The sequence below is a fragment of the Streptomyces sp. NRRL S-350 genome (genome assembly GCF_000719705.1).
Classification (GTDB): Bacteria; Actinomycetota; Actinomycetes; order Streptomycetales; family Streptomycetaceae; genus Kitasatospora.
Window position 1 is genome coordinate 1 of record NZ_JOHO01000044.1, and the last position, 56,461, is coordinate 56,461.

Below are 56,461 nucleotides of genomic sequence, written 5' to 3' on the forward strand. Positions count from 1 at the left end.
CATGGTCACCGGCGCCGGCCTCGCCTACGGCTACGACGCCGCCTTCCAGACCGGCCCCGTCATGCCGCTGGACCTCGTCCTCGGCGCCGTCGGCGGCGCGGCGGGGCCGCGCGGGCGTTCCGCCGACAGCGGCCCGTACGCCCCGAAGCACGCCAAGCCGGTGGAGCTGCCGATGCCCGGCCGACTGCCCCCGCGCGAGTACGTCGAGGACCACCCGAGCGTCGCCAAGGTGACCACGGAGTTGGCGCGCGTGCCCCCCAAGGTCTTCAACAAGGTCTGGGCCTACCTGAAGGCGGTCCCGGGCGGCGGGATCAGCATCGGCCCCAGGCCCGTCACGGAGCTTCCGGGGGGTTTCGACCTCGCGGGCGTCAGACCGGTGGGAGGAAGCGTGCCCGCGGACCACGTGCCCGGAATGTACCGGCCGGACCAGCGCAGGCTCCTCGTCAATTCGAGTGCCGACGAACGCAGCAGCGTCGCCGTCCACGAGTTCGGTCACGCGGTCGACGAGGCCTACGGATTCAAGAGCCGTCAGCCGGAGTGGCAGCATGTGCAACAGCAGGTCCTGGACCGGATCGGCGGCAATCCGCAGCTGGACGGGTACATCCGCCAGCCGCACGAGTTCTTCGCCGAGGCGTTCAATTACTGGACCGCCAAGAAGCTGACGAAGTTCACGTTCGGCGACCGCGAGGCCGCGAAGATACTGAAGGAGTACTTTGAGCGAGCATTCTGAGAGCTACGAGGTCACCGGCAACCCGATGCTCGACGCCGACGGCGTCACCATCTGGCAGCGGTACGGCGGGAAGGCCCCGGAGGGGTACTTCTACGACGGGTGGCACAAGATCGAACCGGGGGATCCCCGCTACGACGAACTGCTTCCGCAGGCGCGCCGGAATCCGCGCGATGCGGATGACGGCGACGACCTCGACGACGACCTGGACGACCTCGACGACCTGGACGACGAGGAGGGGGAGAGCACGGTGCACCCCGAGACCATGGCCATGCTGATGGACATGCAGCGGAGGACGCGGGAGCGGGACCAGGGCCGGTAGTGCCGCCACGATCCCGACCGACACCATCCCGACGACCCCCGAGCCGGCCCGGCTCGGGGGTCGGGTCGTCGGCGGGAGCATTGACAGGAGGGGTGACGCGGCTGAATGCTAAGCAAGCGCTTAGTCAATGCCCGTCGACTCCAGGAGCCGCCCGATGGCCGACACCCCCGCCGACCCGCCCGGCCTGGACCTGGGCCGGCTCCGCACCTACCTGGAGCGCGAGCTGCCCGGGACCGTCCGGGGGCCGCTGCGAGCGGACCTCATCGAAGGAGGCCGGTCGAACCTGACGTACCTGCTCTCCGAGGGCTCCTCCCGCTGGGTGCTGCGGCGCCCGCCGCTCGGGCACGTGCTGGCGACCGCCCACGACATGGGCCGCGAGTACCGGGTGATGTCGGCCCTGCGCGGCACCGGCGTGCCCGTTCCCCGGATGCTGGTGATCGACCACGGCGAGGACGTCCTCGGCGCGCCCTGGTACCTCATGGAGTACGTCGCGGGCACCGCGCACCGGGACGCCGACGCCCTCGCCGCCATCGGCGAGGAGCGGGTGAGCGCACTCGGGCGCCGGCTGGTCGACACCCTGGCCGCCCTGCACCGGATCGACCCCGCCGCCGTCGGCCTGGAGGACTTCGGGCGGCCCGAGGGCTACCTGGAGCGCCAGCTGCGCCGCTGGTCCAAGCAGCTCGCCGCCTCCCGCAGCCGGGACCTGCCCGAACTCGACCGGCTGCACGCCGTGCTCGCCGCGCGGCTGCCCGTCTCACCCGCGCCCGCCCTCGTGCACGGCGACTACCGGCTGGACAACGTGCTGGTCGACGAGGAGGACGGCATCGCCGCCGTCCTCGACTGGGAGATGTCCACCCTGGGCGACCCGCTCACCGACATCGGCCTGCTGGTGATGTACACCGAGCTCGCCGGCGTCGGCGGCGGCATCGTCCCGTCCGCCATGACCGCCCCCGGCTTCCCCGGGCCCGACGAGATCGTCTCCCGGTACGCCGGGGCGACCGGCCGGGAGGCCGACGACCTGGACTGGTACGTGGCCTTCGCGTCCTTCAAGCTCGCGGCCGTCGCCGAGGGCATCCACTTCCGCTTCCGGCAGGGCCGCACCCTCGGCGCGGGCTTCGAGCGCGCGGGCGAGATGGCCCCGGTCCTCGCCCGGCACGGCCTGAGCACCCTCAAGGAGAACTGACCGATGGACTTCGCGTACGACGCCCGGACCGACGAACTCCGCGAACGGCTGCTCGCCTTCATGGACGAGCACGTGCACCCCGCCGAGCCCGTCCTGGCCGACCAGCTCGCCGACCCGGCCCGCGCGCACTGGGCGGTCCCGCCGGTCGTCGCGGACCTGCAGGCCGAGGCCCGGAAGCAGGGGCTCTGGAACCTCTTCATGCCGGGTGAGCACGGCGCCGGCCTCACCAACCTGCAGTACGCCCCGCTCGCCGAGATCACCGGCCGCAGCCCGCAGTTGGCCCCGCCCGCGCTCAACTGCGCGGCCCCCGACACCGGCAACATGGAGCTGCTGGCCCAGTTCGGCAGCCCCGAGCAGCGCGAGCGGTGGCTGCGCCCCCTCCTCGACGCCGAGATCCGCTCCGCGTTCGCGATGACCGAGCCCGAGGTGGCCTCCTCGGACGCCACCAACATCGCCACCCGGATCGAGCGGGACGGCGACGAGTACGTGATCAACGGCCGCAAGTGGTACATCACCGGGGCGATGAACCCGGACTGCAAGCTCCTCATCGTGATGGGCAAGACCGATCCCGGCGCCGAACCGCACCGCCAGCAGAGCATGGTGCTCGTCCCGCGCGACACCCCCGGCGTCACCGTCAAGCGCGGCATGACGGTCTTCGGCTACGACGACGCCGACCACGGCGGCCACGCCGAGGTGCTGTTCGAAGACGTCCGCGTGCCGGTCTCCCACCTGATCGGCGAGGAGGGCACGGGCTTCGCCATCGCCCAGGCCCGGCTCGGCCCGGGCCGGATCCACCACTGCATGCGCGCGATCGGCATCGCCGAGCGGGCGCTGGAGCTGATGTGCCGACGGGCGGGCGAGCGGGTCGCCTTCGGCAGGCCGCTCGCCGAGCAGGGGGTGGTCCAGGACTGGATCGCCGAGTCCCGCGTCCGGATCGAGCAGTTGCGGCTGCTGGTGCTGAAGACCGCCTGGCTGATGGACACCGTCGGCAACCGGGGCGCGCACACCGAGATCCAGGCGATCAAGATCGCCACCCCGCGCACCGTCGAATGGATCCTGGACAAGGCCGTCCAGGCGCACGGCGCCGCCGGCGTCAGCCAGGACACGCCGCTGGCCCAGCTCTGGGCCGGCAACCGCACCCTGCGGCTGGCCGACGGCCCCGACGAGGTGCACAAGCGCTCGCTGGCCCGGCGGGAGCTGAAGCGGTACCGCTAGGAGGCGGCCGGACCCGCCCTGGCTCCCGGGGCCCGCGCCGACGGGTCGCCAGGGCGGTCGGACCGGTACCGCCGGATGGCCCCTAGGGGTGTCATACCCGGGTACTCAGGGCCTGGTTGGCTCCCTGGTATGACGGCTTCGGGCCGCCCCCGCCCGTAGTGTCCTGCGTGTTCGATCGACCGGATCGACCTGCGCGAGGAGAGACGACATGGGCAGTGGGGGACGGGCTTTGGCGGCGGTCCTGCTGGCGGCGACGGCGGTGCTGGGCACGGCCGTCGCGCCGGGAGCGGTCGCGGCGGACGGCGGGGGCGCCGGGCAGCGGGCGCGGGCGTGGCTGCCGGAGCCCACCGGGCCGTACCCGATCGGGACGACCGCACTGCACCTGACCGACGACGCCCGCGAGGACCCGTGGCAGCCCGGGCGCCGGCGCGAGCTGATGATCAGCCTCTGGTACCCGACCTCCCGCCCGGCCGGCCCGGGCGACCGTGCACCGTACATGGAGCCCGCCGCCGGGGCGCACTTCGGCAGCGCCGAAGGCCTCGCCAGGATCAACTACGGTACCGAGCCGGGCAGTACCGACTGGTCCGGCATCCGCACCCACGCCCGCCAGGACGCCCCGGCGCTGCCCGGCGGCCGGCGCCCGGTGGTGCTGTACTCGCCGGGCCTCGGCGACCCCCGGACCTGGGGGACGGCGCTCGTCGAGGACCTCGCCTCGCGCGGCTACGTCGTGGTCACCGTCGACCACACCTACGAGGCCTCCGAAGTCACCTTCCCGGACGGGGGATTGGCTCCCTCGGTGTTTCCCGGCATGCTCGGCCAGCCGGACCTGGACATCGGTGCCGTGCTGCGCAAGGCCCTCGGCACCCGCGTCGACGACACCCGCTTCGTGCTGGACCAGCTCGCCGGGCTGGCCGGACGGCCGGGCCTGCCGGCCGGCCTGGCCGGGGTGCTCGACCTCGACCGGATCGGCATGGTCGGCCAGTCGGCGGGCGGCTTCACGGCGCTCCAGACCATGCACGACGATCCGCGGATCGCCGCCGGGATCAACCTGGACGGCCAACTGCACTTCCCCGGCCCGGACGGCCACACCGGCGTGTTCCTGCCCAGTGTCGCCGAGGACGGCCTGGACCGGCCCTTCCTGCTGATGGGCACCGGGAGCGAGGACTCCGGGGCGTACAGCCGGCAGCCCGGCTGGAACGCGCTGTGGCAGCACAGCACCGGCTGGCACGCCGACCTGACCCTCACCGGCTCCCGCCACGGCTCGTACACCGACGCGCAGTCCCTGCTGCCCCAGCTCGCCCGGCAGGGCGTGCTCGACGCGGAGCAACTGCGCGGGGACGTCGGCGACATCCGCCCCGGCCGCGCGGAGCTCGCCACCCGCTCGTACGTCGCCTCGTTCTTCGACCGCTGGCTGCGCGGGCACGACGACCGGCTGCTGGACGGGCCCTCGCCGCGCTTCCCGGAAATGGCCTACGAAGGTTAGTGCGCCGGGCGGCGCCGGGTGGAGTCCCGGCGCCGCCCGTTCTTCGGCCGCAGCCGAGGTCAGCGGGGCCGAAGAGTCGGTGAGCCGCCGTCAGGAACAACGATTCGCACGGCCCGGACGGCGGATTACCGGAACAGAATTCGGGTCCGTATTCAGTGAATGGCTACGCGCGTTGATCCCATGTCATCGACGCGGCTTGACCTGCTTGGACCCGCTCCTTAATCAGTCCTTACCCTTCGCCGTTGACCGCTGTTCATCAGCTCTGCTTTCCTTCATGCCCAGCAGGTGGAAACAGCCGACGAGCAGTCAATTCCGGGTGTGCGGAAGAATTCCGTCCGGAGTCGACCGCCGTCGGAATTCCCCACCGGCCCTTCCCCCACAAAGGGATCGTCCGCGGCCCCCAAGAACCGCAGGGCGATCGGCAGAAGAGAGGGCACCCTCACCCATGGGTCACTCCCGCAGGATCCGACGCGCGAAGTACGCGGCGCTCACCGGAATAGCGTCGCTCGCGCTCGCCGCCGCCGGCCTGGCCGGCGCCGCCGGCCCGGCCTCCGCACAGGACATCTCCAGCTCGCAGGGCAGCTCCGGCAGCGAGTTCAACCCCTGGAGCCCGCAGAACGGGCACCCGTACCGGCACGGCGCCGTACCGGGCATGTCCCAGCACGAGAACTACAAGAAGTGGCTCGCCGCCCACAACCAGGCCGCGGCCACCGGCCAGCAGACGCTGTCCTACGGCGGCGGCGTCGACGGCATCGGCGTGCAGAGCGGCCACTCCAAGGTCTACCTGGTGTTCTACGGCAACCAGTGGGGCTCGCAGACCACCGACGCCAACGGCAACGCGAAGTTCTCGGGCGACTCGGCCGGGGCGGCCGGCGCCACCCAGCAGATGTTCAAGGGCATCGGCACCAACGGCGAGACCTGGTCGGCGGACCTGACCCAGTGGTGCGACGGCCCCGCCGTCGCCACCGGGGCCGTCAGCTGCCCGTCCAACGCCAACTTCGTCCCGTACCAGAGCGGCGGCGTCCTGTCCGGCGTCTGGTACGACAACGCGGCCGCCTCGCCGAGCCAGGCCACGGGCAACCAGCTCGCCCAGGAAGCGGTCAAGGCCGCCGGCCACTTCGGCAACACCACGGCCGCCGCCAACCGGGACGCGTACTACATCATCCTGTCCCCGCACGGCACCAACCCGGACGACTACCAGAACCCCAGCACCGGGTACTGCGCCTGGCACGACTGGAACGGGGACACCACCCTCACCGGCGGTGCGGCGAACTCGCCCTACGGCGACATCGCGTTCTCCAACCAGCCGTACAACATCGACGCGGGCTCCAACTGCGGTGTCGGCTTCGTCAACTCGCCCGGCACGCTCGACGGTTGGACGATGACCCTCGGCCACGAGTGGCACGAGATGATGTCCGACCAGAACCCGGCCGGCGGCTGGACCAACCACGTCTCGGGCAGCAGCTACAACGGCCAGGAGAACTCCGACGAGTGCGCCTGGATCCAGCCCGGCAGCACCGGCGGCGCCGCCAACGTCTCCTTCGGCACCTTCGGCTCCTACGCCGAGCAGGCCAGCTGGTCCAACGACACCAACTCCTGCGCGATCTCGCACGCCATCCTGACCCACGGCAACACGGTCACCGTCACGAACCCGGGCAACCAGAACGGCACCGTCGGCACCGCGGCGAGCCTGCAGATCCACGCCACCGACTCCGCCTCCGGCCAGACGCTCAGCTACTCGGCCACCGGCCTGCCGGCCGGCCTGGCGATCAACGCCTCGACCGGCCTGATCTCCGGCACCCCGACCGCCGCCGGCACCTCCGGCGTCACCGTCACCGTGACCGACACCACCGGCGCCACCGGCAGCACCAGCTTCAGCTGGACCGAGTCCACCAGCGGTGGCGGCGGCAACACCGTCACCAACGGCGGCTTCGAGAACGGCAACCTGACCGGCTGGACCGCCGCCGGTTCCACCTCGGCCACCTCCGCCGCCGCCCACAGCGGCAGCTACGGCGCCATGGTCGGCTCCACCAGCCCGACCGGGGACTCCTCGCTCGCCCAGACCTTCACCGCGCCGACCGGCTCCAGCAAGGTGTCCTTCTGGTACAGCAACACCTGCGACGACACCGTCACCTACGACTGGGCCACCGCCACCCTGAAGGACAACACCACCGGCACGACCACCACGGTCCTCGCCAAGACCTGCACCACCACCGGCACCTGGACCAACAAGACGGCCACCGTCACCCCGGGCCACTCCTACACCCTCACCCTGAGCAACCACGACGACAACTACGCGGGTGACCCGACCTACACCTACTACGACGACGTGACCGTCTCCTGACGATCACCGCGCCGAACGCACCGGGGTGGGCCCAACGGCCCGCCCCGGTGCCGTTTTCCGTCCGCCCGGCCGGGGCGCCCGCGGCCGCCAGCCCGCGGCCGCCGGCCCGCGGTCGCCCTCCGCGGGATCCGAACCGGCCGCCGGTGCGTCGAACCGGAACCGCTCGCACCTCGGCAGAAGGAACCAACGTGAACCCGAGAACACCCGCCGCCCTGACTCTGGCCGCCGCCCTGCTCACCCTCGCCGGGTGCGCCTCCTCCGGCGGGACGAGCCCGTCGGCCGCCGCGACCACCACCCCGGCCGCCACCGCACCGGCGGCGGTCACGGTGGACGAACACGCCGACCACACCACCGTGAAGGCGGCCGTCGGCACGACCGTCACGCTCGCGCTGCACAGCACCTACTGGACGGCCGCGACCAGTTCCGCCCCCGACGTGGTCGCCCCCGGCGGCGCGCCCACGACCGCCGCGTCCCCCTCCTGCCGCCCCGGCGGCGGCTGCGGCACCGTGACCACCGCCTTCACCGCCCGCACCCCCGGCACCGCCCACCTCACCGCCACCCGCACCGCCTGCGGCGAAGCCCTCAACTGCCCGCCCGAGCAGCGCACCTACGACGTCACCGTGGAGGTCAGCGGCTGAGGCGCGGGATGCCTGGCGGAACTCCGCGCCCGGGTCGGCGCCGTCGGTGGCGGGCGCCTGCCCGGCGATCGCCCAGAGCGTCCCCGCCGGGCGGCCGGGCGGCCGGGCCACGGCCGCGGGCGGCCTCGCGGGCGTGACTCACCGCGGGGGCTTGGCGTCGGCCTCCGCCTCGGCCCTGGCGACCCAGTCGGGCAGTGGCTCGAGGCAGGCCGTCCAGTCCTGCGGGACGTCGGCGAGGCCGGTGCGGGCGGCGACGACGCCGCCGGTGATGGCGCAGGTGGTGTCGACGTCGCCCAGGCCCTCGGCGGTGGTCCACAGGGCGTCGGTCAGGCTGTCCAGGTGGTGGGCGGCGGACCACAGGGCGAAGGGGACGGTGTCGCTCGCCCGGATCCGCCGGCCGTTGCCCAGGAGGTCGGCGGCCCGCCAGGCCTCGGTGCGGGGGGACACCTCGACGGCCCGGCCCAGCCCGTCGCGGACCGCGCCGGCCGGGGTGCGGTCGGCGACCTCGGCCAGCAGCTCCGGGCCGGCGGGGGCGCCCCCGGAACGGGCGCGGGCGGCGAGGGCCGCGGCCAGGGCGACGGCGACCGCCCCGGCGATGCCCTCGGGGTGGGCGTGCGTCACCTCGGCGGACAGCGCCGCCTGCTCGGCCGCCTCGTCCAGGTCCGCGTGGAACCAGGCGCCCAGCGGGGCCACCCGCATCGCCGCGCCGTTGCCGAGGCTGCCCTGGCCGTCGAAGAGTCCGCGGGCCGCGGCGCGCCAACTCGCCGGATCCCGGGCGAGTTCAGGCAGCAGCAGGTGCATGCCGTGGCCGTAGCCGCGGCCCGAGTCGGCCCGGTAGGTGGCGCCGAAGGCCTGGGCGAGTCGCTCCTGGTGGACGGAGTCGAAGGCGGTCAGGACGCCGAACACCGACAGTGCCATCGCGGTGTCGTCGGTCCACTGCCAGGGGCCTTCCTCCGGCGCCCGTCGGGCCCGGATCTGCTCGAACGCGTCGCGGGGCGACCGGAAGAGGGGGAACCAGCGCTCCCCGAATCCGTCCCCGAGGGCCAGGCCCTCCAGCGAGTCGCGAGCGGCGGAGAAGGATGTCATCCCCGCATCCTGGCAGGGTGTCGGTCCGGTCGCAGCCGTATTCCGGGCCACGGCAGGACCGGCTCGGACCGGCAGCCGCGTCAGTCGCCCAGGACGGCGATCCGACCGGTGCTCAGCCCGTCGGCGACCCGCTGGACGGCGTCCGCGGCGCCGGCCAGCGGCACCCGGGCGCTCACCAGCGGGCGGACGGTGCCCTGCTCGGCGAGCTTCGCCAGCTCGTCGTGCGCGACCCGGACGGCCCGCGGGTCGTGGGTGTTGTACAGGCCCCAGTGCAGGCCGAGGATCGAGTAGTTCTTCACCAGCGCGTGGTTGAGGGCCGGCGCCGGGATCTGCCCGGCGGCGAAGCCGACCACCACGATCCGGCCCTCGAAGGCGACGCACTTGGTGGAGCCGGTGTACGCGGCGCCGCCGACCGGGTCGAAGACCACGTCCGCGCCGCGCCCCTCGGTGGCCTCCTTGACGGCGGCGACGAAGTCCTGCGCCGTACGGTCCACCACCACCTCGGCGCCGAGCGCCCGGGCGGCCTGCGCCTTCGCCGCGCCGCCGACCACCGCGACCACCCGGGCCCCGGCGGCCCGGCCGAGCTGGACGGCCGCACTGCCGACCCCGCCGGCCGCCGCGTGCACCAGCAGGGTCTCGCCGGCCCGCAGCCGGGCCCGCCGGTGCAGCGCGAACCAGGCGGTCTGGTAGCCGATGTGCAGCGCGGCCGCCTCGGCGTCGTCCAGCGCCTCGGGTGCCGGGAACGCGGCCGCGGCGTCCAGCAGCGCGTACTCGGCGAAGGCGCCGTGCGGCAGCACCGGGGTGCCGATCAGCCGCTCGCCCCGCCGGGGCCCGTCGGCCACCTCGCCGCACAGCTCCACGCCGGGGGTGAACGGCAGCGGCGGGCGCACCTGGTACTGCCCGCGGACCATCAGTGCGTCCGGGAAGTTGACGGCGCCGGCCCGCACCCGGACCAGCAGCTGCCCCGGGCCGGGCACCGGCCGCGCGACGCCTTCGGCGAGCCGCATCACCTCGGCGGGCTCGCCGAGCCCGCCCACCTGCCAGGCCCTCACAGTGCCCCGCTCCTCTCCAGCCCCTGCTGGAGCCGGTTCACCCCGGCGATCCAGCGGTCCGGCTCGGTGGCGCGGACCCGGTAGTACTCGGCGACCTCGGCGTGCGGCAGGATCAGGAAGCGGTCCTCGCGCAGCCCGGCCAGGGCGGCCTCGGCGACGTCGTCCGGCTCCAGGGCGGTCGGCGCGAGCAGCGCCTCCCCGACCGCGCCGGTCGAGGCGAGCATGTCGGTGCGCACGCCCTGCGGGCAGAGCGCGTGGACCCGGACGCCCCGGTGCCGGTACGTCGCGGAAAGCCACTCGGCGAAGGCGAGCGCGCCGTGCTTGCTGACGGCGTACGGGGCCGAGCCGAGCATCGTGAGCAGCCCGGCGGCGGAGACCGTGGACAGGAAGCGGCCCTCGCCGCGCTCCAGCCAGCGGGGGAGCAGCAGTTCGGCGGCGCGCACGTGCGCGAGCACGTTGACCTCCCAGGCGCTCGCCCAGGCGGCGGCCGGCGCGTCGGCCCCGCCGACGGGGGCGACGCCCGCGTTGGCGCACCACACGTCGATCTCGCCGAGCTCCGCGCGGGCCCGGCCGACCAGTGCGGCGAGGCCGGTGGCGGAGGCGGCGTCCCCGGGCAGGGCGGTGCCGCCGCAGTCCTGGGCGACGGCCCGGGCGGCCTCGGCGTCGAGGTCGTTGACGACCACCCGCGCCCCGTTCGCCGCGAAGGCCCGTGCCAGCGCGGCCCCGATGCCCCGGCCGGCGCCGGTGACGACGACGCCCCGGTCGGCGAACTCCGTTGTCACATCCCACCGCCGAGGGTGACGCCGCCGTCGATGACCAGGGTCTGGCCGGTGATCCAGCCGGCGTCGGGGGAGAGGAGGAAGGCGACCGCGCCCGCGATGTCCTCGGGGATGCCGAGTCGGCCGAGGGGGTAGGCGGCGGCGACCTTCTCCTCGCGGCCCTCGTAGAGGGCTTCGGCGAACTTGGTCTTGACGACCGCGGGGGCGACGGCGTTGACCCGGATGCCCTGCGGGCCCAGCTCGGCACCGAGTTCGACGGTGAGCCGGATCAGCGCGGCCTTGCTCACGCCGTACATGCCGATCCCGGCGGAGGCCCGTATCCCGGCGATCGAGGCGACGTTGACGACGGAGCCGCCGTGCTCGCCCATCCACGCGGCGTGGGCTCGGCGGGTCCAGGCCAGCGGGCCGAGCACGTTGACGGCCAGGATCTTGGCGGCGGCGTCCTCGTCGGTGCCCAGGACCGGCCCGTACACCGGGTTGATGCCGGTGTTGTTGACCAGGTGGTCGAGCCGGCCGAAGGCCTCCAGGGTGCGGGCGATCGCCTCGTCCTGGTGGGCCGGGTCGTCGGCCTTGCCCGCGACGGCGATGGCGTTCTCGGGGCCGCCGAGGTCCCGGACGGCCTCGGCGAGCGGTTCGGGGTTGCGGGCGGTGAGGCAGACCTTGGCGCCGCGGTCGACCAGTTCCCGCGCGATGCCGAGGCCGATGCCCCGGCTGGATCCGGTGACGACGGCCACCCGGCCCTTGAAGGAGTGCACCACGGAGCGTCCTGCCTTTCGTGCGAGGGTCGGGCTGTCACCGCTGACTAAGCGCTTGCTCAGCATGCTGTCGGTGCGGGAGCCTGTCAACAGCCCGCCGGGCGGACAACGGGAAAGCCTGTGCGAGTTCTCTGGGAGGATGACGCCATGACCAGCACCCCGATCGCCGACCTCTGGCCGAACCTGCCCGGCGCCGACACCCGCCCCGAGGCGGCGTACCGGCTCCTCCAGGCCGCCGTCGAGTCGTTCGCGGAGCGCGGCTTCCACGCCACCACCACCCGGGACATCGCCACCGCCGCCGGAATGAGCCCGGCCGCGCTGTACATCCACTACCAGTCGAAGGCCGCGCTGCTGGCCGAGATCAGCCAGGCCGGGCACGCCGCCACACTGGCGCTGGTCCGGGAGGCGGTGGCCGGCGGGGGCGCCCCGGCGGAGCGGATGAGACGGCTGGTCGAGCAGTTCACCGCCTGGCACGCCCGGGCCCGCACGGTGGGCCGCGTGGTCAACTACGAGCTGCACGCGCTGCCCGAGGACGCCTACGCGGTGGTCGCGGCGCTGCGGCTGGACATCGAACGCGAGGTCAGCGCGCTGATCGAGGAGGGCGCCACGGCCGGGGAGTTCCAGGTCTCCGAGGTGCGGACGGCGGCCCGCGCGGTCACCTCCCTGGGCATCGACGTCTCCCGCTGGTACACCGACCGCTCGACCGAGACCCCGGAGGAACTAGGGCGCCGGTACGGCGAGTTGGTGCTGCGGATGCTCGGCGCCCGGGTCTGAGCCGGGGCCTCCCTCCCCCCGGCTGGGGCGGGGTGCGACCTGCGCGTCCGGCGGTGCGGTTCGCGGATACGTCCGACGTGTACCCCGTATCCTCAGGAGTTCCCGCCGCCGTAGAAGGCGTCCGGCGCCGGCTGGGGCATGCCGTCGAGCAGGCTGTCGAGGCCGGCCAGCATCTCGCGCTCGTCGTCGAACTCGGCCAGCCGGGGCACCAGGGCGCGCAGCCGCGGGTACTCCGCGGCGGGCAGCCGGTGCAGGCCCAGCCGCAGCACCGGGTCGGGCTCCTCCGGGTTGTCGACCACCTGGCGCTTGTCCACCAGCAGGCAGCCGAGGTTCCAGGCGACGAAGGTGCGGTAGACGGTCAGCGCGGTGGCGTCGTCGAAGCCGGCCCGGCCGAGCACCGCGAGGATGTGCTCGGTGAGTCGGAGCACCGGCACCGGGCGGCGGGCCATCGGGACGCTCAGCGGCCGGGTCGCGACCAACGGCAGGATCTCGGGGTGGGCGTGCGCGGCGACGGCGAAGGCCCGGGCGATCCGGCGAAGTTCCAGGCGCCAGCCGGGCTCGGGGGAGCCGCTCGCGGCGTTCGTCCGCAGCCAGTCGTTGATCTCGGTGAAGTACGCCTCGATCAGGCCGTCGAGCAGGGCCTCCTTGCCCGGGGTGTAGCGGTACAGGGCCATCGACTCGACGCCGAGTTCGGCAGCCAGCCTGCGCATCGTCAGCGCGGCCAGGCCTTCGCGGTCCACCAGCGCCACGGCGGCGCCGAGCACCAGCGGGCGGCTCAGGCGCCCCCGCTTCTCGGGGCCGTCCCGGTCAACCATGTCCGCGCTCCTCCGGTTCGGTGCCGTGGTCGCCGGCCGGGCTCGTGCTCGGGCCCGGTCCGGCCGGGCGGATCCGCAGGTCCCGCTGGGGGTGGGGGCTGCGGCGGATGTCACTCAGCGGATACAGGACCAGGATACAAGGTACGGATCCGGTGTCACCGGACGAGCTGCACAGGACCGGGCTGACCTGCGATCCCACTGGTCAGCCGAGCAGGAGCCGGACGGCGAGCCCGGCGACCAGGGTGGAGGAGCCGAGTGCGGTGAGTAGTCGCCCCTGCGGGCCGGTCAGCGCCCGGCCCAGCAGTGCGCCGCCCGCGGCGAGCAGCAACTGCCAGCTCGCGGAGGCGACGAGGACGGCGACGGCGAAGGCTGCCGCGGCGGGCACGGCCGGGGCGAGGCCGCCGGCCGCCGCGGCCCGGCCGCCGGTGCCGAGGACCAGGGCGGCGAAGTAGAGCACGGTCAGCGGGTTCAGCAGGGTGATCCCGAGCAGGGTGAGGAACGCCCGGGCCGGGCCGGGCGGTGCCTGTTCCGGTGCCGCGGCGGCCCCGGAGCGGCTGCGGAGCGCGGTGTGGGCCGTCCGCGCGGCCAGGGCCAGCAGCACCAGGGCGGACACGACCCGCAACGGTCCGGCGGCCGGTTCGAGCAGCGGCGCGAGGCCGGAGCCGCCGACCGCCGCGAGCAGCGCGTACAGCCCGTCCGCCGTGGCCACGCCGAGCGCGGCGCAGGCGCCGGTGCCCAGCGAGGTCCGGGCGGTGAGCGTGACGAGGTAGGCCCCGACGGCCCCGACCGGGACGGCGACGCCGAACCCGGCCAGCAGCCCCGCGACCAGCGCGGCCCTCACGCGCGGGCGGTGTCGGGCCTCCGGGGGCGGCCGGGCTGCTGTCGGACCGCGACCGGGCGGGCGGCGGGGGTCGCGGGCAGCGGGCGGGCCGGGGAGTGGGTCATGGACCGATCCTGGCGGGCCGGGAGGGGGTGGGCAACCGGTTTACGGGGGGCGCCGGGTAGCGTGGGGCCGTCCCGCGAGCCCTGCCCGAGGAGAGCCGATGACCAGTCAGACCGACCCGGTGCGTGTGATGTTGGCGGAGGCCTGGACCTCCTGGGCGGAGCGCGGCGCGGCCCTGAGCGCCGAGGACTGGGACCGGCCGACCCGGCTGCCCGAGTGGACCGTGCGGGCGCTGTACGCGCACGTTGCGCCGGTGCCGGAGATGTTCACCGGGCTGCGCACGGCCGTCCTCGACGCGCCGGCCGAACTGTCCACCGGCGCCGGGATCCTGCGCGCCTTCAACCGGCCGGGCGGCCTCGCGCACACCGCCGCCGGGCAGATCGCGGACGCCGCGAAGCAGACGGCCGAGGTGACCGATCCGGCCGTGCTGATCGCCCGGTTCGGGGTCGAGGGCCCACAGGCCCTGGCCGCGCTCGACGACCTGCCGCCGGCCACGACGGTGGCACACCCGCTGCTGGGCGCTGTGACGGTCGGCGCGCTCGGCGAGGTGGCGCTGATGGAGGCGACCGTCCACCTGCTCGACCTGGTCGCGGCCGTCGGCGGCCCGCCGCCGCCGACGCGGCACTCGCCGCGACCCGGGCGCTGCTCGCCGAGGTCGCGGACCCGGCGGCCTTCATCGAGGCGGCGACCGGGCGCAGCGCCGAGGCGGTGCTGCCGGTCATCCGCTGACCTGGCGCCGTTCGTCCTGGTCAGTCGTATGATCTACCCCTGACATCGGTACTGGTGGGGGGACGTTCGTGGACTCGGTGTGGAACCTGTGGTGGATCGTGCCCATGGTGCTGTACGGCAGCGGGTGGATCGTCAGGGACGCCCGGCAGGCGCTGAAGGTGCGGCACGAGCGCAAGATGGAGCTGCTCGCCGCCACCGAGCGCCGGCACGCCGCGCTGGAGGCGGCCGGCCGGCCGCCCGAGCCGGTCTGCGGCTGCACCCACCACCTGGCCAAGCGCGACAAGCAGGGCCGCTGCCACGAGGCCGTCGAGGCCCCGACGGCGTGGGACGCCGACCGGCGCCCGCTGCAGTACGAGGCGCGGCCCTGCAACTGCCAGCAGTACATCGGCCCGGAGCCGCTGGGCACGGTCTTCGCCCCGGAGCTGGTCGACCCGCGCTGAGCCTGCGCTGAGCCCGGGCTGAGCCCGGGCCCGGTCCGCGCTGAGCTTGGGCGGGGGACCTGCCGAGCCTGCGCTGAGCCCGTTCCGGATCCGCGCCGGGCCCGGGCCCGGTGGGCGCCGAACCCCGGCGCGGCGCGGGTCGGCCGGCCGACCGGCCGCCGCCGGATGTCATGAGCCTTTCAAAGGTGCGGGTTTGCTGTCACGCTGCTGCTCCCGGCCCGCTCCTCCGAGAGGTTCCGATGAGAAGACTCCTGCATGCCCTGACCGGCGCCGCGCTGTTCGCGACAGCCGGCCTCACGGCGCTCGCCACCCCCAATGTGGCGAGCGCCGCGGACTGCACACCCGCCCAGGTCGTGGCCAACGGCGGTTTCGAGTCCGGCAGTTCGCCGTGGACGGCGCCGAGCGGCGCGATCACCGCCGACGCCGGCCAGAGCGCCCACTCCGGCAGCTCCTTCGCCTGGCTCGACGGCTACGGCTCCACCCACACCGACACGCTCTCGCAGTCCGTCACCCTCCCCGCCGGGTGCGGGACGGCGACGCTCGGCTTCTGGCTGCACGTCGACACCGCCGAGACGACCACCAGCACGGCCTACGACAGAATGAGCGTCAAACTCGGCTCCACCACCCTGGCCACCTACTCCAACCTGGACGCCCAGGCCGGGTACGTGCACAAGACCGTCGACGTCTCCGCCTTCGCCGGCCAGACCGCGACGCTCTCCTTCACCGGCGTGGAGGACTCCAGCCTGCAGACCAGCTTCGTCCTGGACGACGTCACCCTGGACGCCTCCGGCGGCACCACCCCGCCCCAGCCCGGCGACCCGACCCGCACCCCGGCCGCGCCCGCGTACACCGTCGCCCTCACCAGCGACGCCTCCGGCGGCAGTTGGACCGGCCACGAGAGCGTGAACTTCACCAACGCCTCGCCCACCCCGCTGACCGAGGTGTACCTGCGGCTGTGGGACAACGCCCACGGCAGCTGCCCCAGCACCCCGATCACGGTCACCAACGTGACCGGCGGCACGCCCGCCCCGCTCTCGGTGGACTGCACCGCGCTCAAGGTCACCCTGCCGGCACCGCTCGCCCAGGGGCAGAGCGGCACCGTCGGCTTCGACCTCGGCATCACCGTGCCGAGCGGCGCGGACCGCTTCGGCCACGACGGCGCGTACAACTTCCTCGGCAACGCCCTGCCCGTCCTGGCGGTACGGGACGCGGCCGGCTGGCACCTCGCCCCGTACACCAACAACGGTGAGTCCTTCTACTCGGTGGCCGCGGACTTCGCCGTCACCCTGGACCACCCGACCAGCCTGCTGGTGCCCGCGACCGGCACCTCGGTGGACACCCCCGGCGCGGCCGGACGGACCGTCACCAAGGCCACCGCGAGCAAGGTGCGCGACTTCGCCTGGGGCGCCGGGCCGTTCACCCGGATCTCCGGCACCTCGGCGGCCGGCGTGAAGGTCAACGTCTACTCGGTGGCGGGGATCAGCGCGGCGGACTCCAAGTCGATGCTCTCCACCGCGACCTCGGCGGTCGACGCCCACGCCCAGCGCTTCGGCGCCTACCCGTACGGCGAGTTGGACGCGGTGATCGACAACAACTTCTGGTTCGGCGGCATGGAGTACCCCGGCTTCGTCCTCGACCTGGTCAGCACCACGGCGCTCACCCACGAGATCGGCCACCAGTGGTGGTACGGCATCGTGGGCGACGACGAGTACAACGGCCCCTGGCTGGACGAGGCGTTCACCGACTACGCCACCGACCTCGCGCAGGGCAAGACCGGCAACGGCTGCTGGAGCAGCGTCTCCTGGGCCTCGTCGGCGGAGAAGATCACCAACTCGATGGCGTACTGGGACGCCAACTCCTCCCGCTACTCCACGGTCGTCTACGGCTACGGCAAGTGCGCGCTGCACGACCTGCGCCGGGCCATCGGCGACACCGCGATGACCGCACTGCTGCGGAACTACGCACAGGCGCACTGGTACGGCGTCTCCACCACCGCGGAGTTCAAGGCCGCGGCCCAGGCCGCCACCACCGTGGACCTGACCTCCTTCTGGAGCCAGCACCGCATCGACGGCTGACCGCAGACCCGCACCGCACCACACCGCAAGACATCGCACCGCATCGCATAGCACCGCACCGCACCGCGTCGCCCCCGCCTCCGGGCCGGGGGCGACGCCCCTTGACGGGGCGTGCGGCGCGGCGGACGCTGTACGTATACGGCATATATGTCCGCCGTATACGGACAGTCGAAAGCACACGACCCACCGTCGCGAGGCTCCCGGCGCTGACCCGACCGCTGGAGCGATCATGTCGACCAACCACTACGTGGCGCTGCCGGACAGCTCCCGCGTTCCCCTCCGCGGAGCGCGGGCCATCGGACCGGCCGATCCACGAACCCCCCTCACCGTCACCGTCTACCTCCGCCGCGACCCCGACGCGCCCGCGCGGCCGGACGTGTACGAGCTGGCACTGCAGCCGCCCACCCGCCGTACCGCCGCCGGCGACGACGAGTACGCGGCCACCCACCGCTGGCGCGACACCGACCTCAAGGCGGTCGAGACCTTCGCCGCCGAGCACCGGCTCGCCGTCTCCAACGAGAACCCGCTGGCCCGCAGCGTCCAGCTGACCGGCACCACCGAGGACGTCGGGAACGCCTTCCGGGTCACCCTGGCCCGCTACCGCTACCAGGACGCCCACGCCCGGCCCCGGGTCTACCGCGGCCGCGAGGGAGCCGTCCACGTTCCCGACGAACTCGACGGCATCGTCACCGGCGTGTTCGGCCTGGACGACCGGCCGATCGGCGCCGACCTGCTGATCCGCCGCGCGGACGTCACCCTCCCCCTGGCGGCCGAGGGCGTCCCGGCCCTGCCGGCGGGCGTCTTCTTCCCGCACCAGCTGGCGAAACCGTACGCGTACCCCGCCGACCTCGACGGCTCCGGCCAGTGCATCGCCGTGCTCGCGTTCAACGGCGAGTCGTCGCCGGGCCTGCCGTCCGGCGGCTACTCGGCGGACGCGCTGCGCACGTACTTCGACGCGCTGGGCAGGCCCATGCCGGACATCACCGACGTGGTGATCCCGAACGTCGGATCCCCGGGCAACGACCCGGGCCCCGGCGACGCGACCGAGGACCCGCTCGACAGCACCGGCGAGATCATGCTCGACCTCGCGGTGGTCGGCTCCCTCGCCCCCGGGGCGAAGATCGTCGTCTACTTCAGCAAGTTCACCGAGCAGGGCTGGATCGACGTGATCAACCGGATCGCGACCGACACCGTCAACCGGCCCGCGGTGATCTCCTGCAGCTACGGCAACCCGGAGGAGGGAGGCTTCCGTTGGACCCCCTCCGGGGTCGCCCACGTGGACGGGGTCTTCGTCGACGCCGGCACGAAGAACATCAGCATCTGCTGCGCCTCCGGCGACGACGGCTCCCGGGACGACGGCTTCTCCGAGCGTGCCCACGCCGACTTCCCCGCCTCCAGCCCGCACGTGCTCGGCGTCGGTGGCACCCACCTGGTGGTCCAGGGGGGCGAGGTCAGCCGGGAGGTCGTCTGGGACGACGGACCGCGCGCGCGGACCGGTGGCGGCATCAGCAGGATGTTCCCGGTGCCCCCGTACCAGGCCGGAGCCGCCGTCCCGGTCGCCGTGAACGCCCCCCACGTGCACGGCCGGGGCGTGCCGGACGTGTCCGCGGTCGCCTCCCGGAACACCGGCGTGGTCATCCCGAACGTCGGCGGCGGGGGGCTCGACCTGGTCGGCGGGACCAGCGCGGCCGCGCCGATGTGGGCCGCCCTGCTGGCCCGGATCAACCAGGGCCTCGGCGCCCCGGTCGGGTTCCTCAACCCGCTGCTGTACGCGCACTTCGCGGCCGGCGTGCTGCGGGACATCACCGAGGGCAGCAACGGCGCGTACCCCTCCGGGACCGGCTGGGATCCGTGCACCGGCCTCGGCAGCCCCGGCGGCCGGCAACTCCTCGACGGCCTCAAGGCCCTGTGAACCCTCTTCGGTCCGCACCCGTCGGTGCGGGGGCGCCGCCGCGGCCCCGCACCGACGCGTGCCGGCGGGTGCCGGTCAGCCCAGGGCGAGGGCGCGCAGGCGGTCGGCCGCGCCGTTGAAGTAGTCCTGGTCACCGGGGAGGGTGCCGGAGTCCGCGAACTGCCAGAAGGTCTGGTAGCCCCAGCCGTTCGGGAGGGTGCCGACGGTGGAGGCGTAGCGGGCTATCCAGAGCGGGTTGGTGGAGCCGAAGCCGCCGTAGTTGCCGGTGCACTGGGTCCACCAGTTGGTGGTGGTGTAGATGGTGGGGTAGCGGCCGGTGCGGGAGAGGACGGTGTCGCTGAAGGAGCGGATCCAGCTCACCATGGCGCTCTGGCTGAGGCCGTAGCAGGTGGCGCCGTAGGGGTTGTACTCGATGTCGAGGGCGGGCGGCAGGGTCCTGCCGTCGGCGGACCAGCCGCCGCCGTGGCTGACGAAGTAGGCGGCCTGGGTGGCGCCGGAGGAGGTGTTCGGCAGCGCGAAGTGGTACGCGCCGCGGACCAGGCCGGCGTTGTAGGAGCCGTTGTACTGCTGGGCGAAGCTCGGGTTGGTGTAGCCGGTGCCCTCGGTGGCCTTGACGTAGGCGAACCTGGCGCCGTCGGCCGCGACGGAGGACCAGTTGACGTTGCCCTGGTAGCTGGAGACGTCCAGGCCGGGGGTCTGGGTGACGGCGAGGGAGGCGGACGGCGCGGTGCCCCGGCCCTCGTGGGAGGCCACGGTGGAGCCGGCGAAGTCGCGGTCCGGGTGGAAGCCGGGGCGGCCCTCGGCGACGGGTGCGACGGCGTCGGGGGTGGCGGGAGCGGGAACGGCGGGGACCGGCTCGGCGGCGTACGCCGGGGCGGCCACGCCGGCGACCAGGGCGGTCGCGGCGGCGAGCGCGGGCAGGACGGGCAGGGCGGGCAGAAGGCTCAGTCGGCGGTGACCGGCCGATCTGTCGGTTCCGGTGGTACGGGCGGAGCGGGAAGAGCGGTACACGAGCACTCCTCTGGTCCGGTACGGATGGCCCAAATGGCCCAAATCGCTTGGAGCGGCCGGGGGTTGGACCGGCCGTACCGCAGATTAGCCATGTACCCGCCAGTGCCGCCAGGCATCTCGGGGCACAGTGTGAACCGGCGCCCCAGGGGCCGGCCGACCACCACCGGCAACGTGCGTCGTCGGCCCTGCCGATCCGGCGGCGGGGGCGGACCGGGCGCTGTGGCACGATGCCCGCGTGTCGGCCGTCACGGGCGGCACCCAGTACGGAGGAAGGAAACAGCCATGACCGAGACCGCCGTCGACACGCCCCAGCCCGCCGGGGATCCGGTGTTCCGGCCCGCCACGCCCGCCGACGTCCCGGCGCTGGTCGACCTGGTCGAATCCGCCTACCGGGGCGAGTCGAGCCGAGCCGGCTGGACCACCGAGGCCCACCTGCTGGCCGGGCAGCGCACCGACCCGGAGGCCGTCGCCGAGGCCGTCGGCCACCCCGACGGCCTGGTGCTGGTGGCCGAGCGCGACGGCGAGCTGGTGGCCTGCTGCCAGCTGGAACGGCGGGGCGCACGGGCCTACTTCGGCATGTTCTCGGTGCGCCCCGGCCTCCAGGGCGGCGGGGTCGGTCGGGCGGTGCTCGCCGAGGCGGAGCGGCTGGCCGGCGAGGAGTGGGGCGTCGGCGAGATGGAGATGACGGTGATCGAGCAGCGCGCCGAGCTGATCGCCTGGTACGAGCGGCGCGGCTTCCGCCGGACGGGCGTGTACAGCCCGTTCCCCTACGGCGACGAGCGGTTCGGCATCCCGCTGCGGCCGGACCTGCGGTTCGAGCACCTGCTCAAGGAGCTGGGGAAGGAGCCGGGAGCGGGGCCGGCCGGGGAGCGGGGCGAACGGCTCGGGGGCGGACTGAAGGCCTCCTGAAACGGGCCGTCCCCGGGGCTCGGTTCAGCCGCGCTCGACCGGATCCCGGCAGGTGACGCGGCGTCAAGTCGGTGAGTCGGGGCGATGCGGAGATGTCACACCTCGTTCATGATTGGTCTAGGCCAATGTGAGAGGCTGAGGGAGAACGGCCACGTTCCGTCCACAGCCCAGGGGGGCCATTTCCGCATGCCCGTACTCCATGGCACCGCCATGCCCGCACCCGACCGCGGTCCGCGCCGCACACCCGCCGGCGACCCCGCCCCTGACCCCCGCGAGCCCGATCCCCGTCACCTCGGCCTCCGCGAGCCCGGCCCCCGCGAGCCCGGACTCCGGCTGCCCAGCCCACCCGACGACGAGGAGCTCTACTGGTACTTCGGCCCGCAGCGCCGCTGGGTCCTGCTCTGCGCCACCCTCTCCTACGCGGGAGCCACCGCCACCCTCGGCCTGTTCGCCCTCAGCAAGCCGCTGCTCTGGCCGTTCCTCGTGCTCACCGTGCTCAACGCGGCCACCTGGCTGCTCTCGCTCGCCGACGGCCAACGCGCCCGCCGCTTCACCCGCGACTCGCACGACCTGCTGGTCCGCGCCTGGCGGCCCGCCCGCCATCCCGGCGTGGACCTGCTGCTGCCCACCGCCGGCGAACCGCTGGCCGTCCTCGACAACGCCTACCGCCACACCGCCGCCGTCCGCTGGCCCGGCGAGCTCACCGTCCTGGTCCTCGACGACGCCGCCCGCCCCGAGGTCCGCGAACTCGCCGAGTCCTACGGCTTCCAGTACCGCGCCCGCCCCGACCGGGGCCGCTTCAAGAAGGCCGGCAACCTCAACCACGGCCTGGCCGAAGGCACCGGCGAGATCGTCGCCGTCCTCGACGCCGACTTCTGCCCCCGGCCCGACTTCCTGCACCACCTGGTGCCCTACCTCGACAACCCCGGGGTCGGCATCGTGCAGAGCCCGCAGTGCTTCGACACGGACGCCGACATGTCCTGGCTCGAACGCGCCGCAGGAGCCACCCAGGAGATCTTCTACCGCTGGATCCAGCCCTCCCGGGACGCCCAGGACGGCACCGTCTGCTGCGGCACCAACGCGCTCTACCGCCGCGCCGCGCTGGAGCGCAACGGCGGCTTCGCCGAGATCGACCACAGCGAGGACCTCTACACCGGCCTCGCCCTCGCCCGCGCCGGCTGGGCCACCCGCTACGTGCCCGCGCTGGTCGCCAAGGGCATGTCGCCCACCGGCCTGCCCGCCTTCATCAGCCAGCAGTACCGCTGGTGCCTCGGCTCCCTGGCCCTCGTCCGCGACCCGGACTTCCGCCGCGGACCGCTCTCCCGCTCGGCCCGGCTCTGCTTCTGGAACGGCATCCTCGGCTACCTCACCAGCGCGGTGAACGTCTTCGCCGTGCCGCTGCCGGCCCTGATCATGCTGTTCTTCCGCCCCGAAGAGATCGCGCCCTGGCAGGTGCTCCCCTTCCTGCCGCCGATCTGGGTCGCTCTCGTCCTGCTGCCCGCGACGTCCCGCACCCGCTGGCGATTCGAAGTCACCCGGGTCCAACTCCTCGGCGGCCTCTGCCACGTGATCGCCATCGCACACGCGGTGCGCCGCCGCTCCGCCGACTGGGTGCCCACCGGTGCCGTGTCGGGCGGCAGTTCACTCGCCCGCGCCGTCGCCCGGATCGGGGTCGGCTGGCTCGGACTCGTCATCCTCGCAGGCGCCGCCGGGCTCGTCCGGGCCGCGCTGCTGCACGGCTGGCGGCCCTACTGGGCGCTCACCGCACTGCTCGCGCTCACCGCGTACACGACGATCCCGCTGATCCGGTCCCTGTGGCCGCTCCTCGGCGGTGCGACCGGCGGCAAGGGCGCCGCCGTCGGCGAGGTCGCCGCGCCCGCCCGGAGCCGACCGGACCTCGGGTTCGGGCGTGCCGAGGCCGTCGCCGTCACCGCCGTGCTGCTGCTCTGCGGGCTGCTGGCGTCGGGCTGGGCCGACCCGCTGATCCACTGACCGGCAGTCGGTTCCGCGAGCTGAAACGTTCGCCGGACCGCGACGTCGCTCCACCGCTTCACCGCTTCACCGCTGAGTTTCCTTGCGCGTCGCCCCACCCGGCGCGGAATCCGCCCGGCCCACCCCACCGGCCCCGGCGGCCCGACCACCGTTGCCAGCCCTGCAAGGAGCACCGCCGTGTCAACGGCCGTACCACCGTCGTCATCCTCACCGTCCACATCCTCGCCGTCCACGTCCTCACCGTCCACGCCTGCCGTGCCCGCACGCGCCACGGCCACGCCTGCCGTGCCCGCACCCGCCGCGGCCCCCGTCGCCCTGCTGCCCGACGTCGTCCGGGTGGACCGGCGACCGGCCGCCCCGGAGGACGCCGACGCCGGAGAGACCGGGCAAGCCCGCCGACGCACCGCCTTCCGCCCCGACATCGAGGGACTGCGCGGCCTCGCCGTGCTGTCCGTGCTCGCGTTCCACGCCGCCCTGCCCGGCCTGACCGGCGGCTACGTCGGCGTCGACGTCTTCTTCGTCATCTCCGGCTACCTGATCACCGGCCTGCTCCTCGCCCGCCCGCTGGGCCTGTGGGACTTCGCCGCCCGCCGGGCCCGGCGGATCCTGCCCGCCGCCGCCACCGTCCTGGTCGCCACCGCAGTCGCCGGCGGCGCGCTGCTCGACCCGCTGCGCGGCACCGACCTCGCCCGGGACCTGATCGCCGCCGCCGGCCAGTTCGCCAACTGGCGCTTCGTCGGGCGCCAGACCGACTACCTGGCCGCCGAGCGCGACCCCAGTCCGCTGCAGCACTTCTGGTCGCTGGGCGTGGAGAACCAGTTCTACCTGCTCTGGGGCGTCCTGCTGCTCGGCCTCGCCCGCTACCTGCACGGGCGGCGCCGCACCGCCGCCATGACCCTCGCCACCGCGGCCGTCGGCGCCGTCTCGCTCGTGCTGTGCCTGCGCTGGACCCGGACGTCGGCGCCCCTCGCCTACTTCTCCACCGGCAGCCGGCTCTGGGAGTTCGCGGCGGGCGCCTGCGCGGCCCTGGCAGGCGGTGCGCTGGCCTCCCGGGCGCAGCACCGCCCCGTGCTGTGGTCGCTGCGGCTGCTCGGCTGGCTCGGCCTGGCGGCCGTCGTGGCGCCGATCGTCCTGTACGACCGCAACACGCCGTTCCCCGGTTCCGCCGCGCTGCCGCCCGTCCTCGGTGCCGCCGCCGTCCTGCTCGCCGGGCACGGCCCGCTGCGCGGCGTCGACGCCGGCCGCCTGCTCACCGCCCGCCCGCTGCGCGCCGCCGGGCGCCTTTCCTACGCCTGGTACCTCTGGCACTGGCCGGTGCTGACCATCGCCCAGGCCCGGTACGGGGCGCTGCCGTGGACCGCCCTGGCCGCGCTCACCGCGGCCGCCGCGCTGCCCGCCTGGCTCACCCTGCGCCTGGTCGAGCAGCCGCTGCGGTACGGCAGCAGCCCGGCGCCCCGGCGAGGGCTCGCGGTCGGTGCGAGCGCCCTGGTCATCCCGCTGATCGCGGCGCTCGCCCTCGGCGGCGGCACCGTCCGCGCCCTCGGCGGGACCGCCGGCGCCCCGGCCGCCGCACCAGCCGGAGCGCCCGACGGGCCGCGCCTGCTCGCCCCCGGCACCCGGGTGCTCGCCCTGACGCCCTCGCCGGCCCGCGCCCGGGAGGACTTCCCGCCCGGCCAGGGCTGCGAGATCCCGCTCAACGCCGACCGCAGCCCGCGCTGCCTGTTCGGCGCCGAGGACAGCCCCGAGCGGATCGTGCTGCTCGGCGACTCGCACGCCGGACAGTGGATCTCCGCCGCCCTCGCGATGGCCGCGCAGCGGCACTGGGCGCTGGAGGTCCTGGTCAAACCCGGCTGCCCGCTGGTCACCCTGACCGTGCGCAACAACGTGCTCGGCCGCACCTTCGACGAGTGCGACCGCTGGCGGGAGGCCACCCTCGCCCGGCTCGCCTCCGGGCCCCGGCCCCGGCTGGTCCTGATGGCCGGGCTCAACCGCTACGGCAGCCCGGAGGAGCGCACCGGGGGCTGGACCCGCACCCTCGACCGGCTCACCGCGCTCGGCGCCCCGCTCGCCTACCTCGGCGACACCCCGGTGCCGGGCAAGGACGTCCCGACCTGCCTGGCCGCCGCCGACGGGCGCCCGGACGCCTGCTCCTTCCCGCGCGACACCGCGTTCGAACCCGACCCGATGCTGGCCGGCGGGCTCGCTGCCCGGTACGGCGTACGGATCCTCGACCCCGGCCCGTTGCTCTGCCCCGGCTCAGGGCTCTCCTGCCCGGCGGTGCTGGAGGGCGTGGTGCTGTACCGGGACACCGGGCACATCACCGACACGCTGGCGCGGGTGCTCGCGCCTCGCCTGGACCGGGGGCTGCTCGGGGCGGCGGACCCGGCCGGCGGCGGTGCCGGTGGTGGCGGCGGTGCCAGTGCCGGTCCTGGTGCCGGTCCCGGTGCGACCGGTGCCCCGGGTGCTGCTGCCGCTCCGGGCGCCCCGACGGCTCAGCCGTAGACGCTGTGGCAGAGCCGGGCCTGCTCGGAGCCGGCCTGCCAACGCCCGACCCGTTCGGCCTGGTCGCAGATGGTGCCCCCGCCGACGCCCGGCAGCGACACGCCCGACCCCGGACCCGCCGGGGCGGGCGCGCCCGAGGACTGACGGGCCGGGGCGGTGGCGTGCGGGCTGTGGCCGGGCTTCGGCCGCGGAACCGCCGAGGCGTGCTGGGCGTCCGAGGCCCCGGCCCCGGCGTCGGGCGCCGGCGCCTCCGTCGCCGCGTCGCCCGGGCCTCCGGGCCCGCCTGCGGTGCCCGCCGTGCCCGCGGCGCTCGCCGTGCTCCCCGTGGCCGCCTCCGGGACGGGAGCCGGCAGTGGGGAGGGCGCGGGCGTGGCGGGCGGCGGGAGGGCCGGCAGCAGGTGCGACGTCCGGTCCGAGGCGGACGGCGAGGCCTCCGGCAGCGCCGTCACCCGCAGGTCGTCACCCGACCCCGGCCCGCACATCACCAGGACCGAGGCCAGCACGGCGCCCGTCCCGACCGCCGCGGCCGCCCACGCCTTGCGCGAACGCCGCGCCGACGGCACCCGGCTGGGGGCCGGAGGCGGGGGAGGCGGGGGAGTGGTGGGGACCGGAGGCGGTTGCCACGCGTTCCGCGGCCACTGCCACTGTCCTTCGGTGGGCTGCCCAGTCATGTGCTCGTCCTTCCAGCGGCCCCCCGCGAACCTTTCCCTGCTCAACGAGTGCGCCGACGCCGGGACATGACCCGGAAGAGGGGTCTGCGCGGGCGCTGATTGCCACCGCACCACATGCTTGGGGTCATGGAGACCAACAGCACGTCCGCGCCCCTGGTCGAGGTGGCCGAGTTCCGGACCGACAGCCGCTACCGGCTCGTCCACTTCGAGGGCCACGGCTGGGAGCCGCTCGCGCCGGAGGAGTTCGAGCCGCGGGTCCACCAGCTCTTCCCGGACCTCGACCCGCACGACCCCCAGCGGGTGCACTGGGCCGACCGCCCCTGGGAATGGCCCGCCTGGCACCCCGGCGAGGCCTGAACCGTCTCCATACGGCGGTCGTGACTCCGTTACGCTGAGCGGGTGAGTGTGGATCACTTCCGGCGCCTCCTGCCGGGACACGCCGTGGACACCTGCCCGGTCGAGGACCTCGGCGGGCTCGTGCACCGACAGGACACCGTGGCCGCCCGGACGGGCGCATTCCTCGACTGCCCGACGCCCTGGTCCGAGTCCTGGGCGGTCCGGGCCGCCGCCGACCTGCGCGGACTGCGGGACCCCTTCGCCCGTGCGGCGGCGGCCGGGGACGCGGCGATCGTCCGGGAGACGGCATGAGCGGCCCCGCCGGTACCGCTGGCTACGGCGAGGCGGCCGCGCAACTCGCTCTCCAGTACGAGAGCGTGAGTTTCGCCGAAGTCCACCGCGAACGGCTCCACCTCTACCCGGCGCCGCCCACGGCCGTCCTCGACATCGGCGCCGGCACCGGCCGCGACGCCGCAGCCCTCGCCGCGCTCGGCCACCGGGTCGTCGCCGTCGAACCGACCCCCGAACTCCGCGCCGTCGGCGAGCGACTGCACGGCGACGCGGCCATCCGGTGGGTCGCGGACGCGCTGCCCGACCTGCCCCTGCTCACCGCCGAGGACGGGCGTTTCGACCTCGTGCTGCTCACCGCCGTGTGGATGCACCTGGCCCCCGCCGAACGCCCGGCCGCGATGGACGCCCTCGCCGGACTCCTCGCCCCCGGCGGCCGCCTCGCCCTCACCCTCCGCCACGGTCCCGTCCCACCGGGCCGCCGCATGTTCGACCTCCCGCCCGAACCCACCGTGGACCTCGCCGCCAGCCGCGGCCTGCGCCTCCTCCACCGCTCCGGCCGCGCCGACCTGCACGGCCGGGCCGGGGTGCACTGGACGGCCCTGGTCTTCGAACGGGAGGGGTAGCCGGGCGGGACCGACCGCGGGCCGACGCAGGCCCGGCGCCCGCCCGGCGGCCGGTGGCGGGCTCAGCAGTGCAGTCCGGCCGGGAACCCGGTCCAGCGCAGGTCCTCGGGCAGATGGCCCTGGTCGTTCAGCAGCAGCACGGACGGCGGCCGGCCGGGCGCGTAACGCAGCACGGTCAGGCCCGCGTTGGCGATCTGGAGGCCGAGCCAGCGCCAGGCCGGCGCGTCCAGGGCGTGCCGGACGAGCCAGGCCACCAGGAAGGCGTGGGTGACGACCAGCTCGTGCCGCTCTTCGCCCCCCGCCACCGGGCCGGTGAACCGCTCGACCGCCCGCGGCGCCAGTGCCGCCCCCGCTTCACACTCGTCGGCCGTGGCGTGCGAGAGGAACTCCCACAGGAACTCCGCGCTGTCGTCGGGCAGTTCGGCCCGCTCGGGCAGGTAAGGGATCCAGTCCCCGGCCTCCTCGCACATCACCGGCGCCACGGCGCCCAACTGCTCCGCGACCAGTCGCGCGGTCTGCGCGGCCCGGGGGAGCGGGCCGTGGTGCACCGCCGCGATCGGCCGGCCGGCCAGCCGTCGGCCCAGCAGGACGGCCTGCCGGCGCCCGGCGGCGGTGAGCCCGCTGCCGTCGGGCGCGGCCTCGCCGTGCCGGGCCAGGTAGAGGTAGCGGATGGCGAGGTCGGTCATGCTCCGGGTCTCCTCGGTGGATGTCAGGGTGGGGGCGAGCCGTGCCGGGAGCGACGCGCGCCGGGCGCCGGGCGGTTCCGGCTCAGTCGGCGGGGGTGTCCGTGTGGGCCTCCTCGAGCAGGGCCAGCTCCTGCGCCGACAGCTGCAGCGCCCCGGCGGCGACGTTGTCCTCCAGGTGCGCCACGTCGCCGGTGCCGGGGATGGCCAGGACGTGCGGGCCGCGGTGCAGCGTCCAGGCCAGGCGCACCTGCGCGGTGCTCACCCCGCGTGCCTCGGCGATGATCCGCACCTGGGGCGGCTCGGCCGTGCTCGCGCCGCCTTCCCGCCCCGCGCCGGCGATGGCGTAGAAGGGGACGAAGGCGATGCCCTGCTCGCCGCAGAGCCGCAGCAGTTCGTCCTGCGCGGGCGAGGAGCCGATGCCGTACGGGTTCTGTACGCAGGTCACGGGCGCGATGGCCTGCGCCTCGGCGAGGTGGTGCGGGCGGATGTTGGACAGTCCGAGGTGGCGGATCAGCCCGGCCTGCCGCAACTCGGCCAGCGCGCCGAAGCGTTCGGCGACGGGGTCGGTGCCGACGATCCGCAGGTTGACCAGGTCGAGGTGGTCGCGGCCGAGCTCGCGCAGGTTCTGCTCGACCTGGGCGCGCAGCCGCTCGGGAGTGCGGGCGTGCTCCGTCCAGTGGCCGTCGGGGCCGCGGGCCGGGCCGACCTTGGTGGCGATCACCAGGTCGTCGCCGTACGGCGCGAGGGCCCGGTTGACCAGCTCGTTGGCGGAGCGCAGCGGGGAGAAGTAGAACGCGGCGGTGTCGATGTGGTTGACGCCGAGTTCGACGGCGCGGCGCAGCACCCGCAGGGCCTGCTCGCGGTCGCGCGGTACGGCGTGCGGGGTGAGGGCGGGGCCGGTCTGCGGCAGGCGCATGGTGCCGAAGCCGATGCGGTGGACGGCGCGGTCGCCGAGCGTCCACGTGCCGGAGGCCGCGGCGTCCACGGGGGCGGTGGCGGCGGTGTTCCCGGCGGCGGTCCCAGCGGCGGTCCTGGCGGTGTGCACGGGAGTGGTCATGGTGGTGTTCGCGGTGTTCTCCGAAGTCATGCCTGTCATGATCGCCATTGCACTAGCCTGACCGCCAACGATTCGAACATGTCTGAATCCACGGGGGGTCGGGCTTGGCGGCCGCGCTGTTGTTCACGGCGGGGGACCTGGCGCGGATGCGCTTCGCGTTCTCCCCGATGTGGGAGGTCGGTCCGAGCCTGCGGCTGCTGCGCTCCGGGCTCGCCCACCCCGTCCACCGGCCCTGGGCGGAGCAGGTGCGGCCCCGGCTGGCGGCACTCGGCCCGGGGTACGCCCTCCTCGCCGAACTCGTCCCGCCCGCCGGGTACGTACCGGACTTCCTCAACCCGACCCCGGCCGGGCCCGCCCCCAGCCTGGCGGAGGAGCTGGTGGCGATCCGCGCCACCCCGGCCCGGCTGGTCCGGCGCGACCTCGACCGGCTGCGGGACGACCGGGGCGGGCTCGGCCCCCGCCTGCGCGCCCTGTACGGCGACCCGGTCGGCGGCCTGGCCCGGCTCACCGAGGCGGTCGAGGCGTACTGGCAGCTCGCGCTCGCCCCGTACTGGGCCCGGATCCGCGCCGTCCTGGACGCGGACGTGCTGTACCGCGCCCGGCAGGCGGCCGAACACGGCGCGGCCCGGGTCCTGAACGGCCTGCACGCCGAACTCCGCTGGACGGAGGACACGTTGCGGCTGCGCCACCGCAGCCGCCCGCTGCCGGACCGGACGGCCGGGGCGGGGCTGCTGCTGATCCCGTCCGCCTTCACCGGCCCGGCGCTGTACACCCGCCTCACCCCGCCGGACCCGCTGCAGCTCGCCTACCCCGCGCGCGGGATCGGCACCCTGTGGGCGACCGCCCCGCCCGCCGGCGCAGAGGCCCTGGCCGCCGTCCTCGGCCGCTCCCGCACCCGGCTGCTGACCGAGCTGGCAGCCCCGGCGTCCACCACCGAGCTCGCCCACCGCACCGGGCTCTCCCCCGCGGCCGTGTCCCAGTACCTGACGGCCCTGCGGGACGCCCGGCTGGTCAGCGCCCACCGGGTCGGGCGGTCGGTGCTCTACGCCCGCACGGCGTCGGCGGAGGCGCTGCTGGCGCCACTGGGGCAGGGGTGACGGGGTGTTCCTCCGCCTTCCGTAACGCCGCCCTGGTTTCCGGTGTCGCCCGGCCGGATCCGCCGCGCGGCCGTATCGTGCCGGACATGACGCCCAGTCGGTACCCCCGCCGCCACCACCGGACCGGACTCGTCGCCGCGCTCCTCGGGGCCGCCCTCGGCACCGTCGCCCTCACCGGAGCCCCCGTCCGGACGGCCGACCCCGCACAGGCCGACCCCGCAAAGGCCGAACCGGCACCGACGGTCCGGCTGCGCCCGGCGGGCGCGCCGCCGACCGTCTTCGCCCACCGCGGCGCCTCCTCCGCCGCGCCCGAGAACACCCTGGTGTCCGACGAGGTGGCCCGGCGGGCCGGCGCCGGGTGGATCGAGGACGACGTCCAGTCCAGCAGGGACGGCGTCCCGTACGTCCTGCACGACGACACCGTGGACCGCACCACCGACGGCAAGGGCCGCATCCGCGACCTGACCGCCGCCCAACTCGACGCGCTGGACGCCGGCTCCTGGTTCGCCCCGGCCTACGCGGGCACCCGCCTGCCCACCCTGGCCGCCCAGCTGGAGGACCTGCGCACCCGCGGCGGCAACCTGCTGCTGGAGATCAAGGGACCGCACACCCGGGACGAGGTCGCCCGGATCGTGCAGGAGGTCCGCGACCACGGCATGACCGACCGGGTCCTCGTGCAGAGCTTCGAGGTGGACGCCCTGCGCTTCACCCGCGAGCTGGCCCCCGAACTGCCGCTCGGCCTGCTGCGCGCCGACCTGGACGCCGACCCGGTCGCCACCGCCCGCGAGCTCGGCCTGGCCGCCTACAACCCCTCGGACGAGGCGCTCTCCGCCCGCCCCGGCATCGTCCGGGAGCTGCACGCCGCCGGGGTCTCGGTCAACGTCTGGACGGTCGACCGGCCCGCCCGCTGGAGGGCCCTCGCGGACGCCGGGGTGGACGGCATCATCACCAACCGACCGGCGGAGCTGGCCGGTTGGGCCGCGGCCTGGGCGCCGCCGGGTACCGCCGGCCAGGCCGCGCGGCGCGACGGGCACCCGGCCGAGCAGCCGCAGGGCCCGCTCACCGCCTCCGACGGTCGCCTCGTCCTCGACCGGGACACCCGGATCGCCACCGCGGACGGCCGCGGGCCGGCTGTGACGGCCGTCCTGCCTGATCCATGATCGTCCGCGCTGGCGCGGAACCCGGTCCGGTGGGGATGATGACCGGACACCCGGGCAGGACCGCCCGGGTCTTGTTCGAAAACGGGGGGCCGGCGATGTCGCCGCACGAGATCGGGTTGTACGTGAGCGCTGCCGTGGTGGTCGGCGCGGGACTGCGGACGCTGGTACTGGCCGGCTCCGGAGGCGGCGGGCCGGCAGCGGGAGGCCCGACGGCCGCCGGCCCGGGTGAGGTGGTCGGCGTCGTCCGGGCCGCCCTGCTGCGCCGCCCCCGGGCCACCGCCGCGCTGTTCGCCGTGATGGCCGTGATGGCCGTGGTCCAGTACGCGGTGCCCGAGGTGGTCGACGATCTGATGCGGCAGCCGGGGGCGCTGTCCGACGGGCAGTGGTGGCGGGCGGGCACCGCGCTGCTGGTGCAGTCGTCCGGCCTGATGCAGATCGCGTTCAACCTTGCCGCCCTGCTGGTGGTCGGCGCCGTCGCCGAGTCGGTGCTCGGCTGGTGGCGGACCCTGACGGTCTTCCTGGCCAGCGGTGTGCTCGCCCACGTGGTGAGCCTGAGCGGCTGGTCGCCGCGCGGCGGCGGCGACTCCGTGGCCGTCTGCGGCCTGCTGGGCGCCCTGGTCGTCACCTGCCTGCTGCGCGGCGGGCTCCGGGGGCCCGCGCTCAAGGCCGACTGGTTCGTCCTGCTCATCCCGGTCGTGGGCCTGGTCCTGTGCGGGATGGCGAACAACCACGGCGCCGGCCTGGTGGCGGGCTGTGTGCTCGGCCTGGCCGTCGCCACCGGTACCAGGAGCGGGCTCCCGCAGACCGCCGCCGCGTAGCGGCCCGCCGCCGCGCGGCGCACGGTCCCGGGCTCCGCCTACCGGACGCTGAGGTCCCCGAAGGCGGCCCGCCCGGTCGGCCGGTAGGTCTGGATCGTGACGCCCGCGCCGGTGGCGGTGGCGGACGTGAGCTCGAAGGCGGTCGGCAGGCCGCCGTCCGGGAAGAGGCGGACACCCCGGCCGAGGACGACCGGGAAGACCAGCAGGCGGTACTCGTCGATCAGGTCATGGGCCATCAGCGAGCGCGCCAGCGCCCCGCTGCCGTGGACCTGCAGCTCCCCCTCCGGGCCGAGCCGCTCCTTCAGCCGCGCCACCTCGGCCGGGACGTCCCCGCCCAGCACCGTGCCCGGCCCCCACCGGGCCTCGGCGAGGGTGTGCGAGGCGACGTACTTCGGCCGGCCGTTCAACCGGGCCGCGATCGGATCGGCGGGGTCGGTCACCTGCGGCCAGTAGGAGGCGAAGATCTCGTACGTCCGCCGCCCCAGCAGGAAGGCCTGCGCCCGCTCGAGCACCACGGCCAGGTAGCGACCCGACTCCTCGTCGGCGAAGGGGGCCAGCCAGCCGCCGTACGGGAAGTCTCCGGAGACGTCCTCCTGCGGGGCGCCGGGGGCCTGCATCACGCCGTCGAGGGTGAGGAAGGTGGTGAGGGTGAGCCTGGCCATCGTGCGTCTCCCTGGTTCCCGTGCCGGTGGATCCCCCTCCGCGGGCCAATCTGCCAGACCGGACCGCGGCGGGGGCCCGGCACGCCGGGCGGCGGGGCCGTCCGGGAGAGTGCGGGCATGACGATTCCGACGCTTCGCTGCGCCGTCCTGGACGACTTCCAAGGCGTCGCCACCAGCTTCGCCGACTGGTCCCCGGTGGCCGACCGGGTCGCGGTGACGGCCTTCCGCGAGCACGTCTCCTCCGAGGAGGAACCGGCCGCCGCCGTCGACGTCCTCGACATCGAGCCGCTGGCCGCCGACCACCCGATGCGCACCGCGCCCCGGCGGCTCGCCACCCCGCACCCGGGGTACGTCTCGCCGGACGACTACCGGCGGTACTACGGCGAGGCGGTGGAGGACATCGCGGCCTTCCTGGCCGGGGAGCCGGTCCGCCGTCCGGGCTGACACCCCGTGGCGGGGTCCGACCACCGCGCCGGACCGGACCGCATACTGGCCGCGTGACGAGCGGAGACGGTGGACGACGGGGCCCGGACCGGCGCGGGGTGCTGCGGACGGCGGGTGCGGCGCTGCTGCTGGGCGCGGCCGGGTGTACGAGCGGGGGCGGGGGCAAGCCCCGGGCGGCAAAGGGCAGTTCGGCCGGCACACCGGCCCCGACTCCGGCCCCGACCTCGGCCCCGTCGCAGGCGCTGACCCCCACGCAGGCCCCGTCGCCCACCCCGCTGCCCCGGCCGCCGCTCTGGCAGCCCGGCCCGTCCGAGATCCAGCCCGACGTCAAGCGCCGCGCCGTCGAGCTGGTCGCCGCGCTCGGCGCCTGGCCGCCCGGCGGGCAGGGCGTGGAGGCGGCCCGGGCCCGGGTGGCGGCGCTCGGGCTGCCGCCCGCGCTGGCGGACCAGGCGGGCCCACTGGCCCCGCCGGTGCCGGAGGCGAGCCTTGAGGTGCTCGTCGCCCAGTACGGCGGGATCCTCGCCGACTCGGCGAGCGTGCTGGTGGTGTGCCGTCAGTGGACCAGGGGCCCGGACGGTTCGGTGGCGGAGGGCGGCACCACCGTGGACGTCCGGTTGAGCCGGGCCGAGCCGCGCTGGACGGTCACCGCGCTGCACCCAGGCGTCGCGGGCCCGGCTGCCGCCGCACCGGCCCCGGCGGTGGCCCGGGTGCTGGCCGAACCGAGGATCGAGCTGCCGCCCGAGGCGGCGGCCGACCTGCGCAGCGGCACCGTCCACGACAGCGTGCTGCAGGCGATGCTGGCGCTGGCGGGCCCGTACACGCTGACGGTGAGCGTGGTGCGGACCGGCCACCCGCTGGACGTCTTCGGGACGACCCGGCCCAGCGACCATCCGCTGGGCCGGGCCTTCGACGTCTGGCGGATCGACGGCCTGGCCGTGGTGGACCGGGCCACGCCCCGGCAGTTGGTCGAGTCCTTCATGCGGGACGCGGCCGCCGCCGGTTCGTACAACGTGGGCGGCCCGGTGGCGATCCCGGGGGCCGGCAACCGGTTCTTCACCGACGACACCCACCACGACCACTGCCACGTCGGGTTCGACCACTAGGAGCGGCCGGGTCAGCTGACGTTGACGCCGCTCCAGGCCGCCGCGACGGCCTTGTACTCGGTGCTGTTGAGGCCGTAGAGGTCCTTGGCCGCGCTCAGCGAGGCGGTGCGGGCGCCCTTGTAGGTGGTGGTGGACGTCATGTAGACGGTCAGCGCGCGGTACCAGATCTTGGCGACCTTCTGGTTGCCGATGCCGGTCACCGTGGAGCCGTTGCAGGTGGGGCTGTTGTAGGTGAAGCCGTTGATGGTCCTGCTGCCGCTGCCCTCGCTGGCCAGGAAGAACCAGTGGTTGCCGACGCCCGAGGAGTTGTGCACGTCCAGCTTGCCGACCGAGCTGCTCCAGCAGTCCGCCGAGCGGCCGTCGAGCGAGGGCTTGTCGAAGCGGCGCAGCCACGGCGGGGTGGACTGGTCGCTGAACAGGTAGTCGGGGGTGTCGACCTTGTTGTTGGCGTACCACTCGACCATGGTGCCGAAGATGTCGCTGGTGGACTCGTTGAGGCCGCCGGACTCGCCGCTGTAGCGCAGGTTGGCGGTGGCGCTGGTGACGCCGTGGGTCATCTCGTGGCCCATGGTGTCGAGGTCGACCTGCTCGGGGTCGTGGCTGCCGTCGCCGTCGCCGGTCATCATGCAGAAGCAGCTGTCGGACCACTGGGCGTTGTCCCAGGCGGTGCCGACGTGGACGAAGACGGTCGCGCCCTTGCCGTCGTTCTTGATGCCGCTGCGGCCGAAGGTGTTCTTGTAGTAGTCGTACGTCCAGGCGGTGTTGGCGTGGGCGTCGACGGCCGCGGTGGAGCGGTCGGTGGAGAACTTCCTCCCGTCGCCCCAGACGTTGGTGGTGCTGGTGAACGCGGTGCCCGAGGAGGCCTTGATCGAGCTCGCGGAGAGGTTGCCGGCGTCCTTGGTGACGGTGCCGCGGACCGGGTCGGTCAGGGTGTAGCCGCCGCTGACCGGGGTGGTGTCGATGGTGACCGTGCCGGTGTACTCGGAGTTGCCGGTGCCGGAGGCCTGGTGCTCGGCGTCGTACGACTCGATCTGCTCGCCGGTGGTGGCGTCGGTGACGACGACCTTGCCGGCCGGCTGGCCGTGCTCGCCGGTGCCCTCGACGGTGGTGCGCCAGGCGAGGCGCGGGATGCCGTCGGCGGCCCAGACGACCAGCTCGGGGGTGCTGACGGCGTCCTTGACGCCGGGGGCGGCGGACAGCGCGTCGGCGGCGCCGGACTGCGCGGGCACCTTCGGGACGGTCGACTTCACGGCGGCTTCGTGGGCGGCCGCGCGGGAGGTGTCCTTGAGCCTGCCCTTGGCGTCCTGGTGGACGACCAGGTCGCCGCCGACGACCGGCAGGCCCTGGTAGGTGCGGTCGAAGCGGACGTGCGAGGTGCCGTCGGCGTCGAGCACGACGTCCTTGACCACGAGGTCCTGGCCGGTGCCGAAGCCGAACACCGAGGCGTTGTGGGCGACGTTGGCGCGGGCCTGGGATATCGCGGCCGTGCGCGGGTCGGTCGCGGCGGAGGCCGTGGCGGCGGGGACGGTCGCGCCGGCGAGGGCGGCGACCAGCGCGACGGCTGCGGCCACGCGGGCACGGCGGAACGAGGACGTGGGGGTCACTCTGACTCCAGTGGGGTGGATGCAGGGAAAAGAGCTGCGACCGAGATTGACGGCGGTCAGTCAGGTCCAGCTAGAGGAAAGGTCATAACTTTGCCAAGTTGTGTCCTTGGACATTCAAAAATGATCGGAAGTTAACAAGGCCTCTACGGTGTCGTCGTGACGGGCTATTACGGCCTCCGCCCGGCAGTGGCACGACCCACCGCTCCGGGGCTGTCGCCGCCCCGGCCCAGGCCCTACGCTCTCGCCCCATGGATGGATGGGTGGGGGCCTGGACCGGCGGGCGGGCGGCGGTCCACGTGGGCGACGTCGCGGACTTCAACGCGCAGTTCCTCGCCCCCGGCACGGACGCGGCCCAGCGCCTGCGCCGACTGCGGCAGGCCCACCACTACGCCTGCCTGGCCACCTGCTACAGCCCCGAACCGGCCCTGCTGGTGCTGCCCGCCGAGGTCGCCCCGGAGTGGACCGACTGGCTCGCCCGGGAGTTGGTCTGGGGCCCGGTCGAGGTGCACAGCGGCGTGGCCCCGGACCGGACGGTGGCCGAGGCGCTCGCCGCCAGCCCCGGGCTGGCCGCGCGGATCGCCGACTCCGGCCGTCCGGTGATCGGTTGGGGCCGGACGCCCGCCCAGGGCGACGGGCCCGAGCTGGCCGCCGTGCGCCGCTACGAGTCCAAGGCCGCCGCGCACGACCTGTTCGCCGCCCTCGCCCCCGGCCACCCCGGCATCCGGCTGCCGGAGCAGGAGCGCCCGGCCGGCCGGCGCCGGGCCGCCCGCCGGCTGACCGCCCGCGCCCTGCGGGGCCTGACCACCGTACTGAAGAGCCCGTACGGCGTCGGCGGCTACGGCACCGTCGTGGTCGAGCCCGCCGACCTGTTCGCCGCGGGCGGCGGCCGGGCCCTGCTGCGGCGGCTGACCGGCGCCGAGATCCTGCCGCGCGAGGGCGAGTTGCTGCTGGAGGAGTACGTGGACCCGGGCCCGGTCGCCCGGCTGCGCGACCTCACCTACGACGCCCTGGTCGGCCCGGACGGCACCGTCCACCCGGTCGGCGCGGGCGTCATGGACGTGGCCGGCACCCGCTACCAGGGCGTCACCGTCGGCCCCGGCACGGTGCCGCAGGACGCCGCAGGGACGGCCCGCCGGTTCGCCCTGGCCGTGGGGGAGCGGCTGGCCGCCGACGGCTACCGCGGCTGGTACGACGTCGACTTCGTCACCGACCGGCAGCGCCGACTCGCCCCCACCGAGATCAACCTGCGGCTCACCGGCCCCGCCGCCGCCTTCGTGCTGGCCGCCCGCCTCGACCGGGTGCGCGGACCGGGCCACCTCGTCCGCACCCTCGACGGGATGCCGCTCGGCGCCCGGCTCGCCCCGTCGGCGCTGCACGACCACCTGGAACGGCTGCGGCCGCGCTGCGCCAGGCTCGGCGTCACGCTGCTGCCGCTGATCCCGACGGCCTGCCACGAGCCGGAGCCCGCCGTCGGCCTCGCCCTCGCCGGGCCGGACACCGAGGCGCTGGACGCGGCCGAGGCCCTGGTCGCCGCCGCGAACCACGGCCTGGCCCGGATGTTCGAGGCGCTGCGCTGACCGCCGCGTCAGCGCTTCGCGGGCGTACGCGGCCGGCTCAGCAGGAAGGTCACCACCACGACCGCCGCCAGCATCAGCGGGATGTTGAAGACGAGGACCATCGCCGTCTCGCGCGGCCAGTCCGTGGCGGAGGTGAGCCGGTAGAGGTTGTCCTGCGGCCACCAGGAGGCGAGCAGCCAGACCACCGACAGGTAGGTGAGCAGGGACAGCCGCACCGGGCGGCCCTGTCGCAGCACGGCCGGGAGGCCGAAGAACAGGAAGGCCGTTCCGGCGCCGAACGACAGGTCCTCGCACCGATAGAGCAGCTCGAAACCGAAGTGGTAGCCGGACGGCACCGCCGAGAGGTCCCTCGCGCCGGGGAAGAAGACGTCGGCGGTGACGGCCGCGAAGAACGCCCCGAGCACCACCACCGCCACGGCGAAGCAACTCGCCGGGCCGGCCGAGCCCGCCGAGCCGCCCCCGCCACCGGCCTTGCCGCCGCCCTTGCGCGACCCCGCCGTGCGCGCGCCCGCCTTGCGTGACCCGGTGGTCCGTGACCCGGCCGCGCCCGGGCGGGCGGGGGCGGTGTGCTCCGGCGGGGCCGGCAGCGGCAGGGCCGCGCGGTCCAGCTTGCCCGCCCGGGTGCGCGGCAGCTCGGACACCGGGACGACGGCGGCGGGCACCGACCGGCCGTCGAGTTGCGCCCGCAGGTACTGCGAGAGCGACCAGCCGTCCGTGCCGCCGGCTCCGCCCGTGCCGTCCGCAGGGTCCGCGTCCGCAGGGTCGGCGCCCGGCGCGATCACGGCGTAGCCGACCAGCAGCCGCTTCCCCGGCGCGGGCACCACCTCGACGACGGCCGCCTCCCGGACCGCCCGGTGCCCGCGCAGTGCGGCCTCGGCCCGGGCCGCCGCCCGGACCTGCGCCAGCACCGTGGTCGCCCGCTGCGGGCCGAGCGGCCCGACCACGGCCTCGGCCCGGGCGGTGAACTCCAGCACGCCGTCCGCCCGCAGCACCCCGAGGTCGCCGGTCAGCAGCACCCGGCCGTCCGGGTCGAAGTCCGCCCGGACGAAGCGGCGGGCGGTCTCCACCGGGCGGTTGAGGTAGCCGCGGGTCAGGCCGCCGCCCGCGACGGCGATCTCGCCGAGCCGGCCCCGCGGCACGGGCGTGCCGTTCGGGCCCAGCACGTACACCCGGGTGCCGGGGAAGGGACGGCCGACCAGCGAGACCCGCTCGGCTCCGTCGGCCGCGGCCGTGCCCTGCGCGTCGAAGTACGTGCTGTCCACGGTGGCCTCGGCCAGTCCGTAGACGTTCAGCACCCTGGTGTCCTCGCCGAGGAGCCGCTGCAGGCCCAACTGCTCGTCCAGGTACCACTTCTCGGCGCCCACGGTGAGCAGCCGCACCCCGGGCAGCGCGCCGCCGGCCCGGGTGTCTCCCGCCCGGGTGCCGACGGTCCCGGCCAGCAGGGCGGTCAGCCGGCGCGCGGTGCGGACGTTCAGCTCCAGGACGGTGATCCGCTCGGCGGCCACCAGCTCGGGCAGCAGGGCGACGTCGGCGGTGCGGTCCAGGGTGAGGTTGTACGGGGCGACGACCAGGGTGGCGCCGGTGCAGAGCGCGCGCACCCAGTCGGCGGTGAAGACGTCGAACTCCAGGCTGGCCGTCTGCAGGATCCGGTCCGCGGCCGTCAGCCCGTACACCTCGCGCCAACCCTCGTGGGCGGCCAGCAGGTTGCGGTGCTCGACCAGCGCGCCCGTGGGCAGGCCGGTGGAGCCCGAGGTGTAGAAGACGCAGGCGAGGTCGTCCGGCCCGACCGGCGGCGGCACGAACGGCGCCCCGGCGCGCGCCGCCGTGTCCACGCAGACCGGTTGCGCGCCGCCCGCGTCCGCCAGCCGGACCCGGTGGGCCTCCTCCGTCACCACCACGTGCGGCGCGGCGTCGGCGAGCACGTGCCGCAGCAGCGCGTCGGGTGCGCTCGGCTCCAGCGGCACGTACGCGGCCCCGGCCTTCAGCACGGCGAGCAGTGCCACGTACACCTCGGTGCCCCGGCCCAGCGCGACCGCGGCCCGGCCGCCCGGGGCCAGTCCGCGCTCCGCCAGCAGGGCGGCCAGCCCGTTCGCACGCTCGTCCAGCTCCCCGTACGTCAGCTCGCGCTCGCCGCAGCGCACGGCCACCGCCGCCGGCGCCCGGCGGGCCTGCTCCTCGACCAGCCCGTGCAGGGTGTCGGCCCGCTCGGCAGTCATTCCCATCCCGCCTCCCCCTCGTCCCCTCACGCCCGCGTCCCCGCGCCCGGGTCCGCGCCCGAGTCCGCGCCCGGGCGCCCCGCGTCCGCTCGCGGCCGGCCACCGCGTCCCCTCAGGGGCACGATCCTCCTCCCAACTCCCTCCGTGCAACAGACTTCTGGCGCGTCCACTCCTCGGACGGCCCGACTCCGCCCCGGTCGGTGGTCGTAGTCTGCACGCGGACGGACGGCGCCGGCCCGTCCGGTGCGGCGCCCCGCCCGCACCCTGCCCGGCGCCGCGATCGGAGTCCCCACCGTGAACCCCTCCACCCCCTCGTTCGAGGGCCCGCTGCTGCGCACCAAGGACGTGGACGTCGTCCGGGACGGCCGCCACCTGCTGCGCGGGATCAGCCTGGAGATCCGGCCCGGCGAGCACTGGGCGCTGCTCGGCCCCAACGGCGCGGGCAAGTCCACCCTGCTCGCACTGCTGGGCGCGGTCTCCCACCCCACCCGCGGCGAGGTGGACGTGTTCGGCCGCCGGCTCGGGCGGGTCGACATCCGGGAGCTGCGCGCCCACCTCGGGCACGTCAACCCCCGCCACCCGCTGCGCTCGCCGCTGACCGTGCGCGAGGTGGTGCTCACCGGTCACACCAACACCATCGAGCCGGAGTGGCACCGCAAAGCGGCCCCGGAGGTGGTGGAACGGGCCGCACAGCTGATCGAGACGCTGGGCATGGGCGCGCTGGCCGAGTCCCCGTGGACGACCCTCTCCCAGGGCGAGCGGGGCCGCGCCCTGATCGCCCGTGCCCTGATGCCCAGTCCTCGGCTGCTGCTGCTCGACGAGCCCGCGACCGGGCTGGACCTCACCGCCCGCGAGCTGCTGCTGGACAGCCTGGACCTGCTGCGCCACCAGCACCCGGAGCTGGCCAGTGTGCTGGTCACCCACCACCTGGAGGAGCTGCCGGAGAGCACCACGCACGCCTTGCTGCTGCGGGAGGGCGCGTGCGTGGCGGCCGGGCCGGTGGACGAGGTGATGACCACCGCGTTGATCAGCGAGACCTTCGGCCACCCGATCCGGATCAGCCGGCAGGAGGGCCGCTGGACGGCCCGGGCGGCCGCCCGCCGGGCACCGGGAAGGTAACGGTTCAGGGGGTGGGTATGGACGGGCAATCGGGTTTACGTAAGGTATGCCTTAGCTAACGTCGGGGTGCCGGTCCGCCGGACCCCCGCACTGCCCCGGCACACCCATGCCCTTTTCCGATGGAGCCCGCATGTCCGCCCGCCGCCGTTCCACCGCAGCCGCACTGCTCACCCTCGCCGTGGCGACCGCAACCCTGGCCGGCTGCGCGTCCAAGAAGGACGACAAGGCGGGCGCCGCCGACGCGGTCAAGATCAACGCGAGTGACACGGCGTGCGAGGTCTCCAAGACCACCTTCCCGGCCGGGCACGTCGTGCTGGACATCAGCAACAAGGGCTCCAAGACCACCGAGGTCTACGTCTACGGCGACGGCGACAAGATCATCACCGAGCGCGAGAACATCGGCCCCGGCACCAAGGCCGGCATCAACGCCGAGATCAAGGCCGGCTCGTACGAGATCGCCTGCAAGCCCGGCATGGTCGGCGACGGCATCCGCCAGAAGATCACCGTGACCGGTGAGGGCGGCAGCGCCGCGCCGGCCGACCCGCGGCTGACCGCGGCCGTCGACGCCTACCGCAGCTACGCCCAGGAGCAGGCCGACGCCACCATCCCGGCGGTCGAGGCCTTCGCCGCCGCCATCAAGGCGGACGACCTGGAGAAGGCCAAGTCGCTGTACGCACCCTCGCGCACCGGCTGGGAGCGCACCGAGCCGGTCGCGGAGAGCTTCGGCGACGTCGACCCCAAGACCGACACCCGCGAGGACAAGGTCGAGGCGGGCCAGCGGTGGACCGGCTGGCACAAGCTGGAGAAGTCGCTCTGGGCCGACGCCAGGATCGGCGACGACGAGAAGAAGCTCGCCGACCAGCTGGTCAACGACCTCAAGGACTGGCAGAAGAAGATCCCCGCGGCCGAGATCACCGCGACCAGCATGGCCAACGGCGCCAAGGAACTGCTGGACGAGGTCGCCACCAACAAGATCACCGGCGAGGAGGACCGCTACAGCCACACCGACCTGGCCGACTTCCAGGCCAACGTCGAGGGCGCGCAGAAGGCCTACGAGCTGCTGAAGCCGGTCGCCGCGGAGAAGGACGCGGAGCTGGCCAAGACGCTGGACTCCGAGTTCGCCGCCATCAACGCCCTGCTCGCCAAGTACAAGCAGGCCGACGGCACCTTCACCCCCTACGACAAGGTCACCGAGGCCGAGCGCAAGACCTTCTCCGACGCGGTCAACTCGCTGGGCGAGCCGCTGTCGAAGCTGGCCGCCGCCGTCGTCGCCAAGTAACGGCCCCGCGCCGCGACCACCCGCCCCGCCGACGCCGTGGCGGCCCGAACCGGCCGCCACGGCATCCGCGAGCCGGCGAGGGGAACCCGCGGCGCGGCTCGGCGCACAGCAGCCCGGCACGCAGCAGCGCAGTACGCGGCAGTGCAGTAGGCAGCAGTCGGCGCACAGCAGTCCAGTACGCAGCAGTTCAGCACGCACAGCAGTTCGGTAAAGAGAAGGGCCCGCCCGCGATGGACGCCGAGAACGAGCAGCAGAACGGGACGCCGGCCGCGACCGGCGCCACCGCCCCCGACCCCGCCGCGACCAAGGGTGCGGTCAGCCGACGCGCCGTCATCGGCTGGGCCGGTGCGGGCGTCGCGCTCGGCGCCGCCGCCGTCGGCTCGGTCGCCGCGGCGACCCGGCAGGACGACGACCCGGCCCCGGCCGCCGCCCCGGCCGCCACCGAGGTGCCCTTCTACGGCGAGCACCAGTCCGGCATCGCCACCCCCGTCCAGGACCGGCTGCACTTCGCCGCCTTCGACGTCTCCGAGAACGCCACCCGGGAGTCCCTGGTCAAGCTGCTCAAGGAGTGGACCAAGGCCGCCGCCGCGATGACCGGCGGCCGGGAGGTCGGCACCGGCGCCGCCACCGGGCTGCCCGAGGCGCCGCCGGACGACACCGGCGAGGCCCTCGGCCTGCCCGCCTCCCGGCTCACCCTCACCATCGGCTTCGGGCCGAGCCTGTTCGAGAAGGACGGTGTCGACCGCTTCGGCCTGAAGGCGAAGCGCCCCGACGCCCTGATCGACCTGCCGGGCTTCAAGGGCGACAAGCTCGACCCCACCCGCAGCGGCGGCGACATCTGCGTCCAGGCCTGCGCCGACGACCCGCAGGTCGCCGTGCACGCGATCCGCAACCTGGCCCGGATCGGCATGGGCACCGTCAACATCCGCTGGTCCCAGCTCGGCTTCGGCAAGACCTCATCCACCACTCCGGACGCGCAGACCCCGCGCAACCTGATGGGCTTCAAGGACGGCACCCACAACATCGCGGGCACCGAGACGGAGAAGCTCGCCGACCACGTCTGGGCCGCCCCCGGCGACGGCCCCGAGTGGATGACCGGCGGCTCCTACCTGGTCGCCCGGCGGATCCGGATGCACATCGAGACCTGGGACCGCACCTCGCTCAAGGAGCAGGAGGACGTCTTCGGCCGCACCAAGGGCGAGGGCGCCCCGTACGGCAAGGCCAAGGAGCACGACGCGCCGGACCTCAAGGCGATGCCCGCCGACTCGCACGTCGCGCTCGCCCACCCGGACGCCAACAACGGCCTGATGATCCTGCGCCGAGGCTTCTCCTTCACCGACGGCACGGACGGCCTCGGCCGCCTCGACGCCGGCCTGTTCTTCCTCGCCTACCAGCGCGACACCCGCAAGGCCTTCGTGCCGCTGCAGACCCGCCTGGCGTCGAGCGACAAGCTCAACGAGTACATCCAGCACGTCGGCTCCGCCCACTTCGCCTGCCCGGCGGGCGTGCGCAAGCCGGGGGAGTGGTGGGGCCAGGCCCTGTTCGGCTGACCCGCCCCGACCCCGTACGTACCACCTTTCAACCCCGGGAGCCCGCGTGTTCGGCAACTACCTGATCGGCCTGCGCGAAGGCCTCGAAGCCAGCCTGGTCGTCTGCATCCTGATCGCCTACCTGGTCAAGACCGGCCGCAGGGACAAGCTGCCGCCGGTGTGGCTCGGCGTCGGCTCGGCCGTGGTGCTCTCGATGGCCTTCGGCGCGGTGCTGCAGTTCGGCTCCTCGCAGCTGACCTTCGAGGCCCAGGAGGCGCTCGGCGGCTCGCTGTCGGTCATCTCGGTCGGCCTGGTGACCTGGATGGTGTTCTGGATGCGGCGCACCGCCCGGCACCTGAAGACCGAACTGCACGGCAAGCTGGACGCGGCGATCGCGATGGGCACCACGGCGCTGGTGGTCACCTCGTTCCTGGCCGTCGGCCGCGAGGGCCTGGAGACCGCGCTGTTCATCTGGTCCGCCGTGCAGGCCACCGACGACGGCTGGAACCCGCTGGTCGGCGCCGCGCTCGGCCTGATCACCTCGGTGGTGCTCGGCTGGCTGTTCTACCGGGGCGCACTCAAGATCAACCTGGCCAAGTTCTTCACCTGGACCGGCGCGATGCTGGTCGTCGTCGCGGCCGGCGTGCTCGCCTACGGCGTGCACGACCTGCAGGAGGCCGGTTGGCTGCCCGGCCTGCACAGCCTGGCCTTCGACATCTCCAGCACCATCCCCAAGGACAGCTGGTACGGCACCCTGCTGAAGGGCGTGTTCAACTTCCAGCCCGATCCGACGGTGCTGCAGCTGGTCGTCTGGCTGGTCTACCTGGTGCCCACGCTGGCCGTCTTCTTCAACGTCCTGGGCGGCGGCACGACCAAGCCCGCGAAGCGCGCCACCACCACGCCGACCGCCTGACCCGGCAGTTCCACTCCACCGCCCCGCCCGGCCTACCGCCGGGCGGGGCGGTTCCGTCATGGGACCGTCGCAGGCGGGACCAAACTGCGGCGGGCGTCGTGCCCGGGGCGGGTGTCGTGCCGGGGCGGCAGCCGAGCACCGGGAAGGCGGCCGCCTCCGGGCGACGCCCACCGGCCCGACGCCCGCGCAACCGGCCGGCGCCCGCCGCGAGGCCGACGAGCCGGAGGCCTCCGTCCAGCTCCAGGACGCCGGTTCGGCGATGCCGGTCCGCACCACCAGGGGCAGCCGGAGCGGCAACCGACCAGGCCGACCCGGCCCGCCACGTGAGCACCTGACGGCGAGGGTGCCGCCGCCTACTCGACCGCGACCCCGAAGGCCGTCGCCAGGCCGGCCAGCCCGTCCGGCACCGTCCGGCCGGACTGGGTGAACTCCCAGCCGTCGCCGCCCCGCCGGAAGGAGCCCAGCAGCATCGCGCTGTCCGACACCCCGCCGGTGACCCCGGCCCAGTGCGCCGGACCGGTCGCGTCCGGCCCGTACGACGCGGCGACCGCCAGCCCGTGCACGTAGCCCAACGGCAGGACCGGGGGCTCCTCCTCCTCGGTGGAGACGGCGACCACCACCTCGTCGACCGCGGCCGGCAGCCGGCGCAGGTCCAGCGTCAGCCGGGCCGCCCGGACGGGCTCGCCCGACACCGAGCGGGTGGGGTGCAGGTGGACCGCGCCGTCCGGGTCCTGCGGGCTGTTGAAGAACACGAAGTGATCGTCGCTCAGGACCTGGCCGCCCGCGCACAGGAAAGCCGTCACGTCCAGCTCCACCGCGTCCCCGGCCGCCGTCCGGCTCTGCCAGCTCACCGTCAGGGCGGTCTCCCGGGCGGCCTGCTCCGCGCGCTCCGCCCGCTCGGCCTGGTCGTCCTGGTCGGGCCGTCCGGCCCGCCCCGCCTCCCCGGGCTTCGCGCCCGCGGCGGAGTCGCCGCCGCCGAGGCGCCCGCGCAGCCCCTGCTCGGCCAGCAGCTCCACCAGCTCGGGGCCGCTCACCAGGGTCAGCGGCTTGCCCTCGATGTAGCTGTACGAGCCGCGGCCGAAGCCCGCCGTGGTGACCAGGATGCCCTTGATCGCGCCGTGGTGGCGGACGGTGGACTCCAGGTCGCGCACGGCCGTCGGCGGGACGGTCTTCTTGTAGCGCTTGGCCTGGATCACGATCTTGCCGCCGGTCACCGGGTCCAGGTCCTCGGCGACCACGTCCACCCCGACGTCGCCGCTGCGCGCCGTGGTCATCACCCGGAAACCGCGCAGCCGGAACAACTCGGCGATCAGGTCCTCGAAGTCCAGCGGGTCCATCTCGAACAGGTCCGGCTCGTCCTCGCCGCCCTGCCCGGCCAGGCTCCCGCCGACCGTCTGCGGCCGCCGGTCGGGCCGCACCTCGTCCAGCCGCTCCGGGCGCGCCGACAGCCGGCCCCCCAGACCCTGGAAGCACTCCACCGGGTCCACCCGGTCCAGGGCCAGTCCGGAGAAGCCGCCCCGGGTCGCGGTCAGCGTGGACAGGAAGCGCTCCGCCTCCCGGCCGGTCGCCGGGTCGATCCCGAGGACGAAGCCGTTCACCACGACCGAGTCCAGCAGTCCGTCCCGGTCCGCCCGGAACACCTCCGCCACCACCCGCAGCGCCGACTGCGCCAGCACCTCCCGGTACAGGGCCTTGCGCTCCGTCGCCGGGCGGGCCACCTCGGCCTCGCGGTCGTCCGACTTCACGTACCGGACCCGGGCGGCGGCCGGCACCACGTCCGGGCCGGGCAGCTCCCAGTCCACCACCAGCTGGCGGGCCGCCGCGTCGAACGCCGCCACCAGCCGGTGCGGGAAGCCCTCCGGCCAGGCCGCCGACGCGTACAGGCCCGCCGTGAAGTACTCCTGCACCGCCTCCGGCTCACCCGCCCGCAGCCGCCGCAGCAACTCCTCGGTCCGGGCGCCGCGTTCCTCGTCCTGCCGGCGGAACCGCTCGGCCCAGGCCAGGTACTCCTGGTGGTACGTGGCCAGCCGGCGCTGCCGGTCCGACTCCTGCGCCTGCGCGGCGTACCAGTCCTGCTCGAACCGGGCCCGGGCCTGGGCGACGTACTGCTCGTACTGCCGCCGCACGCCCGGGTTGCGGGCCTGCACCGGATCCGGCGCCGGCACGGCGTACGCCGTGGCGGCCTGGTCGGGCATCGGCACCGGCTCGCCCAGCGGCCCCGGATCGAACGGCGGCACCGCGTCCGACGCCAGCAGTGCCTGCGGGCCGAACGCCGGAGCCGCCAGCCCGGTGTTCAGCAGCCCCTTCAACTCCTCGACCCGCGCGTCCAGTTCGGCCGTCCGACGGGCCGCCTCCGCCTCCCGCGACTGCTGGTACGCGCGCTGCGCCTCGCGTTCGTTGCGGGCGGTCGCCTTCTGCGCCTCGCGCTGCTCCCGCTCCCGACCACGCTGCTGCGCCGCCTCGGCGCGCCACCGGGCCTCCTCCCGGCGCTGCTGCTGCCGCTGCGCCTCCGCCCAGATCGCCAGCACACCGCTGCTCCGCCGCCCCGACACCGTCCGCCCACCCCATTCACCTCGCGCCGACCCCGGCCGCGCGACCTCGCCGCCCGGTCACGCACCGCCGACCGCGCCCGCCACAATAGAACGTGGACACCCCACCCGGCCAAGCCCGGGCGACCTGTGGGCCTCCCCGGCGGCGGGGAGAGGCGGGCACGAGGCGCGGTGGCGCCCCCGCAGGTCGCCCGCCGGAGCCGCCCGGCGGCCGGGCCGGCCGGGGTGGGCGGCGGGTCGGAGCACCGGGCCGCGCTGTCGGTCGGGCCGGATAGTCTCGCGGAGAACCGACCGCAGGGAGAGACGTGACGATCGCAGCGCAGCGGCAGGAGCACCCCGGGGGCTGGATCTCCACCGGCCTGAGCTGGCACGGCGGCCGTGCCGTGCTCGGGGCCGTGCGCGGCACGCAGGTGCACGAGCGCGCGGTGGCGCCCGGCACGGAGGTCGGCTGGCTGCTGGCCGGTCCGCGCCGCTGCACCGGCGCCTGGCTGGCCGGGGCGGCGGAGCGCACGCCCTGCCCGCACCGCGCGGTGATCGATCCGGACGGCGCGGCGACGCAGTGCCCGGCCTGCCAGAGCGTGGACCGCGGTCTCGCCCTCGCCAGGGACCAGATCCTCGACGACGGCCGCACCTACCTGCTCTACCTCGCCTGGTTCGGCGAGGGCCTGCTGAAGGTCGGCCTGACCGCCGAGCAGCGCGGTGACAGCCGGCTGCTCGAACAGGGCGCGCTGGCCTACGCGTTCACCGCCCGCGGCGCCCTGCCCGCCGTGCGCCGCGCCGAACTCACCGTCGCCGCCTCCGGTCTGGCCCGGGAGCGGTACAAGTCCCGGCTGAAGACGGCGCACTGGTGGTCGCACGGCGACGCGCCGCACCGCCGTACGGTGCTCACCGAGGCCCGGGCCCAGGCGCACCGGCTGCTGGCGGGCCACGCCGTCGAGCTGTCCGCCGACCGCCCGGTGGTCGACCACGTCGAGCGCTACGGCCTCGCCGGGGGCGCTCCGGAGGCCTACCGGGAGATCGCCGGACTGGCCGACGGCGCGGTGGTCGCGGGCCGGCTGCGGGCGCCGATCGGCACGCACCTGTTCCTGGACCAGGCGGACGGCTCCGGCCCGCTGCTGCTGGACACCCGGCGGCTCACCGGCTGGACGCTCGCCCCGGCCGTCGGCCGGCCGTCCGAGGGCCTGGCCCTGCAGGAGCGGGTCCGCCCGCCGGAGCCGGACACCCAGGAGGCGCTGTTCTGAGCGGGGCGTGACGGCCGCACCGGCCGCGGCCCGGCGGACGCGCGCAGGCCACGGCTCGTCAGGCCAGCTTGCTGCGCACCCCGCCCGGGCCCGAGCGGGCCCGGCGCGACAGCGGGGGCCGGGACGGCCGGACGTCGTGGCGCGGTGCCGGGTCGGCCGGCTCGGCGGCCCGCCGGGCGAGCGCGGCGCGGGCGGCGGCCAGCGCGAGGCGGGCCAGCAGCGGGTCCTCCCGGAGCCCGGCCGCGCGCTTGGCGCCCTGGCAGGCGGTGCACCAGACCGGCGAGGCCGGCCCGTCGGGGTACACCATGTTCTCGGGCGGCAGGTAGTGCCCACCGCACTCGACGCACTCGAAGACCAACCTCATCCGACGATCACCGTCCCGGATCCGTGGCACCGACCGCAGGGCGACCAGAATTCGTGGATCCTGGGCACCATGCTCCCTTCCTCGTCCAGTTCGACCGTTGCCTCGGTCTTCTGGGTCCCCCCGGACCCGCCGCAGCCGGCACAGGACTGAACCTCGGGCATATGCCGTCCCTCCGTAGCGGAGCACCACCGTAGCGCGATTTTCCGCACCGGAGCACCGCTCGGCGCGATCCACCACCCGTACGGGGAGCGTGAACTGCCCTTGCACGCCCCGTCGGACGGCGGCCCCTCGCGCGAGCACCAGCGCGAGGGGCCGACGGTCGGTGGGCCCGACCGCATGGGGGGAGGGGTCAGCCGCGGGCGGCCCGCAGGAACTCCCGGTTCATCGCCGCGATGCTGGGCAGCGGGATGCCCTTGGGGCAGGCGGTGGCGCACTCGCCGGTGTTGGTGCAGCCGCCGAAGCCCTCGGCGTCCATGGCCGCGACCATGTTCCGTACCCGGGAGGACCGCTCCGGTGCGCCCTGCGGCAGCACGTTGAGGTGGACGACCTTGGCTGAGGTGAACAGCATCGCCGAGCCGTTCGGACAGGCCGCCACGCAGGCGCCGCAGCCGATGCACTCGGCGTGCTCGAAGGCGGTGTCGGCGGCCTCCTTGGGCACGGGCGTGGCGTGCGCCTCGGGGGCGCTGCCGGTGGGCGCGGTGATGTAGCCGCCGGAGCCGATGATCCGGTCGAAGGCCGTGCGGTCCACCACCAGGTCCTTGACCACCGGGAAGGCGGCCGCCCGCCACGGCTCGACGTCGATGGTGTCGCCGTCCCGGAAGTGCCGCATGTGCAACTGGCAGGTGGTGGTCCGCTCCGGGCCGTGCGCCTGGCCGTTGATGACCATGCCGCAGGCGCCGCAGATGCCTTCCCGGCAGTCGTGGTCGAAGGCGACCGGCTGGTCGCCCCGGGTGATGAGCTCCTCGTTGAGGGTGTCGAGCATCTCCAGGAAGGACATGTCCGGGCTGATGCCGCCGACCTGGTAGGTGGTCATCGACCCGGGTGCGTCCGGGCCCGCCTGGCGCCAGATGCGCAGGGTGAGGTTCATGCGTAGCTCCGCTGGGTGGGGTGGACGTACGCGAAGTCGAGCTCTTCGCGGTGGAGGACGGGCGGCGTGCCGGTGCCGGTGAACTCCCAGGCGGCGGCGTAGCCGAACTCCTCGTCGCGCCGGGCGGCCTCGCCGTCGGGCGTCTGGCTCTCGGTACGGAAGTGGCCGCCGCAGGACTCGGCGCGGTGCAGGGCGTCCAGGCACATCAGCTCGGCCAGTTCGAAGTAGTCGACGAGCCGGTTGGCCTTCTCCAGCGACTGGTTGAGCTCCTGCCCGCTGCCGGGCACCCTGATCCGGCGCCAGAACTCCTCGCGCAGCCGCGGGATCCGCTCGAGCGCCCGGGTGAGCCCGGCCGCGTCGCGGGCCATGCCGCACTCGTCCCAGAGCAGTTCGCCGAGTTCGCGGTGGAAGGAGTCGGGGGTGCGGTCGCCGTTCACCGCGAGGATCAGGTTGAGCCGGTCCTCGACCTCGGCCTGCGCCTCGGTGAGCGCCGGGTGGTCGGCGGGCACGCCGGTCAGCGGGTTGCGGGCCAGGTAGTCGTTGAGGGTGGGCGGCAGCACGAAGTAGCCGTCGGCCAGGCCCTGCATCAGGGCGCTGGCGCCGAGCCGGTTGGCGCCGTGGTCGGAGAAGTTGGCCTCCCCGATCGCGAACAGGCCCGGGACGGTGGTCTGCAGGTCGTAGTCGACCCAGAGCCCGCCCATCGTGTAGTGGATCGCCGGGTAGATCCGCATCGGCACCCGGTAGGGGTCCTCGGCGGTGATCCGCTCGTACATCTCGAACAGGTTGCCGTACTTGGCCTCGACGGCCTCCCGGCCCAGGCGGGCGATCGCGTCGGCGAAGTCCAGGTACACGCCCTGGCCGCCGGGGCCGACGCCGCGGCCCTCGTCGCAGACGTTCTTGGCGGCCCGGGAGGCGATGTCGCGCGGCACCAGGTTGCCGAACGCGGGGTAGATCCGCTCCAGGTAGTAGTCCCGTTCCTCCTCGGGGATCTCGGCCGGCGGCCGGGTGTCGCCCTGGGCCTTGGGCACCCAGATCCGGCCGTCGTTGCGCAGCGACTCGCTCATCAGGGTGAGCTTGGACTGGTGGTCGCCCGAGCGGGGGATGCAGGTCGGGTGGATCTGGGTGAAGCACGGGTTGGCGAAGTAGGCGCCGCGCCGGTGCGCCCGCCAGATCGCGGTGGCGTTGGAGTTCTTGGCGTTGGTGGAGAGGTAGAAGACGTTGCCGTAGCCGCCGGTGGCGAGGACCACGGCGTCCGCGGTGTGGGTGCTGATCCGGCCGGTGACCAGGTCGCGGGCGACGATGCCGCGGGCCCGGCCGTCCACGACCAGCAGGTCCAGCATCTCGGTGCGGGGGTGGATCTCCACGTTCCCGGCGGCGATCTGCCGGGAGAGCGCCTGGTAGGCGCCGAGGAGCAGCTGCTGGCCGGTCTGGCCGCGGGCGTAGAAGGTGCGGGAGACCTGGACGCCGCCGAAGGAGCGGGTGTCCAGCAGGCCGCCGTACTCGCGGGCGAAGGGCACGCCCTGGGCCACGCACTGGTCGATGATCTCCACCGACACCTGGGCGAGCCGGTGCACGTTGGACTCGCGGGCGCGGAAGTCGCCGCCCTTGACGGTGTCGTAGAACAGCCGGCGGATCGAGTCGCCGTCGTTGCGGTAGTTCTTGGCCGCGTTGACGCCGCCCTGGGCGGCGATGGAGTGGGCGCGCCTGGGGGAGTCCTGGAAGCAGAACTGGACGACGCGGTAGCCCTGTTCGGCCAGTGTCGCGCCGGCCGCGCCGCCCGCCAGGCCGGTGCCGACGACGATCACCGTGTGCTTGCGCCGGTTGGCCGGGTTGACCAGCCTGGCGTCGAACCGCCGCTGGTCCCAGCGCTGTTCGATCGGCCCGGCGGGGGCCTTGGTGTCGGCGACGGGCTCGCCGAGGGTGTAGTCGGTGTACGGGCTGCTCACTTCACCACTCCGGTCATCACGGCCACGGGGACGGACAGGAAGCCGGCCGTCAGCACGAGCGCCAGGCCGTTCGCGGTCAGCTTGAGCGCCCGGTCCCGGCGGGCGTTGTTGGCGCCGAGGGTCTGGGCCGCGCTCCAGAAGCCGTGCCGGACGTGGAGTCCGACGGCCAGCATCGCGACGATGTAGATCACGCACGAGTACCAGGTCCCGAACGAGGCGACGATGTTCTGGTACGGGTGGCCCTCCTCGGCGGCCGGGTTCACGGTCAGCGTCGTGAGGTCGAGGATGTGCCAGACGAGGAACAGCGCCAGGATCACCCCGCCCCAGCGCATGGTGCGGGTCGCGTAGCTCGCACGGCGGCGCTTGTGGGCGTACTTGCTCGGGCGGGCGGCCAGGTCGCGGCGGCTGAGCTGGTAGGCGGACACGCCGTGCAGTCCGACGGAGGCCAGCAGGACGAGCCGGGCGATCCACAGGAACCACTCGTGGCCGAGGAACGGCCGGCCGATGGTGCGCAGCCAGGCCGCGTAGCCGTTGATGTCGTCCGGGCCGGCGAACACCTTGAGGTTGCCCAGCATGTGCGCGACCAGGTACAGCAGCATGACCAGTCCGGTGACGGCCATGACCGCCTTCTTGCCGACGGTCGACCGCCACAGCGTCGCCAGGGTGGACGGATGCCGGGCCGTCCGAGTCGCGGTTGTCATGGTTGCAACGGTAGGGACGGCCACCAGGGTGCGTCCAAGACATGATGCGGCTCACCACGATAGGTACTGCCTATCGGAGCGGCCTATCCTGGCCGTGTGCAGCTCCAGCAACTCCGCTACTTCCTGGCCGTCGCCGAGACCCGCCACTTCACCCGGGCGGCCGAGGCGGCGCATGTGGCGCAGCCGTCCCTCTCGCAGCAGATCCGTTCGCTGGAGCGGGAGTTGGGCGCCGAACTGTTCCACCGCACCCGGGGCAACATCGCCCTGACCGACGCCGGGGACGCCCTGCTGCCGCTGGCCCGGCGCATCATCGCGGACACCGAGAGCGCCCGGCTGGCCGTCCAGGAGACGGTGCAGCTGCGCCGGGGCCGGGTCCGGCTGGGCGCGCCGCCGAGCCTGTGCACCAGCCTGGTGCCGGACGTGCTGCGGGTGTTCCGGGACCGCCACCCGGGCGTGGCGCTGGCCGTCCGCGAGGGCGGGTCGCGCGACCTGGTCCGCTCACTGGCGGCCGGGGAGCTGGACCTGGCGCTGATCATCACCCCGCCGAGCGGGGAACAGGCGCCCGCCCTCGCCGTCACCGGGCTGCTGCACGAGGAACTGGTCCTGGTCTCCGCCGAGCGCCGGGGCCGGCGCAAGGTCCGGGTGGCAGAACTCAGGGGGCGGCCGCTGGTGATGTTCCGGGAGGGCTACGACGTCCGCGAGGCGACGCTGGCGGCCTGCCGGGCGGCCGGTTTCGAACCGGAGTTCGCGGTGGAGGGCGGCGAGATGGACGCGGTGCTGGGCTTCGTCCGGGCCGGGATCGGTGCTGCCGTGGTGCCCGGCATGGTGGCGGCCCGCTCGGGCCTCGCGGTGACCCAGTTCGTCGCGCCGGGGCTGGGCCGCACCATCGCCGTCGCCCACGGCCACGAGGTGCCGCTCACCCGCGCCGCGGAGGCGCTGCGCACCACCCTGCTGGCGCACCTGCGCGACGCCGCCCGGTCGGGTGAACTCCCGCCGGGCACCCGGCTGCTGCTGTGACGGGCGAGGGCCGCCCGGAGGCGGCCCTCGCTTCCGCGCGGGAGCGTCAGGCCGGCAGGACGGCCTCCAGCGCGGCGATCAGCTCGTCCGACTCCGGCTCGACGCGCGGCCGCAGCCGGGCCGCCACGGTGCCGTCCGGCGAGACCAGGAACTTCTCGAAGTTCCAGGACACGTCCCCGGCCTGGCCCTCGGCGTCGGCCACCTGCGTCAGCTGCCGGTACAGCGGGTGCCGGTCGTCGCCGTTGACGTCGATCTTCTCGAACAGCGGGAAGGTCACGCCGTAGGTGGTGGAGCAGAAGGTCGCGATCTCCTCGGAGCTGCCCGGCTCCTGCCCGGCGAACTGGTTGCACGGGAAGCCCAGCACGGTGAAGCCGCGGCCGGCGTAGCGCTCCTGGAGGCGCTCCAGCCCGGCGTACTGCGGGGTCAGGCCGCACTTGGAGGCGACGTTGACGATCAGCAGCGCCTTGCCCTTGTGGTCGGCCAGCGAGGTGGGCTCGCCGGAGAGGGTGCGCAGGGGGATGTCGTACAGGCTCACGGTGGTGGTCCTTTCGGCAGGTCGGCGACGGGTTCTCGCCCGGGCACACGGTAGCGGCCCCGGACGGCTCAACCGTGCCGGCGCCGCCGGTGTTCCGGGCGCGAGGGGGCGTACGGAGCGGCTCGTACGCCCCCTCGCGGCGGGATCGCGGGGCCGGCGGGGTCGCGGCGCCGCCGGCCAGGTCAGACGGCGAGCGGCTTGATCGCCGTCGGCGCGTGCTCGGGGAGCGTGGCGAGCTCCTCGAACTCGTTGACCTTGTCGATGTCGCTGCCGCTCATCGAGATGTTGGTGACCCGCTCCAGGATCGCCTCGACCACGACCGGGACGCGGAACTCGGCGGCCAGCTTCTTGGCCTCCTCGAAGGCGGGCAGCAGGCCCTCCGGCTCGGTGACCCGGATCGCCTTGCAGCCCAGGCCCTCGGCGACCTTGACGTGGTCCACGCCGTAGACGCCCAGCTCCGGCGCGTTGATGTTCTCGAACTCCAGCTTGACCTGGAAGTCGATGTCGAAGTTGCGCTGCGCCTGGCGGATCAGGCCCAGGTAGGAGTTGTTGACCAGCACGTGGACGTACGGGATCCGGTGCTGCGCGCCGACGGCCAGCTCCTCGACCATGAACTGGAAGTCGTAGTCGCCGGAGAGCGCGACGACCTGGCCCTCGGGATCGGCGGTGGCGACGCCCAGCGCGGCCGGGATGGTCCAGCCGAGCGGACCGGCCTGGCCGCAGTTGATCCAGTGCCGCGGGCGGTAGACGTGCAGCATCTGCGCGCCGGCGATCTGGGAGAGGCCGATGGTGGTGACGTAGCGGGTCTCCGGCCCGAACGCCCGGTTCATCTCCTCGTAGACGCGCTGCGGCTTGAGCGGCACGTCGTCGAAGTGCGTGCGGCGCTGCAGCGTCGCCTTGCGCTGCTGGGTGGAGGCGGCCCACGCGCTGCGGTCCTTGAGCCGCCCGGCGGCCCTGAGCTCCTGGGCGACCTGGACGAAGAGTTCCAGCGCGGCCTTGGCGTCGGAGGCGATGCCCAGGTCGGGGGCGAAGATCCGGCCGATCTGGGTGGGCTCGATGTCGACGTGGACGAACGTGCGGCCCGCGGTGTAGACGTCCAGGCCGCCGGTGTGGCGGTTGGCCCAGCGGTTGCCGATGCCGAGGACGAAGTCGGAGGCGAGGAAGTTCTCGTTGCCGTAGCGGTGCGAGGTCTGCAGTCCGACCATGCCGGCGTTCAACTCGTGGTCGTCCGGCACGATGCCCCAGCCCATCAGGGTCGGGACCACCGGGACGCCGGTGAGCTCGGCGAACTCCAGCAGCAGCTCGGAGGCGTCGGCGTTGATGACGCCGCCGCCGGCCACGATCAGCGGGCGCTCCGACTCCTGGAGCAGCGCGATGGCCTTCTCGATCTGGATGCGGTTGGCGGTCGGCTTGTAGACCGGCAGCGGCTGGTAGGCCTCCGGGTCGAAGTCGATCTCGGTCAGCTGGACGTCGATCGGCAGGTCGATCAGGACCGGACCGGGGCGGCCGGAGCGCATCAGGTGGAAGGCCTGCTGGAAGACGCCGGGGACCTGCGCGGCTTCCAGCACGGTGGTGGCGGCCTTGGTGACCGGCTTGGCGATCGAGGCGATGTCGACGGCCTGGAAGTCCTCCTTGTGCAGCCGGGCGACGGGCGCCTGGCCGGTGATGCACAGGATCGGGACGGAGTCGGCGGTCGCCGAGTACAGGCCGGTGATCATGTCGGTGCCGGCCGGGCCGGAGGTGCCGATGCAGACGCCGATGTTGCCGGCCTCGGCGCGGGTGTACCCCTCGGCCATGTGGGAGGCGCCCTCGACGTGCCGGGCCAGCGTGTGCCGGATGCCGCCGGAGGCCTTGAGGGCGGCGTAGAACGGGTTGATGGCTGCGCCCGGCACGCCGAACGCGACCTCAACGCCTTCGAGCTTGAGGATCTCCACGGCCGCGCGGGCGGCTGTCATACGAGGCATCGGGTCTCTCCTGCGTCGGCCCGCAGTGGCTCGGAGGGCTCATCTCCTGAATTCCACCATACGGAAGAACGGTTTCTGTATGTGGAAACAAGGTAAGGCGACCCCCGGACAGGCGTCAAGCGTGACTTCAACAGAATGTGGAAGCCTCGGGCGGGGGCTCGGCGGGGGCTCGGCGGGGGCTCGGCG

Annotated in this window: 49 protein-coding genes and 1 pseudogene; 30 read left to right on the forward strand and 20 right to left on the reverse strand. The window is 74.4% G+C overall.

The features are described 5' to 3' along the window. The 7 genes from IF30_RS0129045 to IF30_RS0129075 all read left to right on the forward strand — a co-directional run. Positions 1–730: anthrax toxin lethal factor-related metalloendopeptidase (locus IF30_RS0129045; RefSeq protein ID WP_030243963.1), on the forward strand; the 730-nt coding region annotated here is incomplete at its 5' end. Next, the gene (locus IF30_RS0129050) at positions 714–1,049 is read left to right on the forward strand and encodes a hypothetical protein (protein WP_030243966.1); all 336 of its coding nucleotides are present in this window, start codon (positions 714–716) and stop codon (positions 1,047–1,049) included. The genes IF30_RS0129045 and IF30_RS0129050, both read left to right, overlap by 17 nt. 154 nt (positions 1,050–1,203) lie before the next feature. After that, positions 1,204–2,232, forward strand: coding sequence for a phosphotransferase family protein (locus IF30_RS0129055; protein ID WP_030243967.1), 1,029 nt, complete (start codon positions 1,204–1,206; stop codon positions 2,230–2,232). A gap of 3 nt (positions 2,233–2,235) precedes the next feature. Next, positions 2,236–3,447, forward strand: coding sequence for an acyl-CoA dehydrogenase family protein (locus tag IF30_RS0129060; protein ID WP_030243969.1), 1,212 nt, complete (start codon positions 2,236–2,238; stop codon positions 3,445–3,447). A 208-nt stretch (positions 3,448–3,655) separates the two neighbouring features. Beyond that, complete coding sequence (locus IF30_RS0129065; protein ID WP_030243971.1) at positions 3,656–4,930, forward strand: alpha/beta hydrolase family protein; 1,275 nt, start codon at positions 3,656–3,658, stop codon at positions 4,928–4,930. A gap of 445 nt (positions 4,931–5,375) precedes the next feature. After that, positions 5,376–7,274: a putative Ig domain-containing protein gene (locus tag IF30_RS48800; protein WP_063752827.1), complete on the forward strand. Its 1,899-nt coding sequence runs from the start codon at positions 5,376–5,378 to the stop codon at positions 7,272–7,274. 188 nt (positions 7,275–7,462) lie between these two features. Continuing rightward, positions 7,463–7,912 (forward strand): hypothetical protein, encoded by a 450-nt coding sequence (locus tag IF30_RS0129075; protein WP_030243974.1) that lies wholly within the window; start codon positions 7,463–7,465, stop codon positions 7,910–7,912. A gap of 138 nt (positions 7,913–8,050) precedes the next feature. Here the strand turns inward: IF30_RS0129075 and IF30_RS0129080 are convergent, their stop codons facing one another. From IF30_RS0129080 to IF30_RS0129095, 4 genes are all read right to left on the reverse strand, one after another. Then, positions 8,051–8,998: an ADP-ribosylglycohydrolase family protein gene (locus IF30_RS0129080; protein WP_051711456.1), complete on the reverse strand. Its 948-nt coding sequence runs from the start codon at positions 8,996–8,998 to the stop codon at positions 8,051–8,053. A gap of 80 nt (positions 8,999–9,078) precedes the next feature. Beyond that, positions 9,079–10,050 (reverse strand): NADPH:quinone oxidoreductase family protein, encoded by a 972-nt coding sequence (locus IF30_RS0129085; RefSeq protein ID WP_030243977.1) that lies wholly within the window; start codon positions 10,048–10,050, stop codon positions 9,079–9,081. Beyond that, complete coding sequence (locus IF30_RS0129090) at positions 10,047–10,832, reverse strand: SDR family oxidoreductase (protein ID WP_030243979.1); 786 nt, start codon at positions 10,830–10,832, stop codon at positions 10,047–10,049. The genes IF30_RS0129085 and IF30_RS0129090 overlap by 4 nt, the downstream gene beginning before the upstream one ends. Next, on the reverse strand, positions 10,829–11,587 hold the full coding sequence (locus tag IF30_RS0129095; RefSeq protein ID WP_037901544.1) for an SDR family oxidoreductase: 759 nt from the start codon (positions 11,585–11,587) through the stop codon (positions 10,829–10,831). Before IF30_RS0129095 ends, IF30_RS0129090 begins: the two co-directional genes overlap by 4 nt. A 144-nt stretch (positions 11,588–11,731) precedes the next feature. Here IF30_RS0129095 and IF30_RS0129100 point away from each other — a divergent pair, with 144 nt between their 5' ends. Next, the gene (locus IF30_RS0129100; protein ID WP_030243982.1) at positions 11,732–12,358 is read left to right on the forward strand and encodes a TetR/AcrR family transcriptional regulator; all 627 of its coding nucleotides are present in this window, start codon (positions 11,732–11,734) and stop codon (positions 12,356–12,358) included. A 92-nt stretch (positions 12,359–12,450) separates the two neighbouring features. Here the strand turns inward: IF30_RS0129100 and IF30_RS0129105 are convergent, their stop codons facing one another. After that, positions 12,451–13,173: a TetR/AcrR family transcriptional regulator gene (locus IF30_RS0129105; protein WP_030243984.1), complete on the reverse strand. Its 723-nt coding sequence runs from the start codon at positions 13,171–13,173 to the stop codon at positions 12,451–12,453. Between the two features lie 202 nt (positions 13,174–13,375). Then, the gene (locus IF30_RS0129110) at positions 13,376–14,014 is read right to left on the reverse strand and encodes a LysE family transporter (RefSeq protein WP_030243986.1); all 639 of its coding nucleotides are present in this window, start codon (positions 14,012–14,014) and stop codon (positions 13,376–13,378) included. 202 nt (positions 14,015–14,216) lie between these two features. On the opposite strand from IF30_RS0129110, the gene IF30_RS42130 reads away from it, so the two are divergent. From IF30_RS42130 to IF30_RS0129135, 4 genes are all read left to right on the forward strand, one after another. Then, positions 14,217–14,888 (forward strand): maleylpyruvate isomerase N-terminal domain-containing protein, encoded by a 672-nt coding sequence (locus IF30_RS42130; RefSeq protein ID WP_051711458.1) that lies wholly within the window; start codon positions 14,217–14,219, stop codon positions 14,886–14,888. Positions 14,889–14,949: 61 nt separating this feature from the next. Continuing rightward, the gene (locus tag IF30_RS0129125) at positions 14,950–15,285 is read left to right on the forward strand and encodes a hypothetical protein (protein WP_030243987.1); all 336 of its coding nucleotides are present in this window, start codon (positions 14,950–14,952) and stop codon (positions 15,283–15,285) included. Between the two features lie 239 nt (positions 15,286–15,524). Next, a complete protein-coding gene (locus IF30_RS0129130) occupies positions 15,525–17,360 on the forward strand; it encodes a M1 family aminopeptidase (RefSeq protein WP_030243989.1) in 1,836 nt (611 codons plus the stop codon). A gap of 229 nt (positions 17,361–17,589) precedes the next feature. After that, positions 17,590–19,272 (forward strand): S53 family peptidase, encoded by a 1,683-nt coding sequence (locus IF30_RS0129135; protein ID WP_037901546.1) that lies wholly within the window; start codon positions 17,590–17,592, stop codon positions 19,270–19,272. Between the two features lie 75 nt (positions 19,273–19,347). On the opposite strand, the gene IF30_RS0129140 is transcribed toward IF30_RS0129135, so the two are convergent. Next, positions 19,348–20,193 carry a lysozyme gene (locus IF30_RS0129140; RefSeq protein ID WP_234322884.1) on the reverse strand — a complete coding sequence of 282 codons (846 nt, stop codon included), beginning with the start codon at positions 20,191–20,193 and terminating at the stop codon, positions 19,348–19,350. 372 nt (positions 20,194–20,565) lie between these two features. On the opposite strand from IF30_RS0129140, the gene IF30_RS0129145 reads away from it, so the two are divergent. The 3 genes from IF30_RS0129145 to IF30_RS0129155 all read left to right on the forward strand — a co-directional run bounded on the left by IF30_RS0129145 (position 20,566) and on the right by IF30_RS0129155 (position 25,686). After that, positions 20,566–21,192, forward strand: coding sequence for a GNAT family N-acetyltransferase (locus IF30_RS0129145; RefSeq protein WP_051711460.1), 627 nt, complete (start codon positions 20,566–20,568; stop codon positions 21,190–21,192). 186 nt (positions 21,193–21,378) lie between these two features. Next, positions 21,379–23,184, forward strand: coding sequence for a glycosyltransferase family 2 protein (locus IF30_RS0129150; RefSeq protein ID WP_234322882.1), 1,806 nt, complete (start codon positions 21,379–21,381; stop codon positions 23,182–23,184). Positions 23,185–23,439: 255 nt separating this feature from the next. Beyond that, on the forward strand, positions 23,440–25,686 hold the full coding sequence (locus IF30_RS0129155; RefSeq protein ID WP_078891806.1) for an acyltransferase family protein: 2,247 nt from the start codon (positions 23,440–23,442) through the stop codon (positions 25,684–25,686). Here the strand turns inward: IF30_RS0129155 and IF30_RS0129160 are convergent. Next, positions 25,677–26,189: a hypothetical protein gene (locus tag IF30_RS0129160; RefSeq protein ID WP_030244002.1), complete on the reverse strand. Its 513-nt coding sequence runs from the start codon at positions 26,187–26,189 to the stop codon at positions 25,677–25,679. The genes IF30_RS0129155 and IF30_RS0129160 overlap by 10 nt on opposite strands. Before the next feature lie 294 nt (positions 26,190–26,483). Between IF30_RS0129160 and IF30_RS0129165 the strand changes: the two genes are divergently transcribed. From IF30_RS0129165 to IF30_RS0129175, 3 genes are read left to right on the forward strand one after another with little or no spacing between them, the layout of a single operon-like run. Beyond that, positions 26,484–26,714: a hypothetical protein gene (locus IF30_RS0129165; RefSeq protein ID WP_030244003.1), complete on the forward strand. Its 231-nt coding sequence runs from the start codon at positions 26,484–26,486 to the stop codon at positions 26,712–26,714. A gap of 42 nt (positions 26,715–26,756) precedes the next feature. Next, positions 26,757–27,005 carry a hypothetical protein gene (locus tag IF30_RS0129170; RefSeq protein ID WP_158835552.1) on the forward strand — a complete coding sequence of 83 codons (249 nt, stop codon included), beginning with the start codon at positions 26,757–26,759 and terminating at the stop codon, positions 27,003–27,005. Then, on the forward strand, positions 27,002–27,607 hold the full coding sequence (locus IF30_RS0129175) for a class I SAM-dependent methyltransferase (protein WP_030244006.1): 606 nt from the start codon (positions 27,002–27,004) through the stop codon (positions 27,605–27,607). The genes IF30_RS0129170 and IF30_RS0129175 overlap by 4 nt, the downstream gene beginning before the upstream one ends. 62 nt (positions 27,608–27,669) lie before the next feature. Here the strand turns inward: IF30_RS0129175 and IF30_RS0129180 are convergent, their stop codons facing one another. Next, positions 27,670–28,293, reverse strand: coding sequence for a histidine phosphatase family protein (locus IF30_RS0129180; protein WP_030244008.1), 624 nt, complete (start codon positions 28,291–28,293; stop codon positions 27,670–27,672). 82 nt (positions 28,294–28,375) lie between these two features. After that, positions 28,376–29,380, reverse strand: a complete 1,005-nt coding sequence (locus IF30_RS0129185) for an aldo/keto reductase (RefSeq protein ID WP_078891807.1) — start codon at positions 29,378–29,380, stop codon at positions 28,376–28,378. 74 nt (positions 29,381–29,454) lie between these two features. On the opposite strand from IF30_RS0129185, the gene IF30_RS0129195 reads away from it, so the two are divergent. The 3 genes from IF30_RS0129195 (at position 29,455) to IF30_RS0129205 (ending at position 32,425) form a co-directional block, all read left to right on the forward strand. Next, a complete protein-coding gene (locus tag IF30_RS0129195; protein ID WP_234322883.1) occupies positions 29,455–30,447 on the forward strand; it encodes an ArsR/SmtB family transcription factor in 993 nt (330 codons plus the stop codon). Positions 30,448–30,533: 86 nt separating this feature from the next. After that, a complete protein-coding gene (locus IF30_RS0129200; RefSeq protein WP_078891808.1) occupies positions 30,534–31,607 on the forward strand; it encodes a glycerophosphodiester phosphodiesterase in 1,074 nt (357 codons plus the stop codon). A gap of 95 nt (positions 31,608–31,702) precedes the next feature. Next, on the forward strand, positions 31,703–32,425 hold the full coding sequence (locus IF30_RS0129205; protein WP_030244014.1) for a rhomboid family intramembrane serine protease: 723 nt from the start codon (positions 31,703–31,705) through the stop codon (positions 32,423–32,425). A 38-nt stretch (positions 32,426–32,463) separates the two neighbouring features. Here IF30_RS0129205 and IF30_RS0129210 read toward each other — a convergent pair whose 3' ends face one another. Then, a complete protein-coding gene (locus IF30_RS0129210; RefSeq protein ID WP_030244015.1) occupies positions 32,464–33,087 on the reverse strand; it encodes a dihydrofolate reductase family protein in 624 nt (207 codons plus the stop codon). Positions 33,088–33,345: 258 nt separating this feature from the next. On the opposite strand from IF30_RS0129210, the pseudogene IF30_RS45700 reads away from it, so the two are divergent. Both IF30_RS45700 and IF30_RS50375 read left to right on the forward strand, forming a co-directional pair. Further along, a pseudogene (locus IF30_RS45700) lies at positions 33,346–33,531 on the forward strand (D-2-hydroxyacid dehydrogenase family protein); the annotation flags it as partial. A gap of 53 nt (positions 33,532–33,584) precedes the next feature. Then, positions 33,585–34,634, forward strand: coding sequence for a hypothetical protein (locus IF30_RS50375; RefSeq protein WP_267884572.1), 1,050 nt, complete (start codon positions 33,585–33,587; stop codon positions 34,632–34,634). A gap of 11 nt (positions 34,635–34,645) precedes the next feature. On the opposite strand, the gene IF30_RS0129225 is transcribed toward IF30_RS50375, so the two are convergent. Further along, positions 34,646–36,238: a M4 family metallopeptidase gene (locus IF30_RS0129225; RefSeq protein WP_030244021.1), complete on the reverse strand. Its 1,593-nt coding sequence runs from the start codon at positions 36,236–36,238 to the stop codon at positions 34,646–34,648. Positions 36,239–36,486: 248 nt separating this feature from the next. Between IF30_RS0129225 and IF30_RS0129230 the strand changes: the two genes are divergently transcribed. Further along, positions 36,487–37,815, forward strand: a complete 1,329-nt coding sequence (locus tag IF30_RS0129230) for a hypothetical protein (protein ID WP_158835555.1) — start codon at positions 36,487–36,489, stop codon at positions 37,813–37,815. 8 nt (positions 37,816–37,823) lie between these two features. Here the strand turns inward: IF30_RS0129230 and IF30_RS42135 are convergent, their stop codons facing one another. Continuing rightward, entirely contained in the window at positions 37,824–40,037 is a 2,214-nt protein-coding gene (locus IF30_RS42135) for an AMP-binding protein (protein ID WP_078891810.1), read from the reverse strand. A gap of 288 nt (positions 40,038–40,325) precedes the next feature. Here IF30_RS42135 and IF30_RS0129240 point away from each other — a divergent pair, with 288 nt between their 5' ends. The 4 genes from IF30_RS0129240 to efeU all read left to right on the forward strand — a co-directional run bounded on the left by IF30_RS0129240 (position 40,326) and on the right by efeU (position 44,871). Then, the gene (locus IF30_RS0129240) at positions 40,326–41,150 is read left to right on the forward strand and encodes an ABC transporter ATP-binding protein (protein ID WP_030244026.1); all 825 of its coding nucleotides are present in this window, start codon (positions 40,326–40,328) and stop codon (positions 41,148–41,150) included. Positions 41,151–41,280: 130 nt separating this feature from the next. Then, a complete protein-coding gene (gene efeO, locus IF30_RS0129245; protein ID WP_030244028.1) occupies positions 41,281–42,429 on the forward strand; it encodes an iron uptake system protein EfeO in 1,149 nt (382 codons plus the stop codon). 230 nt (positions 42,430–42,659) lie between these two features. Further along, complete coding sequence (gene efeB, locus IF30_RS0129250) at positions 42,660–43,979, forward strand: iron uptake transporter deferrochelatase/peroxidase subunit (protein WP_037901548.1); 1,320 nt, start codon at positions 42,660–42,662, stop codon at positions 43,977–43,979. Positions 43,980–44,025: 46 nt separating this feature from the next. Then, a complete protein-coding gene (gene efeU / locus IF30_RS0129255; RefSeq protein WP_051711465.1) occupies positions 44,026–44,871 on the forward strand; it encodes an iron uptake transporter permease EfeU in 846 nt (281 codons plus the stop codon). 353 nt (positions 44,872–45,224) lie between these two features. Here the strand turns inward: efeU and IF30_RS0129260 are convergent, their stop codons facing one another. Then, positions 45,225–47,399: a restriction endonuclease gene (locus IF30_RS0129260; RefSeq protein ID WP_051711467.1), complete on the reverse strand. Its 2,175-nt coding sequence runs from the start codon at positions 47,397–47,399 to the stop codon at positions 45,225–45,227. 326 nt (positions 47,400–47,725) lie between these two features. On the opposite strand from IF30_RS0129260, the gene IF30_RS0129265 reads away from it, so the two are divergent. Next, the gene (locus tag IF30_RS0129265) at positions 47,726–48,661 is read left to right on the forward strand and encodes a DUF2797 domain-containing protein (protein ID WP_051711469.1); all 936 of its coding nucleotides are present in this window, start codon (positions 47,726–47,728) and stop codon (positions 48,659–48,661) included. A gap of 58 nt (positions 48,662–48,719) precedes the next feature. On the opposite strand, the gene IF30_RS0129270 is transcribed toward IF30_RS0129265, so the two are convergent. The 4 genes from IF30_RS0129270 to IF30_RS0129290 all read right to left on the reverse strand — a co-directional run bounded on the left by IF30_RS0129270 (position 48,720) and on the right by IF30_RS0129290 (position 52,759). Further along, a complete protein-coding gene (locus IF30_RS0129270; RefSeq protein ID WP_158835558.1) occupies positions 48,720–49,025 on the reverse strand; it encodes a hypothetical protein in 306 nt (101 codons plus the stop codon). Between the two features lie 349 nt (positions 49,026–49,374). After that, positions 49,375–50,112 (reverse strand): succinate dehydrogenase/fumarate reductase iron-sulfur subunit, encoded by a 738-nt coding sequence (locus tag IF30_RS0129280; RefSeq protein WP_030244036.1) that lies wholly within the window; start codon positions 50,110–50,112, stop codon positions 49,375–49,377. After that, positions 50,109–52,058, reverse strand: coding sequence for a fumarate reductase/succinate dehydrogenase flavoprotein subunit (locus tag IF30_RS0129285; RefSeq protein WP_030244038.1), 1,950 nt, complete (start codon positions 52,056–52,058; stop codon positions 50,109–50,111). Before IF30_RS0129285 ends, IF30_RS0129280 begins: the two co-directional genes overlap by 4 nt. Then, on the reverse strand, positions 52,055–52,759 hold the full coding sequence (locus IF30_RS0129290) for a succinate dehydrogenase cytochrome b subunit (RefSeq protein WP_030244040.1): 705 nt from the start codon (positions 52,757–52,759) through the stop codon (positions 52,055–52,057). The genes IF30_RS0129285 and IF30_RS0129290 overlap by 4 nt, the downstream gene beginning before the upstream one ends. Positions 52,760–52,855: 96 nt before the next feature. Here IF30_RS0129290 and IF30_RS0129295 point away from each other — a divergent pair, with 96 nt between their 5' ends. Next, positions 52,856–53,776, forward strand: a complete 921-nt coding sequence (locus tag IF30_RS0129295; protein WP_030244041.1) for a LysR family transcriptional regulator — start codon at positions 52,856–52,858, stop codon at positions 53,774–53,776. Between the two features lie 46 nt (positions 53,777–53,822). Here IF30_RS0129295 and IF30_RS0129300 read toward each other — a convergent pair whose 3' ends face one another. Further along, positions 53,823–54,311: a glutathione peroxidase gene (locus IF30_RS0129300; protein WP_030244043.1), complete on the reverse strand. Its 489-nt coding sequence runs from the start codon at positions 54,309–54,311 to the stop codon at positions 53,823–53,825. 182 nt (positions 54,312–54,493) lie between these two features. Next, entirely contained in the window at positions 54,494–56,275 is a 1,782-nt protein-coding gene (gcl, locus tag IF30_RS0129305; RefSeq protein ID WP_078891811.1) for a glyoxylate carboligase, read from the reverse strand. Between the last annotated feature and the right edge of the window lie 186 nt (positions 56,276–56,461).

What these genes read in the sequence shown, in the direction of transcription:
- IF30_RS0129055 (WP_030243967.1), top strand. Translation starts at nt 1,204, where the DNA reads ATGGCCGACACCCCCGCCGACCCGCCCGGCCTGGACCTGGGCCGGCTC.
- IF30_RS0129060 (WP_030243969.1), top strand. Translation starts at nt 2,236, where the DNA reads ATGGACTTCGCGTACGACGCCCGGACCGACGAACTCCGCGAACGGCTG.
- IF30_RS0129065 (WP_030243971.1), top strand. Translation starts at nt 3,656, where the DNA reads ATGGGCAGTGGGGGACGGGCTTTGGCGGCGGTCCTGCTGGCGGCGACG.
- IF30_RS48800 (WP_063752827.1), top strand. Translation starts at nt 5,376, where the DNA reads ATGGGTCACTCCCGCAGGATCCGACGCGCGAAGTACGCGGCGCTCACC.
- IF30_RS0129080 (WP_051711456.1), bottom strand. Translation starts at nt 8,998, where the DNA reads ATGACATCCTTCTCCGCCGCTCGCGACTCGCTGGAGGGCCTGGCCCTC.
- IF30_RS0129100 (WP_030243982.1), top strand. Translation starts at nt 11,732, where the DNA reads ATGACCAGCACCCCGATCGCCGACCTCTGGCCGAACCTGCCCGGCGCC.
- IF30_RS0129105 (WP_030243984.1), bottom strand. Translation starts at nt 13,173, where the DNA reads ATGGTTGACCGGGACGGCCCCGAGAAGCGGGGGCGCCTGAGCCGCCCG.
- IF30_RS42130 (WP_051711458.1), top strand. Translation starts at nt 14,217, where the DNA reads ATGACCAGTCAGACCGACCCGGTGCGTGTGATGTTGGCGGAGGCCTGG.
- IF30_RS0129125 (WP_030243987.1), top strand. Translation starts at nt 14,950, where the DNA reads ATGGTGCTGTACGGCAGCGGGTGGATCGTCAGGGACGCCCGGCAGGCG.
- IF30_RS0129130 (WP_030243989.1), top strand. Translation starts at nt 15,525, where the DNA reads ATGAGAAGACTCCTGCATGCCCTGACCGGCGCCGCGCTGTTCGCGACA.
- IF30_RS0129135 (WP_037901546.1), top strand. Translation starts at nt 17,590, where the DNA reads ATGTCGACCAACCACTACGTGGCGCTGCCGGACAGCTCCCGCGTTCCC.
- IF30_RS0129145 (WP_051711460.1), top strand. Translation starts at nt 20,566, where the DNA reads ATGACCGAGACCGCCGTCGACACGCCCCAGCCCGCCGGGGATCCGGTG.
- IF30_RS0129150 (WP_234322882.1), top strand. Translation starts at nt 21,379, where the DNA reads ATGCCCGTACTCCATGGCACCGCCATGCCCGCACCCGACCGCGGTCCG.
- IF30_RS0129165 (WP_030244003.1), top strand. Translation starts at nt 26,484, where the DNA reads ATGGAGACCAACAGCACGTCCGCGCCCCTGGTCGAGGTGGCCGAGTTC.
- IF30_RS0129175 (WP_030244006.1), top strand. Translation starts at nt 27,002, where the DNA reads ATGAGCGGCCCCGCCGGTACCGCTGGCTACGGCGAGGCGGCCGCGCAA.
- IF30_RS0129180 (WP_030244008.1), bottom strand. Translation starts at nt 28,293, where the DNA reads ATGACCGACCTCGCCATCCGCTACCTCTACCTGGCCCGGCACGGCGAG.
- IF30_RS0129185 (WP_078891807.1), bottom strand. Translation starts at nt 29,380, where the DNA reads ATGACTTCGGAGAACACCGCGAACACCACCATGACCACTCCCGTGCAC.
- IF30_RS0129200 (WP_078891808.1), top strand. Translation starts at nt 30,534, where the DNA reads ATGACGCCCAGTCGGTACCCCCGCCGCCACCACCGGACCGGACTCGTC.
- IF30_RS0129205 (WP_030244014.1), top strand. Translation starts at nt 31,703, where the DNA reads ATGTCGCCGCACGAGATCGGGTTGTACGTGAGCGCTGCCGTGGTGGTC.
- IF30_RS0129210 (WP_030244015.1), bottom strand. Translation starts at nt 33,087, where the DNA reads ATGGCCAGGCTCACCCTCACCACCTTCCTCACCCTCGACGGCGTGATG.
- IF30_RS0129230 (WP_158835555.1), top strand. Translation starts at nt 36,487, where the DNA reads ATGGATGGATGGGTGGGGGCCTGGACCGGCGGGCGGGCGGCGGTCCAC.
- IF30_RS42135 (WP_078891810.1), bottom strand. Translation starts at nt 40,037, where the DNA reads ATGGGAATGACTGCCGAGCGGGCCGACACCCTGCACGGGCTGGTCGAG.
- efeO (WP_030244028.1), top strand. Translation starts at nt 41,281, where the DNA reads ATGTCCGCCCGCCGCCGTTCCACCGCAGCCGCACTGCTCACCCTCGCC.
- efeB (WP_037901548.1), top strand. Translation starts at nt 42,660, where the DNA reads ATGGACGCCGAGAACGAGCAGCAGAACGGGACGCCGGCCGCGACCGGC.
- IF30_RS0129270 (WP_158835558.1), bottom strand. Translation starts at nt 49,025, where the DNA reads ATGAGGTTGGTCTTCGAGTGCGTCGAGTGCGGTGGGCACTACCTGCCG.
- IF30_RS0129280 (WP_030244036.1), bottom strand. Translation starts at nt 50,112, where the DNA reads ATGAACCTCACCCTGCGCATCTGGCGCCAGGCGGGCCCGGACGCACCC.
- IF30_RS0129290 (WP_030244040.1), bottom strand. Translation starts at nt 52,759, where the DNA reads ATGACAACCGCGACTCGGACGGCCCGGCATCCGTCCACCCTGGCGACG.
- gcl (WP_078891811.1), bottom strand. Translation starts at nt 56,275, where the DNA reads ATGCCTCGTATGACAGCCGCCCGCGCGGCCGTGGAGATCCTCAAGCTC.